Genomic DNA, 43,719 nt, shown 5'->3' on the forward strand with positions numbered 1-43,719 from the left:
GGGGGGTTTTTTTTTTTTGGGCTGCGCGACGAACTTGGGCCCCGGCCTGCGCGGGGACGACGGTCTTTGGGCTGAAGGTGAACTCAAACGACGTCATCCCGGCGAAGGCCGGGATCCAAGTTTGCTTGCGCAGCCAACAACATTTTCCCCTCCCGCTATAATCGAACATCCCGCCATTCGAAGGATCCCCCGATGACCGCCCAGCTCCCCGCCGACCTGCACTGCCCCCGCATCACCACCCGCGAAGGCGGCCCGGAACTGTCGCGCATCGTGGCCGGCATGTGGCGCATGACGGAATGGGACATGATGGTCGAGCAGCGCGTGGGCTTCATCGAGCAGTGCATCGCCATGGGCGTGACCACCTTCGACCACGCCGACATCTACGGCGGCTACGGCGTCGAAGGCCTGTTCGGCGAAGCCTTGCGCGCCCAGCCCTCGCTGCGCGACCGCATCGAACTGGTGAGCAAGTGCGGCATCAAGCTGATCTCGCCCGCGCGCCCGGAACACACGATCCAGCACTACGACACCAGCGCGGCGCACATCGTCGCCTCCGCCGAGGAATCCCTGCGCCAGCTGCACACCGACCGCCTCGACCTGCTCCTGATCCACCGTCCGGACCCGCTGATGGACTTCGACGAGATCGCCGAAGCCTTTACCCGCCTGAAGCAAGACGGCAAGGTGCTGCACTTCGGCGTGTCGAACTTCACGCGCCACCAGTTCGAATGCCTGAACCGCCGCATCCCGCTGGCCACCAACCAGGTCGAATTCTCGCCGCTGTATACCGCGCCGATGTTCGACGAAACCTTCGACGGCCTGCAAGACCTGGGCATCGCCCCGATGGCCTGGTCGCCGCTGGGCGGCGGGCGCCTGTTCAATGCGGGCGACGCCGGCGCCGAGAACCTGCGCCTGGTGATCAAGGAAGTCGCCGACCGCCTGCGCCAGCCCTTCGCCAGCGTGGTGTTCGCGTGGATCATGCAGCTGCCGAGCCGTCCGGTTCCGCTGACCGGCACCGGGCGCCTGGAAGCGATCAAGGTGGCGGTGGCCGGCGCCGGCTTCAGCCTGGCGCGCGAAGACTGGTTCCGCATCCTGCGCGCGGCGCGCGGCCACGAGGTGGCCTGAGATGGCGGAAGGCCAGCTGAAGATCGTGGAAGGCCGGGCCCTGAGCGGCCAGCAGAAGAAGGACCTGCTCAACCGCCTGGCCCGCATCGAAGGCCAGCTGCGCGGCGTGCAGAAGCTGATCGCGCTGGCCGACGAACCCTCGGATTGCGACGCGGTCGCCCAGCAGATGGCGGCGGCGCGCAAGGCCCTGGACCGCTCCTTCGTCCAGCTGCTCACCGCCTCCATCCTGACCCAGACCGGCGAAGCGGGCGACCTCGAGGAAGCGCGCGCGCGGGCCGCCCACCTGGCGGCGATGCTGGATAAATTTGCCTAGCCTAATCCTCGTAGACCTTCGGCGGTGCGACGCCGGTCCAGCCGGTCTTCCAGCCGATGTTCAACAGCAGCGTGGCGCACACGTAGAGCAGGAAGAACAGCACGAAGAAGCGCGTCTGCAGCAGCGCCAGCAGCACCGCGCACACGGCCAGCAGGCCGATCATCACCTTGCCTTTCGGGTGCTTGGAACTGGGGAAGCGGATGGTTGACACCATCAGCGCGCCCACCGCCACCATCAGGCCCGCGATCAAAAAGGCTTGGGTCATCGAGGTAGCCGGATCGGGCCAGGCCACCACCACCGAGGCCACGCAGGCCGCGCCGGCGGTGATCGGCATGCCGACGAAATAGCGCGGGTCGGTGCGACCGTGGCTGATGTTGAAACGCGCCAGGCGCAGCGCGCCGCAGGTGACGAACACGAAGCAGGCCAGGCCGCCCATGCGCACCAGGGTAGGGTGCGCGACGCTCATCTGGGCAAAGCCGTAGCAGTACAGCAGCAGGCCCGGGGCGCAGCCGAAGTTCATCACGTCGGCGATCGAATCGAGCTGCACCCCGAAGCTGGACTGGGTATTGGTGGCGCGCGCCACGAAGCCGTCCAGCGCGTCGAACACGCCGGCCAGCACCAGCAGGATCGCCGCCAGGCGGTAGTCCGCCGGGTTGCCGATATGCGCATTGTCGACCGAGATCACGATGCTGCCGAAACCGCAGGCGATCGAGAGCAGGGTCACGAAACTGGGCAGGGCGAACTTGGCGCGCGCGAGGCGCTGCTGGCGGGTGGGGTTCAAGTTAGTGGCTCGGCAAGAGAATTGATGCCTTATTCTACAGGGAGCAAAATAAGATTGTGGCAGAGACGCCGCCACCCCGTCACAAAGGACCGATTTGCCCTAGAATGTCGCATCGTTGCTGTGTATTGACAGGAGTTGCAAGATGAGCTATGTGCCTGGCTGGCGGACAATTGTTGCGGCATTGGGCGCCGCGCTGGCCCTCGCCGCGTGCGGCGGTGGTGGCAGCGACAGCCCTGCGGCGGCCACGCCTTCCGCAACCGGCTCCGTCGCGCCCCCGCCGAGCGGCACGGCCATCCCGCCGGTGGCGGATGCCTCCGCGCCCACCCTGAGCGGCAACATCGCCGCCGACGGGCGCAACTGGATCAATTACCGCCGCGCCCAGGCCGGCGTACCGGCCGTGGCCGAGAACGCCCAGATCAACGCCGCGGCGCTCGGCCACTCCGAATACCTGCGCGTCAATAACCTGATGAGCCACGACCAGGTGCCCGGCCGCCAGGGCTTCACCGGCGCCACGCTGGCGGACCGCCTGGCCGCGGCCGGCTATACCTTGCCCACCAACGGCGGCTATGCCTACGGCGAGATCATCTCGGGCACTACCAACCGCTCGGGCTTCTACATGGCCGAGGAACTGATCACCGCGATCTACCATCGCTTCGTGATGTTCGAACCGATGTTCAAGGAAATCGGCACCGGCGCGGCGACGTCGTCGAGCGGCTACAACTACTTCACCGCGGACTTCGGTGCGCGCGGCGGCTACGGCCCCGGCATCGCGCGCGGGACGATCGTGACCTGGCCCTTCAACGGCCAGGCGCAGGTGACGCCGAACTTCTACAGCGACACCGAGGCGCCGGATCCGGTCCCGAGCCAGAACGAAGTAGGCTATCCTATCAGCGTGCACACCAACCTCGATGCCTCGCTCACGGTACAGAGCTTCACCGTGCGTCCGCGCGGCGGCGCCAACCTGACAACCCAGCGGGTCGACCCATCCGGCGGCCAGAAGACCGCCGCCGCCATCGTCCCCCTGCAGCCGCTGAAAGGCGGTACGACCTATGAGGTCAGCTTCTCCGGCGCCGTCAACGGCGCGCCGGTGACGCGCGAGTGGTCGTTCACGACGCGCTGATGCTGGAAACGCACCCACGACAGGCCAGGCAGGAAGCCCCCGGCCAGGCACTCGACCTGGCGGCCGGCCTCGAGCGGGTCATGGGCGACCGCGCCATGCACCTGCGGGTGCTCGGGCGCTTCCGCACCGACTACCGCGACACCATCCTGCGCCTGCGCCAGGCACTGCTGGCCGGCGACGCCGTGCTGGCGCAGCGCATCACCCACACCCTCAAGGGTGCCGCCGCCATGATCGAGGCGCGCAGGCTGCGCCAGCTGGCGCTCGACACCGAACTCGCCGTGCGCGCACAAGGCAATGCGGACGCGGTCCTGACCGGCGAACTGGAAGCGGAACTGGCGCGCGTGCTGGCCGAGGTCGACGCAGTGTTGGCCGCGCCGCCAGCGGCTGCCGGCGCGCACGGCACCGGCGCAGCCAGCAGCGGCGAGCTGGCCAGCCTGCGCGCCATGCTCGACATCGGCGACGGCGCCGTCCCCGCCCTGCTCGAAGCGCGCCGCGGCGCCTTCCTCGCGGCCCTGGGCGCCGAGCGCATGCGCCGGCTCGACGCCGCGGTCAGCAGCTTCGACTTCGAACGCGCACTGGCAGTACTGGAAGAATAGAGAGCGCCTAACAAAACTTTCAGGGCAAGGGATGCGGCCCTCCGACGCGGAGTCGAAGACAGTACGACTGTACGGCGAGACGACGCAACGCAGCCATGGAGGTTTTGTAAGGCGCTCTAAAGGCGGGAACTGAAGCGTCCGCGCGCTGGATGCGTCAGCGCGTGTACTCCGCTTCCTCGTCGAAGGAATCGGCGCAGGTCTTGCCGCAGAAACGGCGCACGCTGTCGAGCGGCTTCTCGCAGTACCAGCACGATCCCTTGGCCGGAAGGCTTTGCCGGGAGGGCGCGGCGGCATGCACCACCCCGGCCACGGCGGCCATGGGCGGCTCAGCGGGCAGCCCGTTGTCCGGAAAACTCTCGTGTGTCGTTTCCAAGATCCACCCCCTAACACGGCTGCCTGAAGTGTAAAAAAGATTACTTCAGTGGAATACCGTGTGCATGAGAAAGCTCAATCAGCCGGACACAGTGTGCGCCCAATGCCGAAGCTGCGCAATCCTGTGCTTATCGACAGGCTTGGTTTTGAGCATCATCGCAACAGTTTCCCTGCATCGTGCTCAGCGCGCCGGTTCGAGCGTGACCAGCAGGCCGCGCCGCGTGGTCTGGATGCGGGTCGGCACGAACTGCACACCGGCATAGCGCAAGTCGTCCATGTTGAAGGAGTAGACAGGAATATCGCGCGCCAGCATGCCGATCATGCCATTGGCGACGTTCGCAACCTGGCGTTCGGCCAGGCCGCTGCCGGCGCCGAAATCGAGGCGTTCCACACGCGGCTCGGCCATCATCACTGCTGAACGACCGGGGTCGACGAACAGGCGCCCGGAAAACGCCAGGCTGCCGTTCCAGGATTGGCCGGTGAAGGGCGGGCTGACCGAGGCGTCGAGCGCCAGCGCCACGCGGTCTGTATCGGGGTCGATCGACAGCAGCGGGCGAGAAAGGCGGACGTTGAGCACGTCCAGCATGCGGTTATCGAGCGGGAAGCGGCGCTCCAGGCCAGCCTGCAGCTTGTAGAGCGGCAGTTCGACCTGGCGCGGGCCGGCCAGGTTGGCGCAGGAGGCCAGCATGCCGGACAGGGCCAGCATGCCGGCAAGACGCAAGACGGTTCGGCGGGGAAAAGCGGGGGCCTGGGGCATCGTGGCGGTTCTCCTTGTCGGCATGCGGCAAGCCTAGCACGATTGCCCGGGACTCATTTTCCGATACAGAAGCGGCTGAAGATCACGCCCAGCAAATCGTCTGGCGTAAATTGACCGGTAATGCTGGAGAGCTGGTCCTGCGCCAGGCGCAGCTCCTCGGCGAACAGGTCGAGCGACTGGTCGTCCTGCATCGCGTGCTGGCGCGCCAGCTCCAGGTGCTCGCGCGCGGCGCGCAGGGCGATCAGATGGCGTTCGCGCGCCAGGTAGAGCGATTCGCCGGTCTGCTGCCAGCCGGCGATGCGCAGCAGTTCGGCGCGCAGCAACTCGATGCCGATCTTCTCGTGGGCCGACAGGTACACGTGGGTGGCGTCCGCGCCCTCTTCCTTCGAGGGCTTGTGGCCGGACAGGTCGATCTTGTTCCAGATGCGCACCACCGGCACGCCCTGCGGGAAGGCGGCCACGATCTCCTCGTCGGCCTTGCTCGGCCCCAGGCTGGCGTCGAGCAGGTGCACGATCACGTCGGCCTTGCCGACCTCGCCCCAGGTGCGCTCGATGCCGATCGCCTCCACCACGTCCACGCCTTCGTCCAGCGCCCGGATGCCGGCGGTGTCGATGATGTTCAGCGGGATACCCTCGATCTGGATCGTTTCGCTCACCTTGTCGCGGGTGGTGCCGGCGATCGGGGTGACGATGGCGACGTCGGCGCCGGCCAGGGCGTTCAGCAGCGAGGACTTGCCCACGTTTGGCTGCCCCACCAGCACCACGTTCAGGCCTTCGCGCAGCAGGGCGCCCTGGGCAGCCTGGCGGAACACGTTCTCCAGCGCCTCGATAATGCCGCCCAGCTGGCCGCGCGCGTTCGATTTCTCGAGGAAGTCGATTTCTTCTTCCGGGAAGTCGAGGGTGGCTTCGACCAGCATGCGGAGGTTGATGGTCTGGTCGACCAGCTTGTGCACCACCTGCGAGAAGGCGCCGGACAGTGACTGCGAGGCCGACTTGGCGGCGGCTTCGGTAGAGGCGTCGATCAGGTCGGCCACGGCTTCGGCCTGGGCCAGGTCGAGCTTGTCGTTCAGGAAGGCGCGGCGGGTGAATTCGCCCGGCTCGGCCAGGCGCAGGCCGTGTTCGGCGCCCGCTTCCAGCACGCGCTGCAGCAGCATCTGCAGCACGACCGGGCCGCCGTGGCCTTGCAGTTCGAGCACGTCTTCACCGGTGTAGGAATGCGGGCCCTTGAAGTAGAGGGCAATGCCCTGGTCGATCACGGCGCCGCCCGCATCCTTGAAGGGGATGTAGGTGGCGTGGCGCGGGGCGAGTGTCGTACCGGGGAACAGGGCGTCGATCAGCGCGGCCAGCGACTTGCCGGAGGCGCGCACGACGCCGATGCCGCCGCGGCCGGGGGCGGTGGCGATGGCGGCGATGGGGGAGGTGTCGAGTTTCATGGGGGGATTGTAAGGGATTCGAGCGTTAGTGGTCTGCGTGGGAACTTGGGTCCCCGCCTTCGCGGGGATGACGTTCTAAAGTAGCTACATGGCTTGATTACACCACTGCTCTAAGCACGTCATCCCCGCGCAGGCGGGACCCAAGTCCGCAGCGCACCGACGGCGCATAAAAAAACCCGCGCATTCGCGCGGGTTTTTCCGGAAGGACGAACGAATTACTTCGCGCCCTCGAACTTCTTGGTAATCACCCACTGCTGCGCGATCGACAGGATGTTGTTGACCACCCAGTACAGCACCAGTCCCGACGGGAAGAAGAAGAAGATGACCGAGAACGCCAGCGGCATGAACAGCATCATCTTCGCCTGCACCGGATCGGTCGGCTGCGGGTTGAGCTTGGTGGTGATGTACATCGACACCGCGTACAGGATCGGCAGGATGAAGTACGGGTCCGGCTGGGTCAGGTCCTGGATCCAGCCGATCCACGGCGCGCCGCGCATCTCGACCGAAGCCTGCAGCACCCAGTACAGGGCGAAGAACACCGGCATCTGCACCAGGATCGGCAGGCAGCCGCCCAGCGGATTGATCTTCTCGGCCTTGTACAGCTCCATGGTGGCCTGCTGCATCTTCATCGGGTCGTTCTTGTACCGCTCGCGGATCGCCTGCATCTTCGGCGTCACCACGCGCATCTTCGCCATGCTGCGGTAGCCGGCGGCCGACAGCGGGAAGAAGGCCAGCTTGATCAGGATGGTCAGGGCCACGATGGTCCAGCCCCAGTTACCCAGCAGCGAGTGCAGCTGGTCCATCACCCAGAAGATCGGCTTGGCGATCACGGTCAGCATGCCGTAGTCCTTCACCAGCTCCAGGCCTGGGGCGATGCCTTCCAGGGTCTTCTCGTCCTGCGGGCCCGAGTACAGGCGGGTGTCGGTCGACACGGTCGCGCCCGGCGCCACGGTGCCCAGCGGCTGCACGGTGCCGATCGCGTACAGGTTGGTGGCGATCTTCTTGGTGTAGATGTCGCGCTGCACCTTGTCGGCCGGGATGAAGGCCGAGACGAAGAAGTGCTGCGAGATCGCGACCCAGCCGTTATCGGCCTTGGCCGAGTGCTCGGCCTTGTTCTTCTCGATTTCCTCGAAGGTCAGCTTCTGGTACTTGTCGGCGTCGGTGTACAGGGTCGGGCCGGTGTAGCTCGACATGAACCACGAATCGTTGGCCGGCTTGTTGCCGTCATGCTGGAGCTGCAGGTAGAGCGAAGGCTGGACCGGCGCGGCGCCGACGTTGGTCACGTCGTGGCGGATGCCGACCACGTAGTCGCCCTTGCGGAAGGTGAAGGTCTTGGTCAGGCGCACGCCGCCCTGCTCCGCATCCATCACCAGCTGGACCTGGTTGCCGCCATTCAGCGTACGCACGCCCGGACGGACGGTGAACACGGTGTTGTGGTTCGGCAGGACGCCGGCGGCGCTGTTGCCGATCAGGCCGGTCTGGCCCAGGTAGACGTTGTTGCCGCTGACGTCGAACAGGACCTGGTTCTTGGTCTTGTCGAAGTGGTCCGGATAGTGCAGCAGTTCCAGGCGCTTGATGACGCCGCCGGCGCTGTCGATGTTGACCTTCACCACGTCGGTGGTGATGGTGACGATCTGGCTGACCGGGGCGGCGGGCGCGGCCGGCGCGGCGCCTGCGACGGCGGGCGTACCCGGCACGGCGGTGCTGCCTGGCTGGGCGGCGACCGGCACATCGGACGGCTTGGCCGGCTGCTGGGCGACCTTGGCCGGCGGCGCCGGCGAGAACAGCGACTGTTTACCGTTGGCCACCATCCAGTTGTTCCAGAGAACAATCAGGGAAATGGCGAACACGATCCACAGGATGGTACGTTTATTGAGTTCCATTTGGGGGTCTAGTCAGGAATGATGACAGCCTTTGGGGGCTGGGGAAGAATCCTTGGTGCGCACGGGCGGCACCAGGTCGACGCCACCCGCATTCCACGGATGGCAGCGGCACACGCGGCGCGCGGCCAGCAGCGAACCGCGCGCCGCGCCATGGGTGCGCAGCGCTTCGATCGCGTAATTCGAGCAGGTCGGGTAGAAACGGCATTTCTGCCCGAGCATCGGGGACAGCAGCAGCTGGTAGCCGCGGAGCAACCAGACAAGCAGCGTCTTCATGATGAAGGCTGGGCAGGGTTACCGGCGCCGCGGCGCGGACGCTGCGAAGCGAACAGGCGCGCCAGTTCGGCGCGCAGCTCGGTCTTGAGGGCGCGCGTGGTGGCGGGGCCGTCCTTGCTGTTGACCGGGCGCGACAGGCGCACGATGCAATCGACCGCCTGGAGTTCGCTGCTGCGGAACAGTTCGCGCGTGACGCGCTTGATCGTGTTGCGCGTTACCGCGCGCGGGGCGAAACGCTTGGCCGCGACGACGCCCAGCCGCGCATGCGGCAGCGTATTGGGGCGGGTATAGAGGACGAAATGCGCGGATTTTTGTGCCGGCCGCAAACGAAAAACGGATGAAAATTCATCCGTTTTAACGATGCGCCGAGCGCGCGCGAAGTCGTGTGAACCTTCGCCTGTCATGGCCAACCGCGTCGCTCTGCGGCGTGCCGGCTTAGACGACTGCCAGGCGCTTGCGGCCCTTGGCGCGGCGGGCGTTCAGAACCTGACGGCCACCACGGGTAGCCATACGTGCGCGGAAGCCGTGCGTGCGCTTGCGACGAACGACGGAAGGTTGGTAAGTACGTTTCATGGTGGTCTCGCTTAAAGCAAAAGAAATTGCAAAATCGGGTCTGACGTCTCGTCGTCAGGATTCGGCGCCAATGACAGTTCGCAGATGTTAAGCCAGCGTCAGCCACAGCAGATACTCTTCGCCCGGGCTGCATCCGCTGTTGAATTGACAGCTAGACATGGTGACCGGGCGGGGAACCCTGAATTAGACCCTAGTTCTGGCCCGGCTGTCAAGGCGGCTGTTGTTTCGCAAGCAGCTTCCCGGTTTATCCGGCCGCCCTCCTCGGGTGCTCCACCAAGCCCGCTTTCGGTTGAAAATAGTCGACACAACCTGTGGATAACTACGGAAGAGACAGGTAAAATAGCGTGTTACGTATCAATTAGCGAAGTATGGAAAACTTTTGGCAGACCTGTTCCGCGCAGCTGGAGCTCGAATTGACGCCCCAGCAATACAGTGCGTGGATCAAACCGCTGGTCGCCCTCGACTACGAAGACGGCAAGCTGCGCATCGCCGCGCCCAACCGCTTCAAGCTCGACTGGGTAAAGACGCAGTTCGCCACCCGCATCACCGAGCTCGCCGCCCAGTACTGGGAAGCGCCGGTGGAGGTGCAGTTCGTGCTCGACCCGAAGACCAATCCGGCCCGCAAGCCGGCGGCGCCGATCGCCCCTACTTCCGACGGCGCGGCGCCGGGCACCGGCCTGCTGCGCCCTGCCCCGGTCGGCCAGGAGAACCAGACCCAGAACCTGAACATCGCCAACTCGCCCAAGCGCGAGCAAAGCCGGATCAACACCGAGCTGACGTTCGACAGCTTCGTGACCGGTAAGGCCAACCAGCTGGCGCGCGCCGCCGCGATCCAGGTCGCCAACAACCCGGGCATCTCGTACAACCCGCTGTTCTTCTACGGCGGCGTCGGCCTGGGTAAAACCCACCTGATCCATGCGATCGGCAACCAGGTCATGGCCGACCAGCCGGGCGCGCGCATCCGCTACATCCATGCCGAGCAGTACGTGCGCGACGTCGTCACCGCCTACCAGCGCAAGGGCTTCGACGACTTCAAGCACTACTACCACTCGCTCGACATGCTCCTGATCGACGATATTCAATTCTTCGGCGGCAAGAGCCGTACGCAGGAAGAATTCTTCTATGCGTTCGAGGCGCTGATCGCGGCCAAGAAGCAGATCATTATCACCTCGGATACCTATCCGAAGGAAATCACGGGCATGGACGACCGCCTGATCTCGCGCTTCGACTCGGGCCTGACGGTGGCGATCGAGCCGCCGGAACTCGAGATGCGCGTGGCGATCCTGCTCAAGAAGGCGCAGTCCGAGGGTGTGACCCTGAACGACGACGTGGCCTTCTTCGTGGCCAAGCACCTCCGTTCCAACGTGCGCGAACTCGAAGGCGCACTGCGCAAGATCCTGGCCTACTCGCGCTTCCACGGCAAGGACATCACCATCGACGTGGTGAAGGAAGCCCTGAAGGACCTGCTGTCGGTGCAGAACCGCCAGATCTCGGTGGAGAACATCCAGAAGACGGTCGCGGACTTCTTCAACATCAAGGTCGCGGACATGTATTCCAAGCGCCGCCCGGCGAACATCGCCCGGCCGCGCCAGATCGCCATGTACCTGGCCAAGGAACTGACGCAGAAGAGCCTGCCGGAAATCGGCGAGCTGTTCGGCGGCCGCGACCACACCACCGTGCTGCACGCGGTGCGCAAGATCGCCCAGGACCGCCAGAAGAACGCGGAATGCAACCACGAACTGCACGTGCTGGAACAGACCCTCAAAGGGTAAAACGCCTCCCTGGGCCCGGGGTTTGTGTTTAAACCGGGCAATGGCAAAATAGTGCATTAGCAATAAATCACCAAAAACAACTCATTCGAGGATAACTATGCAATTGGTCAAATCCACCCGAGATACGCTTCTCCGGCCACTGCAGATCGTGAGCGGTATTGTCGAGCGTCGGCACACTATGCCGATTCTGGCCAATATCCTCATTCGCAAGAACGGCGAAAGCGTGTCCTTCCTGTCGACCGACACCGAAGTCCAGATCACCACGCTGGCCAACATCGGTTCGGGCGACGAGGTGACGGGCACGACCGTGGCTGCGCGCAAGCTGCTCGACATCCTGCGCGCGCTGCCGGAATCGGGCGACGTGACCATGACCCTGCAGAACAAGCGCCTGGCCGTCCAGAGCGGCAAGTCGCGCTTCGCCCTGCAGACCCTGGCGGCCGAGGAATTCCCGACCGTGTCGGTGGCCGACAGCTACAACGCCTCGGTGACCCTGCCGCAGAAGACCCTGAAGCACCTGTTCAACATGGTGCACTTCTCGATGGCCCAGCAGGACATCCGCTACTACCTGAACGGCCTGCTGCTGGTCCTGGACGGCAACAACATCATCGCCGTGGCCACCGACGGCCACCGCCTGGCCTTCTGCCAGGTGGAGTCGGAGCAGTCCTTCGAGCGCCAGGAAGTGATCATCCCGCGCAAGACCATCATCGAACTGCAGCGCCTGCTGGAAGAAAGCGACGAGGAAGTGCGCCTGGATATCGCGGCCTCGCAGGTCAAGCTGACCTTCGCCGACATCGAGCTGGTCTCGAAGCTGGTAGAGGGCAAGTTCCCTGACTACACCCGCGTGATCCCGAAGGGCTACAAGAACGACTTCACGATCAGCCGCGACGAGCTGCTGCGTTCGCTGCAGCGCGCCGCGATCATGACCAGCGACAAGTTCAAGGGTGTGCGCTGCATCATCACCCCGGGCAGCATGAAGATCAGCTCGACCAACGCCGACCAGGAAGAGGCGGTGGAAGAACTCGAGATCGACTACGGCGGCGACGCGATCGACATCGGCTTCAACGTCACCTACCTGCTCGACGTGCTGAACAACCTGAAGTGCGACCAGGTGAACATCGCCCTGGGCGACTCGAACTCGTCGGCGCTGATTTCGATTCCCGACAATGGCGACTTCAAGTATGTCGTCATGCCGATGCGTATTTAAGTAGCACCATCGGCCGAGACACATTGTTACCTCGTCGTTCCGGCGCAGGCCGGAACCCAAGTTTGCCAGTGTTCACGCAAACTTGGTTCCCGGCCTGCGTCGGGATGACGGTTCAAGCTGTAGCGCTCAAAAAGACTGCAGCTTGAATCACCCGTTTTATAGAAAGCAGTCCATGTCCGAGAATACCCAAGCACAAATGTCCTCCGCCCCGCAGGGCGATGAATACGGCGCCTCCTCGATCCAGATCCTGGAAGGCCTGGAAGCGGTCCGCAAGCGTCCGGGCATGTACATTGGCGACACCTCGGACGGCACCGGTTTGCACCACCTCGTGTTCGAGGTGCTGGACAACTCGATCGACGAGGCGCTGGCCGGTTTCTGCTCCGAGATCCACGTCACCATCCACTCCGACAACTCGATCTCCATCACCGACAACGGCCGCGGCATCCCGACCGGCATCAAGATGGACGACAAGCACGAGCCGAAGCGCTCGGCGACCGAAATCGCCCTGACCGAGCTGCACGCCGGCGGCAAGTTCAACCAGAACGCCTATAAGGTGTCGGGCGGCCTGCACGGCGTCGGCGTGTCCTGCGTGAACGCGCTGTCGAAGCTGCTGCGCGTGACCGTGCGCCAGAACGGCAAGGTGCACCAGCTGGAGTTCTCGCGCGGCGTGCCGATGGACCGCCTGATCGAGGTCGTCGACGGCGTCGAAGTGTCCCCGATGAAGATCATCGGCGAGACCGACAAGCGCGGCACCGAAGTGCATTTCTGGGCCGACGAGGAAATCTTCACGACCGTCGAGTACCACTACGAGATCCTGTCGAAGCGCATCCGCGAGCTGTCCTTCCTGAACAACGGCGTCAACATCAAGCTGAGCGACCAGCGCACCGGCAAGGAAGAAGTCTTCGCCTTCGAAGGCGGCACCCGCGGCTTCGTCGAGTACATCAACAAGGCCAAGAGCGTCCTGCACCCGACCGTGTTCCAGGCGACCGGCGACCGCCTGTCGGACCAGGGCACCAACATCTCGGTGGACGTGTCGATGCAGTGGAACGACGCCTACAACGAGCAGGTGCTGTGCTTCACCAACAACATCCCGCAGCGCGACGGCGGCACCCACCTGACCGGCCTGCGCGCGGCAATGACGCGCGTGATCAACAAGTACATCGACGAGAACGATTTCGCCAAGAAGGCCAAGGTCGAGATCTCGGGCGACGACATGCGCGAAGGCCTGACCTGCGTGCTGTCGGTGAAGGTGCCCGAGCCGAAATTCTCGTCGCAGACCAAGGACAAGCTGGTGTCCTCGGAAGTGCGCGGCCCGGTCGAGGAGATCGTGGCCAAGACGCTGACCGACTTCCTGATGGAGAAGCCGAACGACGCCAAGATCATCTGCGGCAAGATCGTCGAAGCGGCGCGTGCCCGCGAAGCGGCGCGCAAGGCGCGCGACCTGACCCGCCGCAAGGGCGTGATGGACGGCCTGGGCCTGTCCTCGAAGCTGGCCGACTGCCAGGAACGCGACCCGGCGCTGGCCGAACTCTACATCGTCGAGGGTGACTCGGCAGGCGGCTCGGCCAAGCAGGGCCGCGACCGTAAGTTCCAGGCCATCCTGCCGCTGCGCGGCAAGGTGCTGAACGTGGAAAAGGCGCGCTTCGAGAAGATGCTGTCGTCGGAGCAGATCACCACCCTGATCGCGACCCTCGGCACCTCGATCGGCCCGGACGAATTCAACGTCGACAAGCTGCGCTACCACCGCATCATCATCATGACCGACGCGGACGTCGACGGCGCCCACATCCGTACCCTGCTGCTGACCCTGTTCTACCGCCAGATGCCGCAACTGGTCGAGCGCGGCCACATCTACATCGCGCAGCCGCCGCTGTACAAGGTCAAGGCCGGCCGCGACGAGCGCTACCTGAAGGACGACACCGAGGAAGCCAGTTACATGATGACGGTGGCGCTGAACGGCGCCTCCTTGATCCCGCGCGACGGCGCCGAGCCGATCAACGGCGAAGCCCTGGGCGAACTGGTGCGCCAGTACAACCTGGCCAACGCCATCATGATGCGCCTGACCCGCGTGATCGACCGCGCCGCGCTGACCGCGATCATGAGCGGCGTGACCCTGGACATGAGCTCGCTCGAGAACGCCGAAGCCTCGGCCCGCGCGATGGAAGCCGCGATCAAGGACCCGGCCGTCAAGGTCGTGGTGCGGTCGGACGAGCTGTCCGAGAAGTACGCGCTGCGCATCGAGCGGATGCGCCACGGTAACGTGCAAGTCACCGCCATCGACGCCGACTTCGTGCAGAGCAATGACTACGCGGTGCTGGCCAACGCCGCCGCGACCTTCCAGGGCCTGATGGGCGAAGGCGCCATCATGCGCCGCGGCGAAGGCGAGAAGATGAAGGAATTCGCGGTGCGCGAGTTCCACGAGGCGATGATCTGGCTGCGCGAAGAAGCCGAGCGCGGCGTCAGCAAGCAGCGCTACAAGGGTCTGGGCGAGATGAATCCGGAACAGCTGTGGGAAACCACGATGGACCCGACCGTGCGCCGCCTGCTCAAGGTGCAGATCGAAGACGCGATTGCGGCGGACCAGATCTTCACCACCCTGATGGGCGATGAGGTGGAACCGCGTCGTAACTTCATCGAGAGTAACGCGCTGCAGGCGGGGAACATCGACGTCTGATCTCCTGCCGCGCAGGTCCTGGCAATGGCTCCTTCGGGAGCCATTGTCGTTTCTGCTTCAAGATCAGTCCTGCTCGGGAATCGGCCTGGTCACCAGGAACAGATAGGACATGGCGCCAAGGAAGGCGATGCCGGCACCAGTCAGCAGGGCCGGCACGAAAGACCAGGTCTGGGCGATGTAGCCGGTGAGGATGGGCGCCATCGCGCCGCCCAGGAAGCCGCCAAAGTTCTGGATCGCGCCGAGCGAGGCGATGCGGCTGCGCGGCGCCACCACCGTGGCCAGCGACCACGAGCAGGCCGACGAGGCGTTGGCGAGGAAGATGACGATCGAGATGCAGGCCACGGCCACGGTATTGCTCTCGACCAGGGCTGCCGGAATCGTGAAGGCGACCATGCCCAGCATGGACGCCACCACCGCATTGCGGCGGCCGGATACCGGCGAGGCCGCGAGTTTCGCAACCCGGTCGGAGGCCCAGCCTGCTATGAGGGCGCCGGCGAAGCCGCAGAAGAAGGGGATCGAGGCCGCCAGGCCGGAATACGCCAGGTCCATGTGGCGCTCGGTGCGCAGGTAGCCCGGCAGCCAGGTCAGGTAGACCCAGTTGAGGTAGACCGAGCCGGAGAAACCGAGCAGCATGCCCCAGGTGGCGCGGTGCTTGAACAGCGCGCCCCAGGAGGACAGGCCCGCCTTCGGCGCCTCCTCGGCGGCCTGGCCGGCGTCGAGGTAGGCGCGTTCTTCGGCCGTGAGCTGATCGCGCACGGGGTCGCGGTACAGCGCCACCCAGACCACGGCCGCCACCAGGCCCATGCCCCCCGTGACGAAGAAGGCCCAGTGCCAGCTGGTCGCGGCGATCAGCGGCGCCAGGCACAGCGGCGCGAGGGCGACGCCCAGGGGCGAGGCGGAATTGAAGATGCCGGTCGGCGTGCCGCGCGAGCGCGGCGGGAACCAGTTGCTGACGACCCGCGCCGCCGCCGGAAATTGCGGCGCCTCGCCGATGCCGAGCACGACCCGCGCGAGCACGAACCAGCCGAAGGTCGACACCAGCCCGCCCGCGGCCTGGGCCAGCGACCAGATGACCAGCCCCATGCCGAGCAGCCAGCGCGGCCCGATCTTGTCGACCAGGGCGCCGACCGGCAGCTGGCACAGGGCATAGCTCCAGGAGAAGGCCGACAGCAGCAGGCCCATCTGGCCCAGCGACAGGCCGAGGTCGGCGCGGATGTACTCATTGGCGACGGCCAGGGTGGCGCGGTCCAGGTAATTGATGACGCCGGTGACCACGAGCAGCGCCAGGGCCAGGGTTTGGCGGCGGCGGATACGCGGCGGCGTGTCTTGATTAGAGGAAATATCGATCATCCCGGGATGCTACCAAAGGCCGGTGCGCAGGGCGAAAGATATTCTTGCCAAGGACAGCATGAGTGTCTTGGCGACAACAGTTCAGGCAGCGGTGGCGCGTTCGATTGCAGTAATGCAAGCCAGCGTTTGGAAGCCGGCTTGCTATAGTAGGTTTCCGCAACCAGCTGGAGCATACGCCCATGCGACTTCGAAAAGCCGCCGTGACGCTTGGAGGAAGCCTGCTTCCCACTCTCGCCGTCGCCTCTCCGGACCTGCAGGCCTCGGCATTCATGGACATCTATGCCTCGCACTGCATCAAGTACCTGCATGATTTCGACGGCTTGCGCCGCCATCTGGGCGCCGCGCCACGGCTGTCTCCCGACAAGGCGGCGGTGTTCCTGAAAGGCTCGCAAGGAAATGCCTGGATGGTGCCCAGCCCGCATGGGCAGTTCATCCTGGTGATCAACCAGGACAAGCAGCTATGCGCGCTGTATGCGAAGACCGTTCCCGCCACCACGGCGCAAGAGCTGTTCGAGAAGGTCGTCAGCACTGCCCCCGCGCCCTTCCGCAGCAAGCAGATGCGCAATACCTCCTCGCCCGGGACGGACGGCGTCACCCTTACCGTGGCATACGAATGGAGCACGGATAGTTCGCCGCGCAAGCCGCTGTTCTCGCTTACCGTGACTACCAGCCCCAAGAGCGTGGCCCAGGGCGTGGCCATCGCCGCCCTTGGACACTAGCGTTCGTACGGCTCTACCAGAGACGGCAATCTCATCTCGTTCACGATAGTCCCGCAGTGTCAGCACGTCGTTCCGGCGAAGGCCGGAACCCAAGTTTTTGTCCGCGTCTCGACAGCTCTAAAAACTTGGGTACCGGCCTTCGCCGGTGCGACGGTCTTATGGCTAAGGGTTGTGACGATCACGCGTAGCCGCGCAGCTCGCGGGCGAAGGAGCGCAGCTGCGGACACATGGCCCTGGTGGCGCGGGCGCACCATCCCGACAAGGCTTCGCGCAACTGGTCCTCGGTGGCGAGCGAGCGCTGCCACAAGGCGGCCAGTTGCTCGCGCAGCGCCTGCACCTGCCGCAGGCGTTCGCTGGTGCCGAGCAAGGCGCCCAGCACCGATTGTTCGTCCGCGTTCAGATAACCGGGATCGCGCGCCAGCAGGCGCAGCGCCATGCGGCGGCTGACGCCGGCCGGCAGCGCGATATTGCGCAGCTCGCGGTGCCAGACCGGCGCCAGGCGGGCCGACAGGGCCGCCATCACGCGCGCCCGGTTGGCCAGCACGGCGCGCAAGGTATGGTCGTCGACCTCCATGTGCCGGTAGCGAATGCGCGGCGCCGCCGGCACCGGCCTCGCCTGCGCTAGGCCAAGCAGCTGCAGGATGCGGATATAGAACCAGCCGGCGTCGAACTCATACCATTTGACGGACATCTTGGCCGAGCTGGCGAAGGTGTGGTGGTTGTTATGCAGCTCTTCGCCGCCGATCAGGAGGCCGATCGGGACGATGTTCGTGGCCGCTTCGGCGCAGTCGAAATTGCGGTAGCCGATGGCATGGCCTGCGCCATTGATGACGCCGGCGGCGAAGATCGGAATCCACAGCATCTGGATGCCCCAGACCGACAGGCCGATCACGCCGAACAGCGCCACGTCGAGAATCAAGAGCACGCCGACGCCCTGCCAGGTCCAGCGGCTGTACAGGTGACGCTCGATCCAGTCGTCCGGACAGCCGGCGGCATAGCGGTCGATCGCGGGCTTGTCGCGGCTGGCAGTGCGATAGAGTTCGGCGCCGCGCAAGAGCACCGTGCGCAGGCCCGCCAGGCGCGGGCTGTGCGGATCGCCTTCGCGCTCGCAGAAGGCGTGGTGCTTGCGGTGGATGGCGACCCACTCGCGCGTGACCATGCCTGTGGTGAGCCAGAGCCAGAAGCGGAAGGCGTGGCTGGCGATGGGATGCAGGGTGAGGGCGCGATGCGCCTGGTGGCGGTGCAGGTAGACGGTGACGGCGATGATGGTGAGATGGGTCGCCAGCAGGGTGTAGACGACGATGCCGACCCAGGACGCGTGGCTGAGTCCGGAATCCAGGAAACGCAACAACTCCGTCATCGCTTTCTCCTCGTGCGGGCCGGCGCGCATTCCCGTGGGCGGACCGCGCCGATCCATGTTACGGTGCCATCAGCTCCAAGCGCCGACAGCGGCCGCATGAAAGGCCAGCGTGATTTCCCAACACTACCGTGGATACGACATCGAGGTGTACTGCCTGCAGAGCGAGGAACGCTATGCCTGGCAGGTCACGATCCTCGACCGCCAGGCGGGCGCCCAGCATGCCCATGCAAGTTCTCCCGGCAGTTGCGCGGGTGCGGCCGAAGCCCAGGACCGCGCCTTCCAGTACGCCCGCGCGTGGGTGGAATTGCACCCTTTGCACTGGCCTTTCGACGGTACCCATTAGATTCATGCGCCTGCCGCGCTGGCGGCGGCCAGGCATCAGTATGCGCGTTTTGCAGGACAGGCGCGCACAACAAACATCCAACAAACACGCGCCATCAATAAGAGTTGCGAGACCGAGACGGTCTCGCGGGATGGCTTAGCGGCGGCGCATCGGCGCGCTGCGCGGTCCGGACGGGCCGCGGTTTTCGATATGGCGGAACACGATGCGGCCCTTGGTCAGGTCGTAGGGCGACAGCTCCAGCGTGACACGATCACCCTGCAGGATGCGGATGTGGTTCTTTTTCATGCGGCCCGAGGTATAGGCAATCATCTTGTGACCATTGTCGAGGTCGACGCGGAAGCGCATCTCGGGCAGGACCTCGGATACCAGGCCATTCATTTCAATCAGTTCTTCTTTTGCCATGCGGTTTCTCCAGTGGCGTTGAGGACCGTGCACGCGCACGTTCCAGGAAATTGCGGAAAAGCGTCGCGAGCCGAAGGTGGTCGCGAAGTGAAAAGGCCTGGCCGGGAGCGCAGGAGGAGGAGAAAGCGCCCGCATGCCGCGGACGTTGTTTCAAATGATGCTGGACAGCTTGTTGCTCGAATGCACGCACGCTGCGGTGCGCGGGAGCTGTCGATAGTACGGCCAGTATAACAGGAATGAATGTTCGCCGCACAAACCCCCATCGCCCATTTATGACAACTGGCTAGGCTCTTCGTGGGTAGCGGTCGAATGTTCGGTCTCGACAGACAGGCTGAGCTCGCTATTGTCTTCGATTATCTTTTCGGGCGGATCGAGCATGTCAGCCAACATGGCGTGCAACTCCTCCGTATCCCACGGCTTGTTCGCATGCTGTTGCCGGTGAATATAAGACATGATTTCCCGGTTTTGCTCGGCAGAGAGCGGCAGGCCATGGAAGGTGGACTGCGGAGACGATTCGATCATGATGACCTCCCTTTCTGGCCAGGGTGGTCAGATACGACCACTATACGCCCGGCATCCGCCCGTGGCGCACGGCAGGCGGCGGCGAAACATGCATTGACAGTCCGTGCAGCCGTGCTACCATTCCGCTCGGGCTGAGCAGGACGCCCACTCTCGCGAAAGCCAGCGCACCTGCCAACGTGGTTCATACGTTCGTTTCAAGGTTCATACCATCCCATCATGGATGCCGCGGCGAGAACGGCATGCACATATGAAAAGGAATCCGGTATGCACTTGCCATCCCATCCAGCGGACTCGTCCGAAACCAACACCAACTTCTTGCGCCGGGTTGCGCGCCTCATGCTGCGCGCGGCGCGCTCGGACCACCCCAGCAAGGCCCTGCCCGTCATCCGCCGCGTGCATGCGGCGCGCGCCGTCCCAGCCGGGCGGATCACTGAGCTCTACCATGCGCGCCAGACCTTGCAGCTCAAGCACATGTTCAGCACCGTCGCCACCGAGCTCGGCTATGACAGCTGGGACGCCTGCAAGCGCGATATCGAGCGCCGCCCTTCCGCGCTGCTCGACCGCTTCCGGCTCGATCTGGGCGCTTTCGGCGACTATGAACACGTGTGGTTCTCCGACGCCCCCGCCGCGCAGGCGTGGCAGCGCGAGCACGGCGGGCGCGTGGTCGTGTACGGCAGCCAAGCAGTGGTGATGTCGACTTGACGCACAGTACGCGTTCTTAGCGCCGGTTGCCCATCTTCGCTTGCGATGGCGCTTCGATCCGCGCTTCATAATGCGCCAGGCGCCGCGTGACAGCGGCATGCCTGGCGTATTTCTTCCTGAGCGCGGCAAGTCGCCGGTCGGTGCCGCGGCAGAACCTGCCGAGTTGGCGCGCGACTTCCTTGGTTCGCTCCACGTCGCCCGGATCGGGTAATTCGCCGCGAAAATGCTCGCAGGTTTCGCGCAAGCCGATGAAAGCCCGGACTTCTTGCGGCAGCGTTTCCGCCGCATGCAGCGAAGACGCCATCAAGAGCATCAGCAAAACGGCAACTTTCATCATCTCGCCTCCCGCATCGGACCGTATTTTCGGATTAAAGTCCGTCCGGCGCCGCCGGGTATTGCGCTAATGCAGACGCGGGCACATCATTCCCGGCTCATTATCGAGCATGCAGATGTTCATTATTGAAGCGCCCTTCTCTACAATCGCGTGGATACCCATCCGATTCGAGGAGGAACATGAAGTCCGCATTGCTCTCAGCCCTGTTCGGCATTCCGATGCTCGCCTTGCCGCCCGCCTGCGCCGCCGGCCCGGCCGCGCCCACCCAGGCCAGCGCCCCCGCGCGCCTTGACTTCGCCTTCGACTACGAGCTGGCCAGGCTGGTCAGCCAGTCGGTGGCGCAAGGCCAGTTCAGCGAAGCGGCGATCGCCGCCATCCGCAGCCATCCGGCCAGCGCGGCGATGGTGCGCAAGATGAAGCTCAAGGGCATGGACGAGCTGATCGCCTACCTGCGCACGCTGCCCGCCAACCCGAAGATGGCGCCGGCCGCGGAAGCGATCCAGGCCAGGCTGGGCGGCGCGGCGGGCGACGGCTACGCGCCGCTGGCGGACGAGGTCACGCGCCTGCTCAGGCAATACGTGCCGGCCGACTTCGCGGGACGCCTGAAGGTCTATTTCATCTTCGGGGGCAATGCGGGCGGCTTCGCCTTCGACGACAACCGCAACGACGTGTACGTGAACCTGGCGCGCATGTCCGAGGCCAGCACGCAGGAGCTGGCCGAGCTGGTCGCGCACGAGCTGTTCCACGGCGTGCAGGTGCAGCTGATGCCGCCGCCGCCCCGTCCCGCGGCCGATACCCCGGCCGCGGCGCTGGGCCAGGTCTGGACCCGGCGCCTGCTCTACGACCTGCTGCAGGAAGGAACGGCTGAACTGTTCACCCATCCGCTGGCCGACCGTCCCGCGAACGGCTACTCGATGCGCGGCAAGGCGCGCATCGAACGCAATACCAGGCGCATGGAATCCATCGTGACCATGGTCGAGACCATCGGCCTGCGCCTGCTGGCCAGCCCGCCGCGCGACGAGGATGGTTATGAAGCCATCTACGGCTTGCTGTTCTACGGTACTTTCGACGAGCCGGCCTATGACCTGGGCTGGGTCATGGCCAGCACCATCGAGCGGCATGAAGGCAAGGCGGCGGTGTATGCGCTCCTGAAGGCGGAGCCGAAGCGCTTCCTGCTGCGCTACCAGGAGCTGGCGCAGCAGGATCCCAAGCTGCCGAAGTTCAGCGAGGACTTCGTGCGCGCGGTCCGCGCGCTGTGAGCCCAGGCTGGAGGATCAGGGCAGCACGATCTTGACGATCGCGTTGCCCGAGGTGACGTAGAGATTGCCCTTGCCATCCGTGACGATGCCGCGGATGTCGGCCAGGCTGCCGGGCAAGGCGCCGGTGCGCACCAGGTTGGCGCGGGTGGTGCCCGCCACGGTAGTGACGACGCCGGCAGGCGTGATCTTGCGCACCAGGTTGTTGGTGGTATCGGCGGCGTACACGTTGCCCTGCGGATCGACCGTCATGGCCAGCACGTGTTCGAAACGCGCGTCCGTGCCGGTGCCGTTCGCGGCGCCCTTGGTGTTGGCCGCGCCCGCCAGGCCGGTCAGGGTGGGCGTGCCGAAGGGACCGCTCGGCGTCCACTTGCTGATCTTGCCTTCCAGGTCGTACAGGTAGGCGCTGCCCGCGCTGTCGGTCGCCACGCCGCGCGGCAGGAACAGCCGGGTGCCGAGCAGGTCGTTCACCACCGCCTGGCCTTCCAGCATCACGACTTCGTTGGCGGCGGACAGCCTGCGGCTGCCGTAGCGGTTGGTGATGAACAGGTTGTTGTTCGTATCGACGGCGAGCCCGCCGGCCACGACGTCGGCCATGCTGCGTCCGTCGACGTTGGTCCCGACCGGCAGCGTGTACCTGGTGCTCACCTGTCCCGCCGGGGTAATGCTGCGGATAGCCAGGTTGTCGGCGACGAAGACCGTACCCTCGCTGTTGACCGCCACAGCCGCCGGGTTGCTGAAGCGTGCGTTGGACGCGCTGCCGTTGGCGGTGCCCGCCATGCCCGCCGCGCCGGCTAGGGTGGTGACCACGCCGGCCGGCGTGATCTTGCGGATCGTGGCATTGCTGGTGTCGGCCACGTACAGGTTGCCGCTGCCGTCGATCGCCAGGCCGCGCGGATTGTTGAAGCGCGCCGCCGTTCCCGTACCGTCCATGGTGCCGTCCGCCGTCGGGTCGCCCGCGAAGACCGTCAGGGCGGTCGATTGCGGCGGCGGGTCGTCGTCGTCGTCGTCGCGGTCCTTCGGAATGCCGTCGCCGCAGGCGGTGCACAGGAACATCAGGGCGGCCGCGCCGAGCAGGTTCAGGCGCCAGCGGGCCGCAGGCGAAGCAGGAAGACGGGACATGGACATCTCCGAAAAAATAGTGCAGAGATGCTAGCACGCAGCCCTGCCTTCCGCCTGCGGACGGCTCATGAGGCCCGCATAATCTGCGCGGCGCCAGGCGCATTCCCGGCCCATCGGCTTTTGTGAATTGCCGTACTTTCTTCGCCACAGCCGCCCATCATCCGCTTGACATACGGTAAAGCTTGGCATAAAGTCGAAATTATGTCCTTCCCACTGCATCTATCGACTTCCCTACCAGCTGCCGGCGCACTATCGCTGGCTGCCCTGCTACTACGCGCGTAATCCTCCGCGCCCCGTCCGGCCACCGCCGGCCTCCCCAGCAGTCAGGAAAGTTGCACCGATGTCAGCCAGTCTCACCACCACGTCTTCGCTTCACCATTCCGGGTCCTTCCTGGCGACGGGCGCGCGCGCGCCGTTCCGCCTGCTGCTAAGCCTACCGATCGGTTGCCGGGCCTAGCGTTCGTGGCCCGTCCGGCAGCCTGCGCCACACGCAGTACACCGTCAGTCAGACCCTTGTGACCACCATTCAGGAGCACCCGATCATGTTGCAGAATCCCGCCGCCAAGTACCGCCCCTTCCCCGCCGTCGACCTGGCCGACCGCCAATGGCCCGGCCGCACCATCACCCAGCCGCCAATCTGGATGAGCACCGACCTGCGCGACGGTAACCAGGCGCTGATCGAGCCGATGAGCCCGGAGAAGAAGCTGCGTTTCTTCGAGATGCTGGTCAAGGTGGGCCTGAAGGAAATCGAAGTCGGTTTCCCGTCCGCGTCGCAGACCGACTTCGATTTCGTGCGCATGCTGGTCGAGGAAAACCGCATTCCCGACGACGTCACCATCATCGTGCTGACCCAGGCCCGTGACGAGCTGATCCGCCGCACCGTGGCATCGGCGGTCGGCGCCAAGCGCGCCATTGTCCACGTCTACAACTCGGTGGCGCCGGTGTTCCGCCGCGTGGTGTTCAACATGGAGCGCGAGGAGATCGTGCAGATCGCGGTCAAGGGCACGCAGCTGATCAAGGAGCTGGTGGCCCAGCACCCCGAAACCCAGTGGGGCCTGGAATACTCGCCGGAGTCGTTCTCGACCACCGAGCTCGATTTCTCGAAGCAGATCGTCGACGCCGTCAGCGCCGTGTGGCAGCCGACTCCGCAGAACCGGATGATCGTCAACCTGCCGTCCACCGTGGAAGCGGCCACCCCGAATGTGTACGCCGACCAGATCGAGTGGATGTGCCGCCACCTGGAGCGCCGCGAGTCGCTGGTCATCAGCGTCCACCCGCACAACGACCGCGGCACCGCCGTTGCGGCGGCCGAACTGGCCGTGATGGCGGGCGCCGACCGCGTCGAAGGCTGCCTGTTCGGCAACGGCGAGCGCACCGGCAACGTCGACCTGGTCACCCTGGCGATGAACCTCTACACCCAGGGCGTCAACCCTGGCCTGGATTTCTCGGACATCGACGCGGTACGCCAGCTGGTCGAGGACTGCAACCAGCTGCCGGTGCACCCGCGCCACCCGTATGCGGGCGACCTGGTGTTCACCGCCTTCTCGGGCTCGCACCAGGATGCGATCAAGAAGGGCTTCGCCCAGCAGAAGGCCGACGCGCTCTGGGAAGTGCCGTACCTGCCGATCGACCCGGCCGACCTGGGACGCAGCTACGACGCTGTCATCCGCGTCAACAGCCAGTCGGGCAAGGGCGGCATGGCCTATTTGCTCGAGCAGGAATACGGCCTGCAGCTGCCGCGCCGCCTGCAGATCGAGTTCTCGCGCGCCGTGCAGCGCGTGGCCGACGAGAGCGGCCGCGAGATCGCGGCGAGCGACCTGCACGCGCTGTTCGCCAGCGAATACCTGGAGCAGGACGAGCCTTATCACTATGTCGGCCACCGCATGACCGAGGCCAGCGGCGAGGACGTGCGGCTCGAGGTCAACGTGGCGCGCCACCATGCGCCGCAGGCGTTCAAGGGCACCGGTAACGGCCCGATCGACGCCTTCGTCAACGCGCTGGGGCTGGAAATCCGCCTGATGGATTACCACGAGCACGCGATCGGCTCGGGGGCGGATGCGAAAGCGGCCTGCTATGTGGAACTGCGCGTGGGGAACGGGCCGACCTTGTTCGGCGTGGGGATCGACAGCAATATCGTGACGGCCTCGTTCAAGTCGGTGCTGTCGGCGGTGAACCGGCATGTGAAGGCGTCGAGTGAGGAAGCGGGGGCGATGGCGGCCTGAATTGCCTTCCCTGGCTGAGCATGGAAACTTGGGTCCCGGCCTTCGCCGGGATCCAAGTCCGCACCGCAGCCATCAGCCGCTACTCACCCGATCCAGTATCTGCACCGACGCCCTCTCGCTCATTACCAGCACCAGCTTCAGCCTCGCCCGCGTCATCCCCACGAACAGCTTGCGCAAGGCCAGTTCGTCGAGCTCCTCGAAATCGATCTCGGTGAAGATCAGTGCTGGCGCCGACTGGCCCTTGAAGCGATACACCGATTCCGCCAGCAGCCCCCCTTCGCGGAACAGCGGATTCCCGAACAGGTCATACCCTCCCGTGAACGAACGCAGGCTGTGCGCGTCGCTCAGCTTGTCGAGCTTGAGGATGGTCGACTTCTCGCGCCCGCGGAAGGAGCAGATCGCGATGTCCTGGCGCCCGAAGCCGGCCGCCAGGCACAGGGTCACGGCGCGCCGCGTCTGCGACAGCATGGCTTCCGTGTCGCCTTCCGGATAAGTCAGCTCCTCGATGTCCGCCCCCTTGAACGGACTGCCCGCCTCCACCGGCTGGCGCGCCGCGCCGATCGAGGTCAGCATGTCGACGATCTGGCGCGGGCTGCGGTAGTTGGTGTTCGAATGCAGGGTCACCCAGCCGGGCAGCGGCACCATCTCGCGGCCATACAGGTTCTGGTCCGGGTCCTCCAGCCAGATCGCGCGTCCGCCCTCCCTCAGCATGCGCAGCACGATATCGCGCCACACGCTCGAGAAATCCTGGCCCTCGTCCACGATCACCACGTCGTAGCGCCAGGTCTCGGGCAGGTCGGCGGCCGCCAGCGATTTCTCGATGTCGGTCCAGACGTCCGGCGAGGAATAATCGGGTGTCATGTCCTGGGCGCGCAGCCAGGCGTCGCACAGGGTGTGGAAGGTGGCCACGCGCCCGCCCGCCGGCACCAGGCGTTCGATGTGGTCGGCCAGCGGACGGTTGAAGCAGACGTAGAGCGGACGCAGGCCGGCGTCGATGGCGGCCGTATACTCGGCCAGCGCCAGCTGGGTCTTGCCGCTGCCGGCCGTGCCCACCACGCGCAGGCGGAAGGGCGCGAACTCGAGCCGCCGCGCCCAGGTGGCCAGGCCGCCCGACAGGCGCGTCACCATGCTCACCGCGTGGCCGATCATCGAGCTCGGGTCGGGCCGCAGGTTCAGGGTGTCGCCCAGGAAGCGCGAAACCTTGTCGAATTCGTCGGTCTTGGGCGTGAGCGGCAAGGCCTCGCGGATCACCCGCGCCAGTTTGGGCTTATTCGTGGCGTCGATGATGTGGTGCGGGTCGATCCCGGCCAGCTGCTGGTCGCGCACGATATAGTCGGGACAGTACAGCAGGTAGTCGATCGACAGCTCGCCCTGGTAGCGCTTGGCCAGGCCCTCGATGGTCGACAGGATCTGGTTGCGGATCTTGCGCGGCTTGCCCAGGTAGTTCTTGACCAGGCCGTCCTTGGTCTCGGTCAGGAATCCGGCCACCTGCTCGATCACCAGCATGCGCCCGTTCGGCGCCACCACGATGAAGTCGATGTCGCCGTAGACGGAATAGCCCTGCTCGACATTGGTCCAGTGCACGCCATGGTAGATGTGGTAGGGCGCGTCGGACAGGCGCTGGTCGAGATAGGCGAGGGTTTCGATTTCGCGCGCCGCGGCGCCGGTCACGGACATCTCGCGCCAGCCGGCAGGATGGATGTAGGCCATAGGTCGTCAACGCCTCCCTGGGAAATTATCATTATTGTAAGGCTGCGAGCCCTCAGGGAACACACTATTGGATCCCACGCTTGGGATAGCGCATTGTTGGGCCATATGGAATGAAGTAACCCATGAACCGGGAATGATCTTTTTGCGCTAATAGTCGATCATGCTCGCATCCATTCACGTACAGGAGCCAGCATGAATACCACCCCACAGCAGCAGGTCGCCATCGTCACCGGCGCGTCGCGCGGCATCGGCGCCGCCATCGCCCGCCGCCTGGCCGAGGACGGCTACCGGGTCGTCGTCAACTATGCGAGCAATATCCAGGAAGCCGAACGGACGGTGAACAGCCTGCGCGCGGCCGGCCATGCGGCGCTGGCGGTACGCGCCGACGTGTCGAAGGCGGAGGAGGTGCGCGCCCTGTTCGACACGGCCGAACGCGAACTGGGCAAGGTCGATGTGCTGGTCAATAACGCCGGCATCCTGAAGGTCGCGCCGCTGGCCGATACCTCGGACGAGCTGTTCGCCCAGACCTTCGGCATCAACGTGCAGGGCAGTTTCAACACCATGCGCGAGGCGGCGCGCCGGCTGAACGACGGCGGGCGGATCGTGAATTTCTCGACCAATGTGCTGGCGATGAAGCTGCCCGGCTATGCCGCCTACGCCGCCAGCAAGGCCGCGGTCGAGGCACTGACCGGGATCTTCGCCAAGGAGCTGCGCGGCCGCCAGGTGCGGGTGAACGCGGTGGCGCCGGGGCCGGTCGCCACCGAACTGTTCTTCAACGGGAAGACCCCCGAGCAGATCGAACAGTTCGCCAGGATGCCGCCGCTTGAACGCCTGGGCGAGCCGGAGGACATCGCCAAGGTCGTGTCCTTCCTGGCCGGACCGGATTCCGGCTGGGTCAACGGCCAGGTACTGCGCGCCAACGGCGGCCTGTCCTGAGCGCGCGCCGTCGGGAAGGAAGCACTCAGCCGAATGGCGTGTAGCTGACGCCGTTGGCCATCACGCCCACCAGGGCGGCCTGGTTCTCGGGGCTTTCGCTGAAGCCCATCAGCACCTCCGCCACGGTGGCGTTCTTGTTGTCCAGGACGCCGGTCCAGAACTTGACGCCGCCTTCCTCGCCGTCGCGGTGCAGCACGTTGCGATAGAAGGCCTGCACCAGATCAAGGTTGGACGGGTTGGCGCCGTACTTGTCGCTGAATTCTTTCGAGGCAACGAAATTGACGGCCACGGTGTCGAGCGACATGCCGTTGTCCATCTTGCTGATCCAGAAGCCCAGGCCGCCGCTGTCCGGGGTACGCGCGAAGGCGGCCTGGTAGATGCGGTAGGCCTGGCCGGCGGTGCCGTCGATGTCGAGCGCGACCGTCTTGTCGGCGAACTGGATGCGCTCCACGCCCGCCAGGCTGTCGATGCCGTCGGCGCCGGACACATCGCGCACGGTGGCGTTGCCTTCCTTTCGCGTTACCTGGTAGCCGGCGCTGGCCTTGGTGTAGACCACCGTATCGAGGCCGGCGCCGCCGTCGATGCTGTTGCTGGCGCTGTTCTGCTTGATGAGATCGTCGCGTGCGCTGGCCTTGATGACGGCGGCCTGCGGCAGCGACTTGGTCGCCCACGCGGTGTTTTCGTACAGATTCCCCTCATGGAAATTGAGGCTGGTGAAGCTCGTGCCGTTCTTCGACGCGACCGGTACGCTGAACACGCCGACGAAGTAATTGTCGCCCGCGAGCGTGTTGAGCTGGCCGGCGCGCAGCGCCACCTCGAAGTGGCCGAAGCCGTCGTTGGTCCAGACGATCGGCGTGTTGGCCGTCGGCTGCTGGTTCATGAACTGGGTGACGACGATGTCCTTGCTGCCGTCGCGGTTCACGTCCATCAGGCGGATGAACTGGTTGGCGCCGACGTGGCTGTTGGTGTTCGGCAGGCCCTCGCGGCTGTCGGCGGCGCTGAAATGCTCGAGGGTGGCGTCAACGAAGCTGCCCTTGTCGTTGCGCAGCACTTCGAGCGACCAGCCGTCGCCATAGGCCTCGCGCGGGGCCGTCTCGGAGGACAGCAGCAGCAGGTCCTGGTCGCCGTCGGCGTCGATGTCCATCGAGGCGATGTCGTGCACCAGGCGGTTGTCGCCGAAATAGCCTTGCGGCAGGTAAGCCATGGCGCCGGCGCTGAAGCCGCTGCCGGTGTTCCAGAACACCAGCGAGCGGTGTTCCTTGTTGTTGGGGTTGCCCTCGTCGCCCAGCACCAGGTCGGCCTTGCCGTCGCCGTTGAGGTCGGCAAGCAGCGAGGAGGTAAAGCCGAAATTGCCCGACTGGCGGTTCAGCAGCCCGCCCGCTTCGAGCGGCAGGCCGGCAGTCGTCTTCGTGAACTGGCCGCTGCCGTCGCCGAGCAGCACATAGGATTCGGTCGGGCTGGCCTGGCTGCTCATGTTGCCGACGAAGAGGTCGGGATTGCCGTCGCCGTTGATGTCGCCTGCCGACGCGCTATGGGTGAAGTCCGACACCTGCGGCAGGTTGGCGCTGGCATCGGTGTAGCCGCCGCCGGCCTTGCCCAGCAGGAGCTTGTTCTGGCCGCCGGGATAGGGATTGACGTCGTAGCCATGGTCGGCGATGAACAGGTCGACCAGTCCATCCTTGTTGAAGTCGGCCTGCACGATCTCGCGCGGGTGTACCGTGGTGAAGCTCGCCGGCAGCATGCCGGCCGGCGCCGCCGTATAGGTGCCGTCGCCCTTGCCCAGCATCAGGACCGCCGGCTGCGGCGTCACGGCGCTGCCATGGAAGGGGTACCAGGCGCCGAAGGTCAGGATGTCGGCAATGCCGTCCGCGTTGGCGTCCACCACTTCCGGCACTGCCGAGGCGGCCTGGCGGGTGGGGGCGGGGAGGGTCGCGCGGACCATGTCGAAGTAATCGTCGGCGTTCAAGTTCATGGGTCGTGAGGGATAGGTGTGGACGGCGCCGCTGGACAGCATTGCAAGATTATTTTGTAATTCTGTCAGGGAATATTTATTGATTCAAGAAATCAAATTGCCGGGTCGCCAGGTGCGGCATCCATACAACATAAGTCTGCGGGGAAGCGCCGGACGGGCCACCGACGCGACAGCGCCACGCATGTGGGTGCTTGTCATTTGCAAAACTATGCGAGAATTGTCCGGTAACAAACGCCTTGTCCGTCGTTCCGACCTTTCTCTTCTATCATGCAAACCAAAGTCTGTATCAGCGTCGATACTGAATTCAGTATCGCCGGCGCCTTCCACGACCACTCCCTGTCGCCGGTCGCCGAGCAACGCGTCTGGTGCGTGGTGGACAACAAGTCGCACGGACTGGGTTTCATGCTCGACTGCTTCGCGCGCCACCGCATCACCGCGACCTTCTTTGTCGAGGCGATGAACCGCCACTATTTCAAGCACGACCCGATGCGCACGATCGCCGAGCAGCTGCACACGGCCGGCCACGAGGTGCAGCTGCACGTGCATCCCTGCTGGACCGTGTTCCAGCACGAGGACTGGCGCGAGCGGGTGCGGGTGCGCACCAAGCCGGGCATCGACGACTTCTACCGCCGTCCGGAGGACGAATCGGTGCGCCTGATCGAGGCCGGCATGCAGACCTTCCACGACTGGCGCCTGCCGGCGCCGACCGTGTTCCGCAGCGCCAGCCTGCAGCACGACGACACCCTGTTCCGCGCCCAGAAGCGCGCCGGGATTCCCTTCAGCTCGCACGTCGGGCTGGCGGTGTTCGACAGCGGCGATCCCCAGTACCGCCTGTACAGCGGGCGCCACGAGCGCCATGGCGTGATCGAATGCCCGATCCTGACCTTCTGCGACTGGAAGCTGCCGGGCAAGCAGCACCTCAAGACCCTGACCATCACCGGCAGCAGCTTCGCCGAGATGCGCATGCTGCTGGAAGAGGCGCAGCGCGAAGGCGTCGAGCAGGTCGTGATCCTGACCCACCCCTTCGAATTCGTGCACAACCGCGATTTCACCGTGCGCCAGATGCGCCGCCACGCGCTGAACCAGCGCCGCCTGGAAAAGCTGTGCGCCTTCATCGACGCCAACCGCGACCGCTTCGCGCCGGTCGGCGTGGCCACCGCGGCCAGCGCGCCGATGCTGCCGCAGTCCAGCCGCAACCTCCTGATCCGCGGCAGCCTGCTCACGGCGGTGCCGCGCATGGCCGAGCAGTTCGCCTACGAGAAGTACAGCCACTGGCAGCTGGTGCGCCAATAAAGGCGATGCGGGGCCGCGCCCCGCTCCTTCCTACGACTTGGTCTGCAGCAGGTAGGCCGAGTTGCCCACCACGTCGGTCAGGCGGAACACCTCGTCCCGGTGCAGCAGCAGCGCCTTGGCCAGCTGGCCGAAGGCGCGCGGGTTGCGGCGCGGCGGGTGGTCCAGCACCGAGGGCGCTTCGCGCAGCAGCGACAGGCCGTAGCGCACCGCCGCGATGCGGCTGACCGAGGCGTTGCGCGGCCGGTCCAGGTCGACCCGGTGCGCGCCCGGCTGGAAGAAGGCGGCCGGCAGCATGGCCGGTTCGTCGTAGCCGGCCGCGTAGACCTTGGCCGTGGTGCCGCCCAGGCGCGGATTCACCTCCAGGAAGAAGGCTTCGCCGGTCTCCGGATTGAGGATGAAGTCGTAATGGAAGACGCCGCGCAGCCCGGCCGCCTGCTCGAAGCGGCGGCAGGCCTCCAGCAGGCCCGCCGGCAGGGCGTAGGGCTGGAGCGCCACCGCCAGGCCGGCCGACTTGATCGAGGTGCAGAAGGCTTCGTGGTGGTCCCAGGAGCCATCCGCCGCGCGCGCGGCGTGGATCACCAGGTTCGGGCCGGCCACGAAGGGCTGGGCCACGATCCGTCCTTCCGGCGTGGTCATGGCGCGCGCCACGGCCACCGCCTCGGCCGCGGTGGCGACCAGCTTGACCTTGAACGACGGCCGCACCAGGCGCGTGATGTCGGGACGCAGCACCAGTGGCCCGGCCACGCCGGACAGCTCGCTGCCGCGGTCCAGCACGTGGGTCGGCATCACCGGCAGGCCGGCCTGGCGCGCCAGCTCCACCTGGCGCGACTTCGATTCCAGCACCTCGTACAGTTCCGGCGTATTGAGCATCAGCGTGGTGGCGCCGAAGTCCCCGGCGCGCTGGCGTTCGTGCAGCTTGAGGGCCAGCGACTCCGACAGCGCGGCCAGGCCGGCCACCTGCAGGCGAACGCATTCTTGCGCCACCTTGTCCAAGATCTCATCGAGCGCCGTACCCGCCGGGTAGAAGCGGTAGGCGTCGGTCAGCCGCTGCAGGCCGGCGGGCACGCGCCGGCCGCCGGTCTGGAAGAACGCGGTGCGGTAGCCCGCGCGGCGCCAGCTGCGGATGCAGGCCAGTTGCGCCGGGCCGAAGGGACCTATGATGCCGAGAAGGGGAGCTGAAGACATGGTGTGAAGGAAGCGATAGCGAAGAAGGCCTTGCGGCCGCGGGACGCCGGCGCGCGGGCAAAAAAAATGCACTCAGAAAATTTTATCACTCAACGCGGGTGTTTTCATTTTTTTAATGAATCGTGCTCCCTTTATAATTCCCCCATCTACCTTCCGTGTGCGCGCATGACTATCCGCCTGGCGATCTTCGATTTCGACGGCACCCTGGCCGACTCGTTCCCCTTCTTCATGAGCGTGTTCAACGAGATCGCCGACCAGCACGGCTTCCGGCGCGTCGACGCCCAGCAGGCCGAGCGCCTGCGCCACTACGGGCCGCGCGACATCATGCGCCATGTGGGCATGCCGGCCTGGAAGCTGCCGCTGGCCTCGCGCTCCTTCGTCGAGCGCATGCGCGAGAACGCCGCCCGCATCCCGCTGTTCGACGGCGTCGACGGCATGCTGCGCCACCTGGCGCACAGCGGGGTGGAACTGGCGGTGGTGTCCTCGAACTCGGAACTGAACGTGCGCCTGGTGCTCGGCCCCGAGCTCGCCGCCCTGGTGCGCCAGTACGAATGCGGCATGTCGATCTTCGGCAAGGCGGCGCGCATCCGCAAGGTGCTCAAGGCTGCGGGCGTGGCCGCGCAGCAGGCGCTGTACATCGGCGACCAGACCACGGACGCCGAGGCCGCGCGCAAGGCCGGCGTGGCCTTCGGGGCGGTGAGCTGGGGCTATGCGCCGATCGAGGCCTTGCGCCGCGCGGCGCCCCAGCGCGAGTTCGCGGCGCCCGGCGACCTGCTGTCGCTGGGACGGGCGTGAAGGCGAATCTGGTTCAGGCGCCGAAGCCGGCGTTGCGTTCCACGGCGCTGCGCACCGCGGTCACGATGCCGGCATAGGTCGTGTCGCGGCACAGGGGGCCGCCCTCGCCCGCGCAGGGATCGGCGCCGCCGGCCGCGGCGATCGCGTGGAAGGGCCGGGCGCTGCGCGGGCCCTGGCGCATGCGTTCGGGGGCGGGCGTGCGCCGCCGGCTGGTCAGGCTCTGGTCGTCTTGCATCGGATTGCTCGCTTGGGTCGGGGAACAGCAAAAACGCGGACGCCGTCGCGCCCGCGGTCGGAAACACTCAGCCCTTCACACACACCACCTGCTTCAGGGTATGGACCACTTCCACCAGGTCGCGCTGGGCGTCCATGACGGCGTCGATGTCCTTGTAGGCCATCGGGATTTCGTCGATCACGCCCTCGTCCTTGCGGCATTCCACGCCGGCGGTGGCGCGCTCCTGGTCGGCCAGGGTGAAGCGGCGCTTGGCCTCGGTGCGGCTCATCACGCGGCCGGCGCCGTGGCTGCAGCTGTTGAAGCTCTCGGGGTTGCCCTTGCCGCGCACGATGAAGCTGCGCGCCCCCATCGAGCCGGGAATGATTCCCAGCTCGCCCTCGCGCGCCGACACCGCGCCCTTGCGCGTGACCAGCACGTCCTTGCCGAAATGGCGTTCCTTCTGCACGTAGTTGTGGTGGCAGTTGACCGCCTCGACGTGGGTCTCGAAAGGCTTTTTGATGACGCTGCGCACCGCGTGGACCAGGTTGTGCATCATGACTTCGCGGTTGATGCGGGCGAACTTCTGCGCCCAGCCGACCGCCTCGACGTAGTCGTCGTAGTGCTGGGTGCCCTCTTCCAGGTAAGCGAGATCCTGGTCGGGCAGGTTGACCATGTGGCGCCGCATGTCCTGGCGCGCCAGCTCGATGAAATGGCTGCCGATCGCGTTGCCGACGCCGCGCGAGCCGGAGTGCAGCATCAGCCACACGAAATTGTCTTCGTCCAGGCAGACCTCGACGAAGTGGTTGCCGCTGCCGAGGGTGCCCAGGTGCTTGTAGTTGTTGGTGCCGCGCAGCTTGGGATACTTGCGGCAGATTTCATCGAACTCGTCCTTGAGTTTCATCCACCCGGCCTCGGCCGCGGGCGGCGGATTGTTCCAGGAGCCGACATCGCGCCCCTTCGCATTGCGCGTCTTGGGCGACATGCCGTGCGGGATTGCCTGTTCGATGGCGCTGCGCAGCTTGTGCAGGTTGTCGGGCAGGTCGTCGGCGCGCAGGGTGGTCTTGGCCGCCATCATGCCGCAGCCGATGTCCACGCCGACCGCCGCCGGGATCACCGCGCCCAGGGTCGGGATCACGCTGCCGATGGTCGATCCCTTGCCAACATGGACGTCCGGCATGACGGCGACATGGTGGAACACAAAGGGCAGCTGCGCCAGTTTCGACAGCTGTTCCTTCGCTTCCGCCTCGACCGGCACGCCGCGGGTCCACATCTTGACCGGACGTCCCTTGGCGCCGCCGAGCAGTTCGTACGCGTTCTGGTCCATGCGGCCTATCATCGCGTAAATCGAAAAACCATGGAGTCCGGCTGAAACGCGCAGCGATCCTGTTTCAGATCAAAAAAATCCTGTGAGCAAGTTCGACACTGGATGGCGTTTCGAACAAGAAAGGCCATCCATGCCGAGCCCGCTCTTCCCCCGCCTGTCCGCGCTCGCGGCCCTGCCCCTGCTGCTGGCGAGCCTTGCCGCCAGCGCCCAGGACGCACGCTTCCTCACCTACGAGAACGACGAGTTCTTCAACACCGACCGCTATTACACCAACGGCATCCAGTTGGCCGTGCGCCACGCGCAGGACACCCGTTCGCCGGGCGAGCGCCGCCTGCTCGACGGCCTGTGCCGCTGGCTGGGCTGCGCCGGGGGCCGGCTGCTGTTCGCGCAGAACAGCTTCGGACAGCTGATGTACACGCCCAGCGATATCACGGTCGCCGCCCGCCAGGACCAGGACCGGCCCTACGCCGGCCTGCTCTACCTGGAGCGCGACTATGTGTTCCTGTCGCCCGACGGGCAGACCCTGACCACGCTCGACAGCCAGGCCGGGTTCACCGGACGCCTGTCGCTGGCCGAGCAAACGCAAAAGCTGGTGCACCGCATCGGCGACCGCCCGGAGCCGCGCGGCTGGGACCACCAGGTCGGCAACGCGCTGGCCTTCCTGCTGTCGGTCGAGCGACGCAGCGCCCGTCCCCTGCTGTCCGGCGAGCTGGGTGGCGGCGTGCGGCTGCAGACCAATACCTACTGGCGTCTCACCGCCGGCACCCTGATGAGCCATGCGGCGGGCGGCGTCTCGCTGGCCATCGGCAAGGACTTGCCGGCGGTGTCGCCGATGCCGCCCGGGATCACGCACCGCCTCGGCGGCGGCAGGCTGGGCACATCCTGCCTGTGGGACTGGGTGCAGTGCACCGCCTTCGCCGGGGTCGAGGGACGCTACGTGGCCTACAACCTGTTCCTGCAGGGACGGCCGGGACGCGAGGATCCGGGCGTGCGGCCGCGGCGCTGGGTGGGCGATGCGATGCTGGGCCTGCGCCTCGATTTTCCGCGCACGCGCGGGCCGGACCACGGCCCCTGGTTCGTGCAGTTCCGGGCCACGCGCCGCTCGGCCGAATTCCACGCGCCGGCGCGGGTGCCGCGCCATACCTTCGGCGCGCTGACGCTCGGCACCGAATTCTGATGTCGGCGCGCGGTTGCGCGAGGGCGGCGGCGCTTCTATACTCGGCGGGACATGCACTGTTGCATTATCGAACGGAACTCCATGCGCCTCCCCCTCACCCTTCTGGCTCCCCTGCTCCTGGCGGGCTGCATCAGCGAAACCGCCCGCTATGACATCGACGACAACCACCAGGCGCTGATCGTGCGCGTCGACCAGGATGTCTTCTGGAGCAAACGGGCCAGCCTGCGCGTGATCGTGACGCGCATGCCGGATTGCCAGCGCCAGCTGGAGCTGGGCGAGGTGCGCCTGCCGGGCCTGGAAATCGAGCTGTTCGACAACGGCAGCGGCACCTACACCCTGCGCGCCGGCGACGAGGCCTGGCAGGTCGAGACCCGCGGCTGCTCCCAGCTCGAGGCGCCGGAAGCGGACGCCGTCACCGGCCAGGCGCTGGGCCTGTTCCATCTCGACGCCGACAAGAAGCTGGTGTTCGAGACGCCCGAGGAATAGCAATCAGGGACGCAGCCAGCCGCGCCCGATCGGCAGCGCCAGCACGCGACGGTACAGCGTTTCCAGCCGCGGCAGCACGCGCGCGCAGGCGGCGCGGGCCGCGGGCGTGTAGGCCAGCAGGGCCATCGTTCCCGACACCAGCAGCGCGCCCATCATGTCCTTGGGCCAGTGCACGCCCAGGTAGACACGCGACCAGGCGACCACCAGGGCCAGCGGCAACAGCGCCAGGCCCAGGCGGCGCGCCGGCTTCACCCCACTGAAGGCCAGCACCAGGGCCACCGAGAAGAGGCTGGTCGCATGGTCGCTCGGGAAGGAGCTGTCGGGGTCGTGGAACAGGAAGGTATGACCGACCTCGGCGACGAAGGGACGCGGGCTGTACCACAGGTGCCCGATCAGGCCGTTAAGTGCGAGCGCGCACAGCGCCGCCAGGCAGGCGCGCAGCGCCACTTCGCGGCGCGCGCCGGAACCGCCCGCCCACAGCACCAGCAGCGCCAGCGGCATCAGGAGAATCAGCCAGCGCGCCGCGAACACGGCGCCCAGCAGCTGCCAGCCGGTCAGGCCGGCATGCGCATTCAGCGCGGAAAACAGGATGAGATTCAGGTGCTCGAGCATGGCTTTTTTTGATAACAATATAAATTTGACAATTTTATTGTTAGCTTAGCTCAAGTGCCCCCGCGCACTTTACGAAAGTGCAGAGACTGTGACAAAAAGATGACAGCTTCGCCGCACGGCGCGTGTCCTCACGCACCGGTTCAGTGACCGTACAGCAGCCTGCGCAGCTGGGTCGCTTCCGGTTCGCGCCCCAGCGCATCCAGGGCGTTCTCGAGGAGGGTACGCTCGCCTTCGCGCTGCATGTTCCACTGGGTGAAGTACTCGTGCACGGTGCGCCAGGGCGGGAAGCCGGCGGGCAGGCTGCGCCAGGTGGCGCCGGTGTGCAGGAAATACAGCACCGCGCAGAACACGTCGTATAAGTCGTGCTTGCGCGGACGGGTCTTGCGCCGCGCCGCCTCGAGCGTGCCGCGGATGCTCTCGAACTGTTCGCGCGAGACGTCGCTCGGGTAGGCAGGGCGCTCCATGTCGGTCTCCAAAACATCTTGGAGGGCCGGGATACGGAACAGGTTCCCCGGTCGGGGCAGAAGACGCGCCGCGGTGGGAGCCGGCGGCGCCAGGGGATCAGGCGCCGCGGTCGTCGCGCGCCAGCGACAGGAACTCGGTGCGCAGCGCCAGGTTCGGCTGCAGCTCGCCCAGCAGGGCCGAGGTGATGGTTTCCTCGCCAGGGGTGCGGATGCCGCGGCTTTCCATGCACATGTGGCGGCACTTGATCACCACGCCCACGGCCTTCGGCTCCAGCACTTCCATCAGCGCGTTGGCGATCTGGATCGTCAGGCGCTCCTGCACCTGCAGGCGCTTGGCGTAGATGTCGACCAGGCGGGTCAGCTTGGACAGGCCGACGATCTTCCCGTTCGGCAGGTAGCCGACGGTGGCGCGGCCGAAGAAAGGCGCCAGGTGGTGTTCGCAATGGCTGTACACCGGGATGCCGCGCACCACGATCAGCTCGTTGTACTCCTCGGCGCCGTCCTCGAAGGCCTTCAGGACTTCCACCGGATTCTGGTCGTAGCCGGAGGTCCAGTGTTTCCAGGCCTTGGCCACGCGCGCCGGCGTCTCGTGCAGGCCCGGGCGGTCAGGATCCTCGCCAAGGCTGGCAAGCAGGCGGCGCCAGTCGTGTTCGGTGAAAGCTTCTTTGTCAGACATGGTAAATCCTAGAAAATCGATTGCCGCAAGTATATAGAAAATGCGGGTGGGTGGCCCGCCCCTGCCAATTTCTTGAGCAAGCTTAAGCCAGCAATACCACAGCCGGCGTAGCGTAAAGACGATTCCGTCCCTGGGAGAAGCGCCATGTTCGGCAGCACCGTCCTCGAAGTCGCCATCGGCCTGGCATTTTGCTACGGCACCCTGGCCCTGGTCGTCAGCACCTTGCAGGAAGCGCTCGCGGCCGCATTCAGCCTACGCGCCGGCATGCTCCAGGAAGGCATCAAGCGCATGCTGGCCGATCCGCGCTTCGACGCGCTGGCGCGCATGCTGTACGCGCACCCGCTGGTCAATCCGCAGGGGGCCGCCACGGTGCGGGACGGCGCCGCGGGCGGTGGCCGGCCGCCCGGATCCAGGCCTTCGTACATCGACCCCAGGCACTTCGCGATGGCTTTGGTCGACACCATCCGCCACGGCGAGATGTCGGTCGGCGCCGCCATCGCCGGCGTCGACGATCCGCAGCTGCGGCGCACCCTGCAAGCCCTGTATGCGCACGCGGGCGGCGACCTGCAGCGCTTCCAGGACTGCATCGCCGACTGGTTCGACAGCGCCATGGAGCGCCTGTCCGGCGTCTACAAGCGGCGCCAGCTGCTGGTGTCCTGGCTGCTGGCGCTGCTGCTCGCGATCCTGTTCAACATCGACAGCATCCACCTGTTCCGCACCCTGTGGCAGCACCCGGTCCTGGCGGCCCAGATTGGCGCGGCGCCGGGGGCGCTCGATACCGCCACCCTGCAGCAGCTATGGGCCCTGCCGATCGGCTGGAACAGCTTCCCGCCCACCCTCGATGCGCGCTTCGCCCTGCAGGCAGCTGGCTGGCTGGTGACCGCCAGCACCACCCTGTTCGGCGCACCCTTCTGGTTCGACCTCCTGCAGCGCGCCATCAACCTGCGCAGCACCGGCGCCAAGCCCGCATCCTCGCAGGCCGCCGCCGACGAGCGCGTACCCAGGGTGGTGGCCGAGGTGCACGCAGTGCACGAGGCGCAGGCCTAGCAGCCTGGCGGACGGTGGGCGTCGACCAGGACGCTCGAGATCGAGATGTGCGGCACCCGTTCAGGCCAGGCGTCATTCGGACCGAACCAGCGCGCCTCGGCGATCTCGGACGTATCAACGCGGATCTCGCCGTCCAGGTAGTCCGCGGTAAAGGCCAGCATCAGGGAATGCGGGAAGGGCCAGGACTGGCTGCCGAAGTAGCGCAGGTTCTGCACCCGCAGCCCCACCTCTTCGTAGACCTCGCGGTGGACCGCCTCCTCGACCGATTCGCCCGCTTCCAGGAAACCGGCCAGCGGCACGAAACGCTTGGTGGGCGAGGCCACGTGCATCGCCAGCAGCACCGCGTCGCCCTTGCGGATCAGGACCATCATCGCTGGCGAGATGCGCGGATAGGCCATGTGGCCGCAGTTCACGCACTTGAAGCAGCGCTCGCCGGCGGCCAGCACGGTGCCGCTGCCGCAGGCGCCACAGAAGCGGTGGGTGCGCGCCCATTCCGCCACCTGGGCCGCGCGCGCCGCCAGGCCCACCAGCTGCTCGTCCATCTCGCCGAACAGGGAGCGCAGCCCGCGCCAGCCATAGCCGGGCGGCAGCGCAGGCTCGCTGTCCAGCCAGCCGGCCTGGCAATAGCGCTCCCCGAACAGGCCGAGCGGCTGCAGGTTCGCGTCCGGCACCGCGAGCTGCGCCAGCAGCGCCGTATCCGGCAGGGCCGGGCCGTCCTCGCGCACCAGCAGGCGTCCCTGGTGGAACAGGAAGCTCAGGGGGGCGGAATCGGGATGCGGAGCGAACAGCGGCGTGAAAGTGGCGGGCGTCTGGAACATGATCGGCGGCGGCGGGTTGGGATCGCTCGATCATACCGCCTTTCACGGCGGCGCTCCGGGCGCGGCCCCGGAAACGGCAACGCAGACGGCCCTTGCGGACACGTCTGCGCTGGAACGCGGCCTAGCCGCGCGAGGACAAGCTTATTTCAGCAGGCGGGTGCGGCTGGCCACCAGGGCAATCACCAGCGACAGGCCGCCGACATAGGCGATTGCCGCCTGCATGCCGACATAGTGGGCGACGGCGCCGATCACCGGCGGGCCCATCAGGCTGCCGCTGTAGGCCATGCTGGCCACGCCGGCCAGGGCGATCGGGCCCTGGGCGCCGGCCGCGCTGAAGACGAACGGGAACAGCAGCGACAGGCCGAGGCCGGCGATCGCGAAGCCGCCCAGCGCGACGTAGGCGTTCGGGGCCAGCACCGCGAAGAACAGGCCGCATGCCGAGACCAGCGAACCGATGGTCACCAAGCGCTGGGCGCCGAAACGGCCCTTCAGCTTGTCGCCGACCATGCGCGACATCAGCATCATCACCGAGAAGGACGACAGGGCCAGCGGCGCCAGGCCGTCCGACGCGCCGAAGTGTTCTTTCAGGAACACGCCGCTCCAGTCGGCGATGCTGCCTTCCGACATCGAGCCCAGGAAGCCCAGCAGACCCAGCAGTGCCAGCGGACCGCGCGGCAGGGAGAAGGATTTCTTCTCGACCTTTTCCACGCTGTCGTCGGCTTCCAGCATCGAGTAGCCCATGTACAGCAGCACGGCCAGCGGCGCAGCCAGCATCACGAAGTGGGTGGCCGGAGCAATCTTGAGGCTGGCCATCAGGCTGCCCAGGGTCGCGCCCGCCAGGCCGCCGGCGCAGCCGAGGCCATGCAGCTTCGACAGCTCCGACTTGCCGGTCTGCTTTTCACGCTTGGTCGCGGCCGAGTTGATCGCCACGTCGAAGGTGCTGGCGGTGATGCCCAGGCTCAGGACGGCCAGCATCAGGCGCGGCACGGTCGGGGCCATCCCGATCGCGACCAGCACGCACAGCAGCGCCAGGCCGGAAATCAGGAGTGTCTTGCGGGCGCCGAAACGGCCCATCAGGTAAGACGAGATCGGGTAAGACACCACGGCGCCAAGGCCGCCGCACAGCAGCACCATCGACAGGGCCGAGTGGGATACGTGGACACGCTCGGCCAGCGCGGGAATGCGGCCGGCCCAGGAACCCATGATCACGCCGAACAGCGTGAACAGGAGCGGCAGTGCGTATTGCTGGAGGTGCGCAAGCGAAAAAGTGGTGTTGCGCGAAATGGAAGCAGTAGGTTGCATCGGCGTAGGATTGTTAAATATTTTGAGGGTTAAAGCACTTGCCAATTTGGCTTTGGCAGCCCTGACCTGCATAAAAAATTGCCGTCAGGAAGCTGATGGAGGGCAATTTTAAACACCTCAAAAGCGGATGCGTTTTCCGTACGGAAAAAAATTTCGGATCGTTGTATCGGGCTGACGCAAGGATGGCAACTTCCTTGCAACATCGCAAAGATGCGTTATCAGGCATCCAAATACATGGCAGCTAAATGCATTCAATTTGCATGCAGATCGCGTTATTTACTGCATAGATAACGCATATATGAAATCGTGATCGCGTTCTCTGGCACATCCTTTTCCTTAATTTTCAAACATCAATTCGGCCACTCTGCGGCGCTTTTGGCGTGCTCCTCCGGAATACCTGCGCGGGCAAAAAAAACAGGCGGCCAGGGTCACCCGGACCGAGCTTCCATTAAGTCTTTTCTTTGTCACCAGAATGTGAAATCCATGCCGATTTGATGCCGCGATTGCGGATAAAAAAAAGCCGCCCGAAGGCGGCGTACGCTTGCAGCTTGCGTGCTGCCGGCATGCGCCGGCAGCATTCATTACTTGGCCAGGTGTTTCTTGAGTTCGGTCCCCGCCTGCAGCACCTGGGAGCGCACGCCCGGCAGGGTGGCCAGCGGATTGAGCAGGCCGAAGTCGTGGATCATGCCGTTGTAACGGGTCACGGTGACGTCCACGCCAGCCTGGTCGAGCTTGCGGCCGTAGGCCTCACCCTCGTCGCGCAGCACATCGAACTCGGCGGTCTGGATCAGGGCCGGCGGCAAGCCTTTCAGCTGAGCCAGGCTGGCCTGCAGCGGCGAGGCGGTGATTTCCTTGCGTTTGCCGGCATCCGTCGTGTAGCTGTCCCAGAACCAGGTCATCATGTTCTTGGTCAGAAAATAACCCTCCGCATACTGCTTATAAGAGGCGGTCTCGAAATTGGCGTCGGTCACCGGCCACATCAGCACCTGGTAGCGCAGTGTAGGGGCGCCCTTCTCCTTGGCCATCAGGGTCAGCGCCGCCGACATGTTACCGCCCACGCTATTGCCGGCCACAGCCAGGCGGCTGCCGTCGATATGCAGTTCCTTCCCATGCTCGGCCACCCATTTGGTCGCGGCATAGATCTCATTGATCGCCACGCCGTAGCCGGCTTCCGGCGAACGGGTGTAGTCGACGAACACGGCCACGGCGCCCGAGCTCTCGACCAGGTCGCGCACCAGGCGTTCGTGGGTCGGGAAGTCTCCCAGCACCCACCCACCACCGTGCACGAACATGAAGGCCGGCAGCACGCCCTTCTGGCCGGCCGGACGCACGATCTTCAGCTTGATCTGCTTGCCGTCGACGGTGATGGTCTTGTCGGACACCTCGGCCTTCGGCAGGACCAGCTTGACGCTCTTCTGCGCGCCTTCCAGCACGGCGCGGGCGTCGGCCGGGGACAGCTGCTCGAGCGGCTTGCCGCCGCCGGCTTCCAGGGCCTGGAGGAATTCCTGGGTACGGCGTTCGACACCGGGACCGCCGGCGGCGGCAGAGGCGGCGCCATAGGCCAGGGCAAGGGCGGCAGCGGCGAGGGTTTTGGTCAGTGCTTTCATGATGTTTCCTTTCGTATGCGTAGGTCTGGATCAGGACGACCATCGAGCTTAGCGGGGGCGTCCTGGTTTTCATTGGAAAAACGAACCATCTTTACAGGCGCCGAACTCCGGCTTGGTTAGCGATTAAATCGTCCGCTACTTATTTGATTCGCTAACCAGGCTGTCGTTCGGCCAGGTGTCCCAGGCGGGACACCTGGGTGCGGCTTATACCAGCTGCAGGGTGACGTTGATGTTGCCGCGGGTAGCATTCGAGTAAGGGCAGACGATGTGGGCGCGGTCGATCAGGGCCTGGGCTTCCTCGGCCGGCACGCCCGGCAGGCTGATGTTCAGCTGGACTTCGATGCCGAAGCCGGTCGGCAGCGGGCCGATGCCGACACTGCCCTCCACCGATACGTCCGGCGAGATCTTCAGCTTGTCACGGGCGGCGACGAATTTCATCGCGCCCAGGAAGCAGGCCGAGTAGCCGGCTGCGAACAGTTGTTCCGGATTGGTGCCTTCCATGCCGTTGCCGCCGAGTTCCTTCGGGGTGGTCAGTTTGACGTCGAGCACGCCATCCGACGAGATGGCGCGGCCTTCGCGGCCACCGGTGGCCTTGGCAGTTGCACGGTAGAGGACTTTGTCGATTGCCATGATGAGTTTCCTTTTCAATTTTCATTAAAACGCTATTGTATAGCGTGCTATATAAATGGTTTGTTGCGGTGGAGACGGATTCCCTTACTGCGGACTTCGCGGAACTGATTTGCCATTCCGCGCTGCCATGAAAAGGATATTACATAGCTCGCTATTTAATTGCAAGCGATTTGTGTAACGAGATGTTACGGCGAGTCTTTCGGCCAAAAGGAAACCATGGAGTGGGGGGGGGGGGGGGGGGGGGGGGGGGGGGGGGGGGGGGGCGCCCC

General features: G+C 65.6%; 43 protein-coding genes and 1 pseudogene. 18 read left to right on the top strand and 26 right to left on the bottom strand.

What is annotated here, in order from left to right; genetic code table 11:
• Positions 1-192 precede the first annotated feature (192 nt).
• Together KBW98_RS14785 and KBW98_RS14790 are read left to right on the top strand one after the other, a co-directional pair.
• The gene (locus tag KBW98_RS14785) at positions 193-1,119 is read left to right on the top strand and encodes an aldo/keto reductase family oxidoreductase (protein WP_211520916.1); all 927 of its coding nucleotides are present in this window, start codon (positions 193-195) and stop codon (positions 1,117-1,119) included.
• 1 nt (position 1,120) lies between these two features.
• Positions 1,121-1,432: a metal-sensitive transcriptional regulator gene (locus KBW98_RS14790; RefSeq protein ID WP_211520917.1), complete on the top strand. Its 312-nt coding sequence runs from the start codon at positions 1,121-1,123 to the stop codon at positions 1,430-1,432.
• A gap of 1 nt (position 1,433) precedes the next feature.
• Here the strand turns inward: KBW98_RS14790 and pssA are convergent, their stop codons facing one another.
• Positions 1,434-2,213, bottom strand: a complete 780-nt coding sequence (gene pssA / locus KBW98_RS14795; protein WP_211520918.1) for a CDP-diacylglycerol--serine O-phosphatidyltransferase — start codon at positions 2,211-2,213, stop codon at positions 1,434-1,436.
• A 142-nt stretch (positions 2,214-2,355) separates the two neighbouring features.
• Between pssA and KBW98_RS14800 the strand changes: the two genes are divergently transcribed.
• Together KBW98_RS14800 and KBW98_RS14805 are read left to right on the top strand one after the other, a co-directional pair.
• On the top strand, positions 2,356-3,333 hold the full coding sequence (locus KBW98_RS14800; RefSeq protein WP_211520919.1) for a CAP domain-containing protein: 978 nt from the start codon (positions 2,356-2,358) through the stop codon (positions 3,331-3,333).
• Complete coding sequence (locus KBW98_RS14805) at positions 3,333-3,929, top strand: Hpt domain-containing protein (RefSeq protein ID WP_229429211.1); 597 nt, start codon at positions 3,333-3,335, stop codon at positions 3,927-3,929. The genes KBW98_RS14800 and KBW98_RS14805 overlap by 1 nt, the downstream gene beginning before the upstream one ends.
• A gap of 154 nt (positions 3,930-4,083) precedes the next feature.
• Here KBW98_RS14805 and KBW98_RS14810 read toward each other — a convergent pair whose 3' ends face one another.
• The 7 genes from KBW98_RS14810 to rpmH form a co-directional block, all read right to left on the bottom strand.
• Positions 4,084-4,302 (bottom strand): hypothetical protein, encoded by a 219-nt coding sequence (locus KBW98_RS14810; RefSeq protein ID WP_211520958.1) that lies wholly within the window; start codon positions 4,300-4,302, stop codon positions 4,084-4,086.
• 180 nt (positions 4,303-4,482) lie between these two features.
• On the bottom strand, positions 4,483-5,022 hold the full coding sequence (locus KBW98_RS14815) for a DUF1439 domain-containing protein (RefSeq protein ID WP_229429212.1): 540 nt from the start codon (positions 5,020-5,022) through the stop codon (positions 4,483-4,485).
• Positions 5,023-5,111: 89 nt separating this feature from the next.
• Entirely contained in the window at positions 5,112-6,491 is a 1,380-nt protein-coding gene (mnmE, locus tag KBW98_RS14820; RefSeq protein WP_211520921.1) for a tRNA uridine-5-carboxymethylaminomethyl(34) synthesis GTPase MnmE, read from the bottom strand.
• Between the two features lie 215 nt (positions 6,492-6,706).
• Positions 6,707-8,374 carry a membrane protein insertase YidC gene (yidC, locus tag KBW98_RS14825; RefSeq protein ID WP_211520922.1) on the bottom strand — a complete coding sequence of 556 codons (1,668 nt, stop codon included), beginning with the start codon at positions 8,372-8,374 and terminating at the stop codon, positions 6,707-6,709.
• Positions 8,375-8,386: 12 nt separating this feature from the next.
• On the bottom strand, positions 8,387-8,647 hold the full coding sequence (gene yidD, locus KBW98_RS14830) for a membrane protein insertion efficiency factor YidD (protein ID WP_211520923.1): 261 nt from the start codon (positions 8,645-8,647) through the stop codon (positions 8,387-8,389).
• Positions 8,644-9,051 (bottom strand): ribonuclease P protein component, encoded by a 408-nt coding sequence (gene rnpA, locus KBW98_RS14835; RefSeq protein WP_211520953.1) that lies wholly within the window; start codon positions 9,049-9,051, stop codon positions 8,644-8,646. The genes yidD and rnpA overlap by 4 nt, the downstream gene beginning before the upstream one ends.
• 31 nt (positions 9,052-9,082) lie before the next feature.
• On the bottom strand, positions 9,083-9,220 hold the full coding sequence (rpmH, locus tag KBW98_RS14840) for a 50S ribosomal protein L34 (RefSeq protein WP_078035393.1): 138 nt from the start codon (positions 9,218-9,220) through the stop codon (positions 9,083-9,085).
• Between the two features lie 368 nt (positions 9,221-9,588).
• Here rpmH and dnaA point away from each other — a divergent pair, with 368 nt between their 5' ends.
• From dnaA to gyrB, 3 genes are all read left to right on the top strand, one after another.
• Positions 9,589-10,992 carry a chromosomal replication initiator protein DnaA gene (gene dnaA / locus KBW98_RS14845; RefSeq protein WP_211520924.1) on the top strand — a complete coding sequence of 468 codons (1,404 nt, stop codon included), beginning with the start codon at positions 9,589-9,591 and terminating at the stop codon, positions 10,990-10,992.
• A 97-nt stretch (positions 10,993-11,089) separates the two neighbouring features.
• Positions 11,090-12,196, top strand: a complete 1,107-nt coding sequence (gene dnaN / locus KBW98_RS14850; protein WP_211520925.1) for a DNA polymerase III subunit beta — start codon at positions 11,090-11,092, stop codon at positions 12,194-12,196.
• Between the two features lie 172 nt (positions 12,197-12,368).
• Positions 12,369-14,870: a DNA topoisomerase (ATP-hydrolyzing) subunit B gene (gene gyrB, locus KBW98_RS14855; RefSeq protein WP_373888951.1), complete on the top strand. Its 2,502-nt coding sequence runs from the start codon at positions 12,369-12,371 to the stop codon at positions 14,868-14,870.
• A gap of 63 nt (positions 14,871-14,933) precedes the next feature.
• Here gyrB and KBW98_RS14860 read toward each other — a convergent pair whose 3' ends face one another.
• Positions 14,934-16,220, bottom strand: coding sequence for an MFS transporter (locus KBW98_RS14860; RefSeq protein WP_211520926.1), 1,287 nt, complete (start codon positions 16,218-16,220; stop codon positions 14,934-14,936).
• 179 nt (positions 16,221-16,399) lie between these two features.
• On the opposite strand from KBW98_RS14860, the gene KBW98_RS14865 reads away from it, so the two are divergent.
• Positions 16,400-16,939: a hypothetical protein gene (locus KBW98_RS14865; RefSeq protein ID WP_211520927.1), complete on the top strand. Its 540-nt coding sequence runs from the start codon at positions 16,400-16,402 to the stop codon at positions 16,937-16,939.
• A 178-nt stretch (positions 16,940-17,117) separates the two neighbouring features.
• Here KBW98_RS14865 and KBW98_RS14870 read toward each other — a convergent pair whose 3' ends face one another.
• Positions 17,118-18,299, bottom strand: a complete 1,182-nt coding sequence (locus tag KBW98_RS14870) for a fatty acid desaturase (RefSeq protein WP_211520928.1) — start codon at positions 18,297-18,299, stop codon at positions 17,118-17,120.
• A gap of 109 nt (positions 18,300-18,408) precedes the next feature.
• Between KBW98_RS14870 and KBW98_RS14875 the strand changes: the two genes are divergently transcribed.
• The gene (locus KBW98_RS14875; protein WP_211520929.1) at positions 18,409-18,642 is read left to right on the top strand and encodes a hypothetical protein; all 234 of its coding nucleotides are present in this window, start codon (positions 18,409-18,411) and stop codon (positions 18,640-18,642) included.
• A 135-nt stretch (positions 18,643-18,777) separates the two neighbouring features.
• On the opposite strand, the gene infA is transcribed toward KBW98_RS14875, so the two are convergent.
• A complete protein-coding gene (infA, locus tag KBW98_RS14880) occupies positions 18,778-19,044 on the bottom strand; it encodes a translation initiation factor IF-1 (protein ID WP_211520930.1) in 267 nt (88 codons plus the stop codon).
• Positions 19,045-19,314: 270 nt separating this feature from the next.
• A complete protein-coding gene (locus KBW98_RS14885) occupies positions 19,315-19,566 on the bottom strand; it encodes a hypothetical protein (protein ID WP_211520931.1) in 252 nt (83 codons plus the stop codon).
• A gap of 264 nt (positions 19,567-19,830) precedes the next feature.
• Here KBW98_RS14885 and KBW98_RS14890 point away from each other — a divergent pair, with 264 nt between their 5' ends.
• On the top strand, positions 19,831-20,268 hold the full coding sequence (locus KBW98_RS14890) for a hypothetical protein (protein WP_211520932.1): 438 nt from the start codon (positions 19,831-19,833) through the stop codon (positions 20,266-20,268).
• Positions 20,269-20,284: 16 nt separating this feature from the next.
• Here the strand turns inward: KBW98_RS14890 and KBW98_RS14895 are convergent, their stop codons facing one another.
• Complete coding sequence (locus KBW98_RS14895; RefSeq protein WP_211520933.1) at positions 20,285-20,605, bottom strand: hypothetical protein; 321 nt, start codon at positions 20,603-20,605, stop codon at positions 20,285-20,287.
• Between the two features lie 176 nt (positions 20,606-20,781).
• Between KBW98_RS14895 and KBW98_RS14900 the strand changes: the two genes are divergently transcribed.
• Complete coding sequence (locus KBW98_RS14900) at positions 20,782-21,861, top strand: DUF5700 domain-containing putative Zn-dependent protease (RefSeq protein ID WP_211520934.1); 1,080 nt, start codon at positions 20,782-20,784, stop codon at positions 21,859-21,861.
• 15 nt (positions 21,862-21,876) lie between these two features.
• Here KBW98_RS14900 and KBW98_RS14905 read toward each other — a convergent pair whose 3' ends face one another.
• Positions 21,877-22,980, bottom strand: coding sequence for a hypothetical protein (locus KBW98_RS14905; protein WP_211520935.1), 1,104 nt, complete (start codon positions 22,978-22,980; stop codon positions 21,877-21,879).
• Between the two features lie 539 nt (positions 22,981-23,519).
• Between KBW98_RS14905 and leuA the strand changes: the two genes are divergently transcribed.
• Positions 23,520-25,202, top strand: coding sequence for a 2-isopropylmalate synthase (gene leuA / locus KBW98_RS14910; RefSeq protein ID WP_211520955.1), 1,683 nt, complete (start codon positions 23,520-23,522; stop codon positions 25,200-25,202).
• Positions 25,203-25,274: 72 nt separating this feature from the next.
• Here the strand turns inward: leuA and KBW98_RS14915 are convergent, their stop codons facing one another.
• The gene (locus KBW98_RS14915; protein WP_211520936.1) at positions 25,275-26,912 is read right to left on the bottom strand and encodes an ATP-binding domain-containing protein; all 1,638 of its coding nucleotides are present in this window, start codon (positions 26,910-26,912) and stop codon (positions 25,275-25,277) included.
• A 192-nt stretch (positions 26,913-27,104) separates the two neighbouring features.
• Here KBW98_RS14915 and KBW98_RS14920 point away from each other — a divergent pair, with 192 nt between their 5' ends.
• Positions 27,105-27,848: an SDR family oxidoreductase gene (locus tag KBW98_RS14920; RefSeq protein WP_211520937.1), complete on the top strand. Its 744-nt coding sequence runs from the start codon at positions 27,105-27,107 to the stop codon at positions 27,846-27,848.
• 25 nt (positions 27,849-27,873) lie between these two features.
• On the opposite strand, the gene KBW98_RS14925 is transcribed toward KBW98_RS14920, so the two are convergent.
• Positions 27,874-29,820 carry an FG-GAP-like repeat-containing protein gene (locus tag KBW98_RS14925; protein WP_211520938.1) on the bottom strand — a complete coding sequence of 649 codons (1,947 nt, stop codon included), beginning with the start codon at positions 29,818-29,820 and terminating at the stop codon, positions 27,874-27,876.
• Positions 29,821-30,087: 267 nt separating this feature from the next.
• Here KBW98_RS14925 and KBW98_RS14930 point away from each other — a divergent pair, with 267 nt between their 5' ends.
• Positions 30,088-31,113 (top strand): hypothetical protein, encoded by a 1,026-nt coding sequence (locus tag KBW98_RS14930; protein WP_211520939.1) that lies wholly within the window; start codon positions 30,088-30,090, stop codon positions 31,111-31,113.
• A gap of 30 nt (positions 31,114-31,143) precedes the next feature.
• Here KBW98_RS14930 and KBW98_RS14935 read toward each other — a convergent pair whose 3' ends face one another.
• A complete protein-coding gene (locus tag KBW98_RS14935; protein WP_211520940.1) occupies positions 31,144-32,298 on the bottom strand; it encodes a hypothetical protein in 1,155 nt (384 codons plus the stop codon).
• A gap of 165 nt (positions 32,299-32,463) precedes the next feature.
• On the opposite strand from KBW98_RS14935, the gene KBW98_RS14940 reads away from it, so the two are divergent.
• Positions 32,464-33,093: an HAD hydrolase-like protein gene (locus tag KBW98_RS14940; RefSeq protein ID WP_211520941.1), complete on the top strand. Its 630-nt coding sequence runs from the start codon at positions 32,464-32,466 to the stop codon at positions 33,091-33,093.
• A gap of 13 nt (positions 33,094-33,106) precedes the next feature.
• Here the strand turns inward: KBW98_RS14940 and KBW98_RS14945 are convergent, their stop codons facing one another.
• On the bottom strand, positions 33,107-33,328 hold the full coding sequence (locus KBW98_RS14945) for a hypothetical protein (RefSeq protein ID WP_211520942.1): 222 nt from the start codon (positions 33,326-33,328) through the stop codon (positions 33,107-33,109).
• Positions 33,329-33,395: 67 nt separating this feature from the next.
• Positions 33,396-34,631, bottom strand: coding sequence for an RtcB family protein (locus KBW98_RS14950; RefSeq protein WP_211520943.1), 1,236 nt, complete (start codon positions 34,629-34,631; stop codon positions 33,396-33,398).
• A 130-nt stretch (positions 34,632-34,761) separates the two neighbouring features.
• Here KBW98_RS14950 and KBW98_RS14955 point away from each other — a divergent pair, with 130 nt between their 5' ends.
• Together KBW98_RS14955 and KBW98_RS14960 are read left to right on the top strand one after the other, a co-directional pair.
• Positions 34,762-35,808 carry a lipid A deacylase LpxR family protein gene (locus KBW98_RS14955; RefSeq protein WP_211520944.1) on the top strand — a complete coding sequence of 349 codons (1,047 nt, stop codon included), beginning with the start codon at positions 34,762-34,764 and terminating at the stop codon, positions 35,806-35,808.
• An 81-nt stretch (positions 35,809-35,889) separates the two neighbouring features.
• Positions 35,890-36,294: a hypothetical protein gene (locus KBW98_RS14960; protein ID WP_229429214.1), complete on the top strand. Its 405-nt coding sequence runs from the start codon at positions 35,890-35,892 to the stop codon at positions 36,292-36,294.
• A 3-nt stretch (positions 36,295-36,297) separates the two neighbouring features.
• Here the strand turns inward: KBW98_RS14960 and KBW98_RS14965 are convergent, their stop codons facing one another.
• From KBW98_RS14965 to folE, 3 genes and pseudogenes are all read right to left on the bottom strand, one after another.
• Positions 36,298-36,906 (bottom strand): phosphatase PAP2 family protein, encoded by a 609-nt coding sequence (locus tag KBW98_RS14965; RefSeq protein ID WP_211520945.1) that lies wholly within the window; start codon positions 36,904-36,906, stop codon positions 36,298-36,300.
• Positions 36,907-37,106: 200 nt separating this feature from the next.
• Positions 37,107-37,370: pseudogene (locus tag KBW98_RS14970) on the bottom strand (transposase); the annotation flags it as partial.
• Between the two features lie 97 nt (positions 37,371-37,467).
• Complete coding sequence (gene folE, locus KBW98_RS14975; protein ID WP_211520947.1) at positions 37,468-38,046, bottom strand: GTP cyclohydrolase I FolE; 579 nt, start codon at positions 38,044-38,046, stop codon at positions 37,468-37,470.
• A 144-nt stretch (positions 38,047-38,190) separates the two neighbouring features.
• Between folE and KBW98_RS14980 the strand changes: the two genes are divergently transcribed.
• Entirely contained in the window at positions 38,191-39,093 is a 903-nt protein-coding gene (locus KBW98_RS14980; protein ID WP_211520948.1) for a hypothetical protein, read from the top strand.
• Here the strand turns inward: KBW98_RS14980 and nudC are convergent.
• The 4 genes from nudC to KBW98_RS15000 form a co-directional block, all read right to left on the bottom strand.
• Entirely contained in the window at positions 39,090-39,911 is an 822-nt protein-coding gene (nudC, locus tag KBW98_RS14985; protein ID WP_211520949.1) for an NAD(+) diphosphatase, read from the bottom strand. The genes KBW98_RS14980 and nudC overlap by 4 nt on opposite strands.
• A 141-nt stretch (positions 39,912-40,052) precedes the next feature.
• Complete coding sequence (locus KBW98_RS14990) at positions 40,053-41,213, bottom strand: MFS transporter (protein ID WP_229429215.1); 1,161 nt, start codon at positions 41,211-41,213, stop codon at positions 40,053-40,055.
• Between the two features lie 581 nt (positions 41,214-41,794).
• Positions 41,795-42,820: an alpha/beta hydrolase gene (locus tag KBW98_RS14995; RefSeq protein ID WP_211520950.1), complete on the bottom strand. Its 1,026-nt coding sequence runs from the start codon at positions 42,818-42,820 to the stop codon at positions 41,795-41,797.
• A gap of 204 nt (positions 42,821-43,024) precedes the next feature.
• Entirely contained in the window at positions 43,025-43,450 is a 426-nt protein-coding gene (locus tag KBW98_RS15000; RefSeq protein WP_211520951.1) for an organic hydroperoxide resistance protein, read from the bottom strand.
• Positions 43,451-43,719: the final 269 nt, after the last annotated feature.

Origin of the sequence: Massilia sp. ST3 (assembly GCF_018119405.1) — a bacterium.
Classification (GTDB): Bacteria; Pseudomonadota; Gammaproteobacteria; order Burkholderiales; family Burkholderiaceae_D; genus Telluria.

What these genes read in the sequence shown, in the direction of transcription:
- KBW98_RS14785 (WP_211520916.1), top strand. Translation starts at nt 193, where the DNA reads ATGACCGCCCAGCTCCCCGCCGACCTGCACTGCCCCCGCATCACCACC.
- KBW98_RS14790 (WP_211520917.1), top strand. Translation starts at nt 1,121, where the DNA reads ATGGCGGAAGGCCAGCTGAAGATCGTGGAAGGCCGGGCCCTGAGCGGC.
- KBW98_RS14800 (WP_211520919.1), top strand. Translation starts at nt 2,356, where the DNA reads ATGAGCTATGTGCCTGGCTGGCGGACAATTGTTGCGGCATTGGGCGCC.
- KBW98_RS14805 (WP_229429211.1), top strand. Translation starts at nt 3,333, where the DNA reads ATGCTGGAAACGCACCCACGACAGGCCAGGCAGGAAGCCCCCGGCCAG.
- mnmE (WP_211520921.1), bottom strand. Translation starts at nt 6,491, where the DNA reads ATGAAACTCGACACCTCCCCCATCGCCGCCATCGCCACCGCCCCCGGC.
- yidC (WP_211520922.1), bottom strand. Translation starts at nt 8,374, where the DNA reads ATGGAACTCAATAAACGTACCATCCTGTGGATCGTGTTCGCCATTTCC.
- yidD (WP_211520923.1), bottom strand. Translation starts at nt 8,647, where the DNA reads ATGAAGACGCTGCTTGTCTGGTTGCTCCGCGGCTACCAGCTGCTGCTG.
- rnpA (WP_211520953.1), bottom strand. Translation starts at nt 9,051, where the DNA reads ATGACAGGCGAAGGTTCACACGACTTCGCGCGCGCTCGGCGCATCGTT.
- rpmH (WP_078035393.1), bottom strand. Translation starts at nt 9,220, where the DNA reads ATGAAACGTACTTACCAACCTTCCGTCGTTCGTCGCAAGCGCACGCAC.
- dnaA (WP_211520924.1), top strand. Translation starts at nt 9,589, where the DNA reads ATGGAAAACTTTTGGCAGACCTGTTCCGCGCAGCTGGAGCTCGAATTG.
- dnaN (WP_211520925.1), top strand. Translation starts at nt 11,090, where the DNA reads ATGCAATTGGTCAAATCCACCCGAGATACGCTTCTCCGGCCACTGCAG.
- gyrB (WP_373888951.1), top strand. Translation starts at nt 12,369, where the DNA reads ATGTCCGAGAATACCCAAGCACAAATGTCCTCCGCCCCGCAGGGCGAT.
- KBW98_RS14860 (WP_211520926.1), bottom strand. Translation starts at nt 16,220, where the DNA reads ATGATCGATATTTCCTCTAATCAAGACACGCCGCCGCGTATCCGCCGC.
- KBW98_RS14865 (WP_211520927.1), top strand. Translation starts at nt 16,400, where the DNA reads ATGCGACTTCGAAAAGCCGCCGTGACGCTTGGAGGAAGCCTGCTTCCC.
- KBW98_RS14870 (WP_211520928.1), bottom strand. Translation starts at nt 18,299, where the DNA reads ATGACGGAGTTGTTGCGTTTCCTGGATTCCGGACTCAGCCACGCGTCC.
- infA (WP_211520930.1), bottom strand. Translation starts at nt 19,044, where the DNA reads ATGGCAAAAGAAGAACTGATTGAAATGAATGGCCTGGTATCCGAGGTC.
- KBW98_RS14885 (WP_211520931.1), bottom strand. Translation starts at nt 19,566, where the DNA reads ATGATCGAATCGTCTCCGCAGTCCACCTTCCATGGCCTGCCGCTCTCT.
- KBW98_RS14890 (WP_211520932.1), top strand. Translation starts at nt 19,831, where the DNA reads ATGCACTTGCCATCCCATCCAGCGGACTCGTCCGAAACCAACACCAAC.
- KBW98_RS14895 (WP_211520933.1), bottom strand. Translation starts at nt 20,605, where the DNA reads ATGATGAAAGTTGCCGTTTTGCTGATGCTCTTGATGGCGTCTTCGCTG.
- KBW98_RS14900 (WP_211520934.1), top strand. Translation starts at nt 20,782, where the DNA reads ATGAAGTCCGCATTGCTCTCAGCCCTGTTCGGCATTCCGATGCTCGCC.
- KBW98_RS14905 (WP_211520935.1), bottom strand. Translation starts at nt 22,980, where the DNA reads ATGTCCCGTCTTCCTGCTTCGCCTGCGGCCCGCTGGCGCCTGAACCTG.
- KBW98_RS14915 (WP_211520936.1), bottom strand. Translation starts at nt 26,912, where the DNA reads ATGGCCTACATCCATCCTGCCGGCTGGCGCGAGATGTCCGTGACCGGC.
- KBW98_RS14920 (WP_211520937.1), top strand. Translation starts at nt 27,105, where the DNA reads ATGAATACCACCCCACAGCAGCAGGTCGCCATCGTCACCGGCGCGTCG.
- KBW98_RS14925 (WP_211520938.1), bottom strand. Translation starts at nt 29,820, where the DNA reads ATGAACTTGAACGCCGACGATTACTTCGACATGGTCCGCGCGACCCTC.
- KBW98_RS14930 (WP_211520939.1), top strand. Translation starts at nt 30,088, where the DNA reads ATGCAAACCAAAGTCTGTATCAGCGTCGATACTGAATTCAGTATCGCC.
- KBW98_RS14935 (WP_211520940.1), bottom strand. Translation starts at nt 32,298, where the DNA reads ATGTCTTCAGCTCCCCTTCTCGGCATCATAGGTCCCTTCGGCCCGGCG.
- KBW98_RS14940 (WP_211520941.1), top strand. Translation starts at nt 32,464, where the DNA reads ATGACTATCCGCCTGGCGATCTTCGATTTCGACGGCACCCTGGCCGAC.
- KBW98_RS14945 (WP_211520942.1), bottom strand. Translation starts at nt 33,328, where the DNA reads ATGCAAGACGACCAGAGCCTGACCAGCCGGCGGCGCACGCCCGCCCCC.
- KBW98_RS14950 (WP_211520943.1), bottom strand. Translation starts at nt 34,631, where the DNA reads ATGGACCAGAACGCGTACGAACTGCTCGGCGGCGCCAAGGGACGTCCG.
- KBW98_RS14955 (WP_211520944.1), top strand. Translation starts at nt 34,762, where the DNA reads ATGCCGAGCCCGCTCTTCCCCCGCCTGTCCGCGCTCGCGGCCCTGCCC.
- KBW98_RS14960 (WP_229429214.1), top strand. Translation starts at nt 35,890, where the DNA reads ATGCGCCTCCCCCTCACCCTTCTGGCTCCCCTGCTCCTGGCGGGCTGC.
- KBW98_RS14965 (WP_211520945.1), bottom strand. Translation starts at nt 36,906, where the DNA reads ATGCTCGAGCACCTGAATCTCATCCTGTTTTCCGCGCTGAATGCGCAT.
- folE (WP_211520947.1), bottom strand. Translation starts at nt 38,046, where the DNA reads ATGTCTGACAAAGAAGCTTTCACCGAACACGACTGGCGCCGCCTGCTT.
- KBW98_RS14980 (WP_211520948.1), top strand. Translation starts at nt 38,191, where the DNA reads ATGTTCGGCAGCACCGTCCTCGAAGTCGCCATCGGCCTGGCATTTTGC.
- nudC (WP_211520949.1), bottom strand. Translation starts at nt 39,911, where the DNA reads ATGTTCCAGACGCCCGCCACTTTCACGCCGCTGTTCGCTCCGCATCCC.
- KBW98_RS14990 (WP_229429215.1), bottom strand. Translation starts at nt 41,213, where the DNA reads ATGCAACCTACTGCTTCCATTTCGCGCAACACCACTTTTTCGCTTGCG.
- KBW98_RS14995 (WP_211520950.1), bottom strand. Translation starts at nt 42,820, where the DNA reads ATGAAAGCACTGACCAAAACCCTCGCCGCTGCCGCCCTTGCCCTGGCC.
- KBW98_RS15000 (WP_211520951.1), bottom strand. Translation starts at nt 43,450, where the DNA reads ATGGCAATCGACAAAGTCCTCTACCGTGCAACTGCCAAGGCCACCGGT.